General features: G+C 62.7%; 53 protein-coding genes (1 of these 53 running past the window's edge). 24 read left to right on the top strand and 29 right to left on the bottom strand.

The genetic code is table 11. From position 1 onward, the window contains the following. Both V8J82_RS16650 and V8J82_RS16645 read left to right on the top strand, forming a co-directional pair. Positions 1–575: the 3' portion of a hypothetical protein gene (locus tag V8J82_RS16650; RefSeq protein ID WP_339976771.1), read on the top strand. It extends 310 nt beyond the left edge of the window; 575 of the gene's 885 nt are visible here — the last part of the coding sequence; its start codon lies beyond the left edge, outside the window; its stop codon occupies positions 573–575. Between the two features lie 39 nt (positions 576–614). Next, the gene (locus V8J82_RS16645; protein ID WP_339976769.1) at positions 615–1,982 is read left to right on the top strand and encodes a PQQ-like beta-propeller repeat protein; all 1,368 of its coding nucleotides are present in this window, start codon (positions 615–617) and stop codon (positions 1,980–1,982) included. Between the two features lie 3 nt (positions 1,983–1,985). Here the strand turns inward: V8J82_RS16645 and V8J82_RS16640 are convergent, their stop codons facing one another. Genes V8J82_RS16640 through V8J82_RS16630 form a run of 3 tightly spaced genes read right to left on the bottom strand, consistent with a single transcriptional unit; the run spans position 1,986 to position 4,759 of the window. Further along, on the bottom strand, positions 1,986–2,666 hold the full coding sequence (locus V8J82_RS16640) for a YdcF family protein (RefSeq protein WP_339976767.1): 681 nt from the start codon (positions 2,664–2,666) through the stop codon (positions 1,986–1,988). Positions 2,667–2,673: 7 nt separating this feature from the next. Next, complete coding sequence (gene guaA / locus V8J82_RS16635) at positions 2,674–4,260, bottom strand: glutamine-hydrolyzing GMP synthase (protein ID WP_339976765.1); 1,587 nt, start codon at positions 4,258–4,260, stop codon at positions 2,674–2,676. A gap of 43 nt (positions 4,261–4,303) precedes the next feature. Beyond that, positions 4,304–4,759 carry an NUDIX hydrolase gene (locus V8J82_RS16630; RefSeq protein ID WP_339976763.1) on the bottom strand — a complete coding sequence of 152 codons (456 nt, stop codon included), beginning with the start codon at positions 4,757–4,759 and terminating at the stop codon, positions 4,304–4,306. 156 nt (positions 4,760–4,915) lie between these two features. Here V8J82_RS16630 and V8J82_RS16625 point away from each other — a divergent pair, with 156 nt between their 5' ends. Beyond that, positions 4,916–6,457, top strand: coding sequence for a trimethylamine methyltransferase family protein (locus V8J82_RS16625; RefSeq protein ID WP_439650084.1), 1,542 nt, complete (start codon positions 4,916–4,918; stop codon positions 6,455–6,457). A 55-nt stretch (positions 6,458–6,512) separates the two neighbouring features. On the opposite strand, the gene V8J82_RS16620 is transcribed toward V8J82_RS16625, so the two are convergent. Then, the gene (locus V8J82_RS16620; protein ID WP_339976759.1) at positions 6,513–6,755 is read right to left on the bottom strand and encodes a DUF6477 family protein; all 243 of its coding nucleotides are present in this window, start codon (positions 6,753–6,755) and stop codon (positions 6,513–6,515) included. A 205-nt stretch (positions 6,756–6,960) separates the two neighbouring features. On the opposite strand from V8J82_RS16620, the gene V8J82_RS16615 reads away from it, so the two are divergent. Beyond that, complete coding sequence (locus V8J82_RS16615; RefSeq protein WP_339976757.1) at positions 6,961–8,106, top strand: DUF6456 domain-containing protein; 1,146 nt, start codon at positions 6,961–6,963, stop codon at positions 8,104–8,106. Between the two features lie 102 nt (positions 8,107–8,208). Continuing rightward, positions 8,209–9,162 carry a lipoyl synthase gene (lipA, locus tag V8J82_RS16610; RefSeq protein ID WP_339976756.1) on the top strand — a complete coding sequence of 318 codons (954 nt, stop codon included), beginning with the start codon at positions 8,209–8,211 and terminating at the stop codon, positions 9,160–9,162. A 55-nt stretch (positions 9,163–9,217) separates the two neighbouring features. Here the strand turns inward: lipA and V8J82_RS16605 are convergent, their stop codons facing one another. The 4 genes from V8J82_RS16605 to hpt form a co-directional block, all read right to left on the bottom strand. Next, positions 9,218–10,657, bottom strand: a complete 1,440-nt coding sequence (locus tag V8J82_RS16605; RefSeq protein WP_339976755.1) for a methyl-accepting chemotaxis protein — start codon at positions 10,655–10,657, stop codon at positions 9,218–9,220. 66 nt (positions 10,658–10,723) lie between these two features. Further along, on the bottom strand, positions 10,724–11,614 hold the full coding sequence (locus V8J82_RS16600; protein WP_339976753.1) for a c-type cytochrome: 891 nt from the start codon (positions 11,612–11,614) through the stop codon (positions 10,724–10,726). 55 nt (positions 11,615–11,669) lie between these two features. Then, positions 11,670–12,149: a c-type cytochrome gene (locus tag V8J82_RS16595; protein WP_339976751.1), complete on the bottom strand. Its 480-nt coding sequence runs from the start codon at positions 12,147–12,149 to the stop codon at positions 11,670–11,672. Positions 12,150–12,271: 122 nt separating this feature from the next. Beyond that, a complete protein-coding gene (gene hpt / locus V8J82_RS16590) occupies positions 12,272–12,820 on the bottom strand; it encodes a hypoxanthine phosphoribosyltransferase (RefSeq protein WP_339976749.1) in 549 nt (182 codons plus the stop codon). A gap of 83 nt (positions 12,821–12,903) precedes the next feature. On the opposite strand from hpt, the gene V8J82_RS16585 reads away from it, so the two are divergent. Continuing rightward, entirely contained in the window at positions 12,904–13,365 is a 462-nt protein-coding gene (locus tag V8J82_RS16585) for a type II toxin-antitoxin system RatA family toxin (protein WP_339976747.1), read from the top strand. On the opposite strand, the gene V8J82_RS16580 is transcribed toward V8J82_RS16585, so the two are convergent. Genes V8J82_RS16580 through ispF form a run of 3 tightly spaced genes read right to left on the bottom strand, consistent with a single transcriptional unit; the run spans position 13,338 to position 15,459 of the window. Next, complete coding sequence (locus tag V8J82_RS16580) at positions 13,338–13,817, bottom strand: CinA family protein (protein ID WP_339976745.1); 480 nt, start codon at positions 13,815–13,817, stop codon at positions 13,338–13,340. The genes V8J82_RS16585 and V8J82_RS16580 overlap by 28 nt on opposite strands. Then, a complete protein-coding gene (locus tag V8J82_RS16575; protein ID WP_339976742.1) occupies positions 13,814–14,299 on the bottom strand; it encodes a phosphatidylglycerophosphatase A family protein in 486 nt (161 codons plus the stop codon). The genes V8J82_RS16580 and V8J82_RS16575 overlap by 4 nt, the downstream gene beginning before the upstream one ends. Continuing rightward, positions 14,296–15,459: a 2-C-methyl-D-erythritol 2,4-cyclodiphosphate synthase gene (ispF, locus tag V8J82_RS16570; protein ID WP_339976740.1), complete on the bottom strand. Its 1,164-nt coding sequence runs from the start codon at positions 15,457–15,459 to the stop codon at positions 14,296–14,298. Before ispF ends, V8J82_RS16575 begins: the two co-directional genes overlap by 4 nt. A gap of 180 nt (positions 15,460–15,639) precedes the next feature. Here ispF and dusB point away from each other — a divergent pair, with 180 nt between their 5' ends. The 10 genes from dusB to V8J82_RS16520 all read left to right on the top strand — a co-directional run bounded on the left by dusB (position 15,640) and on the right by V8J82_RS16520 (position 29,232). Further along, positions 15,640–16,623, top strand: a complete 984-nt coding sequence (gene dusB / locus V8J82_RS16565) for a tRNA dihydrouridine synthase DusB (RefSeq protein ID WP_339976738.1) — start codon at positions 15,640–15,642, stop codon at positions 16,621–16,623. Continuing rightward, positions 16,620–17,690 (top strand): two-component system sensor histidine kinase NtrB, encoded by a 1,071-nt coding sequence (locus tag V8J82_RS16560; protein WP_339976736.1) that lies wholly within the window; start codon positions 16,620–16,622, stop codon positions 17,688–17,690. The genes dusB and V8J82_RS16560 overlap by 4 nt, the downstream gene beginning before the upstream one ends. Before the next feature lie 77 nt (positions 17,691–17,767). Then, positions 17,768–19,150, top strand: coding sequence for a response regulator (locus tag V8J82_RS16555; RefSeq protein ID WP_339976734.1), 1,383 nt, complete (start codon positions 17,768–17,770; stop codon positions 19,148–19,150). A 69-nt stretch (positions 19,151–19,219) separates the two neighbouring features. Continuing rightward, positions 19,220–21,490, top strand: coding sequence for a sensor histidine kinase NtrY-like (locus tag V8J82_RS16550; protein WP_339976732.1), 2,271 nt, complete (start codon positions 19,220–19,222; stop codon positions 21,488–21,490). Further along, positions 21,487–22,884 (top strand): nitrogen assimilation response regulator NtrX, encoded by a 1,398-nt coding sequence (ntrX, locus tag V8J82_RS16545; RefSeq protein ID WP_339976730.1) that lies wholly within the window; start codon positions 21,487–21,489, stop codon positions 22,882–22,884. Before V8J82_RS16550 ends, ntrX begins: the two co-directional genes overlap by 4 nt. A 408-nt stretch (positions 22,885–23,292) precedes the next feature. Further along, the gene (trkA, locus tag V8J82_RS16540) at positions 23,293–24,669 is read left to right on the top strand and encodes a Trk system potassium transporter TrkA (RefSeq protein WP_339976727.1); all 1,377 of its coding nucleotides are present in this window, start codon (positions 23,293–23,295) and stop codon (positions 24,667–24,669) included. 16 nt (positions 24,670–24,685) lie between these two features. Next, on the top strand, positions 24,686–26,203 hold the full coding sequence (locus V8J82_RS16535) for a TrkH family potassium uptake protein (RefSeq protein WP_339976725.1): 1,518 nt from the start codon (positions 24,686–24,688) through the stop codon (positions 26,201–26,203). A gap of 127 nt (positions 26,204–26,330) precedes the next feature. Beyond that, on the top strand, positions 26,331–26,564 hold the full coding sequence (hfq, locus tag V8J82_RS16530; protein ID WP_339976723.1) for an RNA chaperone Hfq: 234 nt from the start codon (positions 26,331–26,333) through the stop codon (positions 26,562–26,564). Between the two features lie 53 nt (positions 26,565–26,617). Next, positions 26,618–27,877 carry a GTPase HflX gene (gene hflX / locus V8J82_RS16525; RefSeq protein WP_339977342.1) on the top strand — a complete coding sequence of 420 codons (1,260 nt, stop codon included), beginning with the start codon at positions 26,618–26,620 and terminating at the stop codon, positions 27,875–27,877. A gap of 122 nt (positions 27,878–27,999) precedes the next feature. Further along, positions 28,000–29,232 carry a sensor domain-containing phosphodiesterase gene (locus tag V8J82_RS16520; protein ID WP_339976721.1) on the top strand — a complete coding sequence of 411 codons (1,233 nt, stop codon included), beginning with the start codon at positions 28,000–28,002 and terminating at the stop codon, positions 29,230–29,232. A 37-nt stretch (positions 29,233–29,269) separates the two neighbouring features. On the opposite strand, the gene V8J82_RS16515 is transcribed toward V8J82_RS16520, so the two are convergent. The 4 genes from V8J82_RS16515 to hemB all read right to left on the bottom strand — a co-directional run bounded on the left by V8J82_RS16515 (position 29,270) and on the right by hemB (position 34,074). Continuing rightward, positions 29,270–31,750: a penicillin acylase family protein gene (locus tag V8J82_RS16515; RefSeq protein WP_339976719.1), complete on the bottom strand. Its 2,481-nt coding sequence runs from the start codon at positions 31,748–31,750 to the stop codon at positions 29,270–29,272. 51 nt (positions 31,751–31,801) lie between these two features. Further along, the gene (locus V8J82_RS16510; protein WP_339976717.1) at positions 31,802–32,278 is read right to left on the bottom strand and encodes a DUF302 domain-containing protein; all 477 of its coding nucleotides are present in this window, start codon (positions 32,276–32,278) and stop codon (positions 31,802–31,804) included. A gap of 69 nt (positions 32,279–32,347) precedes the next feature. Continuing rightward, on the bottom strand, positions 32,348–32,923 hold the full coding sequence (locus tag V8J82_RS16505) for a lipid-binding SYLF domain-containing protein (RefSeq protein WP_339976715.1): 576 nt from the start codon (positions 32,921–32,923) through the stop codon (positions 32,348–32,350). A gap of 152 nt (positions 32,924–33,075) precedes the next feature. Next, complete coding sequence (gene hemB / locus V8J82_RS16500) at positions 33,076–34,074, bottom strand: porphobilinogen synthase (RefSeq protein ID WP_339976713.1); 999 nt, start codon at positions 34,072–34,074, stop codon at positions 33,076–33,078. Positions 34,075–34,140: 66 nt separating this feature from the next. Here hemB and V8J82_RS16495 point away from each other — a divergent pair, with 66 nt between their 5' ends. The 4 genes from V8J82_RS16495 to V8J82_RS16480 all read left to right on the top strand — a co-directional run bounded on the left by V8J82_RS16495 (position 34,141) and on the right by V8J82_RS16480 (position 39,643). Next, positions 34,141–34,737 (top strand): component of SufBCD complex, encoded by a 597-nt coding sequence (locus V8J82_RS16495; protein ID WP_339976711.1) that lies wholly within the window; start codon positions 34,141–34,143, stop codon positions 34,735–34,737. A gap of 51 nt (positions 34,738–34,788) precedes the next feature. After that, positions 34,789–38,256 (top strand): transcription-repair coupling factor, encoded by a 3,468-nt coding sequence (gene mfd / locus V8J82_RS16490; protein ID WP_339976709.1) that lies wholly within the window; start codon positions 34,789–34,791, stop codon positions 38,254–38,256. A 153-nt stretch (positions 38,257–38,409) separates the two neighbouring features. Next, positions 38,410–38,814, top strand: a complete 405-nt coding sequence (locus V8J82_RS16485) for a hypothetical protein (RefSeq protein ID WP_339976707.1) — start codon at positions 38,410–38,412, stop codon at positions 38,812–38,814. A gap of 97 nt (positions 38,815–38,911) precedes the next feature. Then, positions 38,912–39,643: a DUF2306 domain-containing protein gene (locus V8J82_RS16480; protein WP_339976705.1), complete on the top strand. Its 732-nt coding sequence runs from the start codon at positions 38,912–38,914 to the stop codon at positions 39,641–39,643. On the opposite strand, the gene V8J82_RS16475 is transcribed toward V8J82_RS16480, so the two are convergent. The 3 genes from V8J82_RS16475 to V8J82_RS16465 form a co-directional block, all read right to left on the bottom strand. Continuing rightward, a complete protein-coding gene (locus V8J82_RS16475) occupies positions 39,644–40,870 on the bottom strand; it encodes a multidrug effflux MFS transporter (RefSeq protein ID WP_339976703.1) in 1,227 nt (408 codons plus the stop codon). An 81-nt stretch (positions 40,871–40,951) separates the two neighbouring features. After that, the gene (locus tag V8J82_RS16470; RefSeq protein WP_339976701.1) at positions 40,952–41,608 is read right to left on the bottom strand and encodes a DsbA family oxidoreductase; all 657 of its coding nucleotides are present in this window, start codon (positions 41,606–41,608) and stop codon (positions 40,952–40,954) included. Continuing rightward, positions 41,605–43,119, bottom strand: coding sequence for a class I adenylate-forming enzyme family protein (locus V8J82_RS16465; protein WP_339976699.1), 1,515 nt, complete (start codon positions 43,117–43,119; stop codon positions 41,605–41,607). The genes V8J82_RS16470 and V8J82_RS16465 overlap by 4 nt, the downstream gene beginning before the upstream one ends. Positions 43,120–43,184: 65 nt before the next feature. Here V8J82_RS16465 and V8J82_RS16460 point away from each other — a divergent pair, with 65 nt between their 5' ends. Then, positions 43,185–43,811, top strand: coding sequence for a helix-turn-helix domain-containing protein (locus V8J82_RS16460; protein WP_339976697.1), 627 nt, complete (start codon positions 43,185–43,187; stop codon positions 43,809–43,811). A 73-nt stretch (positions 43,812–43,884) separates the two neighbouring features. Here the strand turns inward: V8J82_RS16460 and V8J82_RS16455 are convergent, their stop codons facing one another. The 5 genes from V8J82_RS16455 to V8J82_RS16435 form a co-directional block, all read right to left on the bottom strand. Continuing rightward, positions 43,885–44,547 carry an aquaporin gene (locus V8J82_RS16455; protein WP_339976695.1) on the bottom strand — a complete coding sequence of 221 codons (663 nt, stop codon included), beginning with the start codon at positions 44,545–44,547 and terminating at the stop codon, positions 43,885–43,887. 8 nt (positions 44,548–44,555) lie between these two features. Further along, positions 44,556–45,608, bottom strand: coding sequence for a patatin-like phospholipase family protein (locus V8J82_RS16450; RefSeq protein WP_339976693.1), 1,053 nt, complete (start codon positions 45,606–45,608; stop codon positions 44,556–44,558). A gap of 26 nt (positions 45,609–45,634) precedes the next feature. After that, positions 45,635–46,063 (bottom strand): pentapeptide repeat-containing protein, encoded by a 429-nt coding sequence (locus tag V8J82_RS16445; RefSeq protein ID WP_339976691.1) that lies wholly within the window; start codon positions 46,061–46,063, stop codon positions 45,635–45,637. An 84-nt stretch (positions 46,064–46,147) separates the two neighbouring features. Next, positions 46,148–46,933, bottom strand: a complete 786-nt coding sequence (locus tag V8J82_RS16440; protein ID WP_339976689.1) for a 3-hydroxybutyrate dehydrogenase — start codon at positions 46,931–46,933, stop codon at positions 46,148–46,150. Between the two features lie 138 nt (positions 46,934–47,071). After that, positions 47,072–47,824: a VPLPA-CTERM sorting domain-containing protein gene (locus V8J82_RS16435; protein WP_339976687.1), complete on the bottom strand. Its 753-nt coding sequence runs from the start codon at positions 47,822–47,824 to the stop codon at positions 47,072–47,074. A 371-nt stretch (positions 47,825–48,195) separates the two neighbouring features. Here V8J82_RS16435 and V8J82_RS16430 point away from each other — a divergent pair, with 371 nt between their 5' ends. Next, on the top strand, positions 48,196–50,004 hold the full coding sequence (locus tag V8J82_RS16430) for an extracellular solute-binding protein (RefSeq protein ID WP_339976685.1): 1,809 nt from the start codon (positions 48,196–48,198) through the stop codon (positions 50,002–50,004). 85 nt (positions 50,005–50,089) lie between these two features. Here the strand turns inward: V8J82_RS16430 and V8J82_RS16425 are convergent, their stop codons facing one another. The 5 genes from V8J82_RS16425 to ppk2 all read right to left on the bottom strand — a co-directional run bounded on the left by V8J82_RS16425 (position 50,090) and on the right by ppk2 (position 54,220). Further along, entirely contained in the window at positions 50,090–50,617 is a 528-nt protein-coding gene (locus V8J82_RS16425; protein WP_339976683.1) for an AAA family ATPase, read from the bottom strand. Further along, the gene (locus V8J82_RS16420) at positions 50,614–51,324 is read right to left on the bottom strand and encodes a DUF502 domain-containing protein (RefSeq protein ID WP_339976681.1); all 711 of its coding nucleotides are present in this window, start codon (positions 51,322–51,324) and stop codon (positions 50,614–50,616) included. Before V8J82_RS16420 ends, V8J82_RS16425 begins: the two co-directional genes overlap by 4 nt. 95 nt (positions 51,325–51,419) lie before the next feature. Then, the gene (locus V8J82_RS16415) at positions 51,420–52,343 is read right to left on the bottom strand and encodes a pseudouridine-5'-phosphate glycosidase (RefSeq protein ID WP_339976679.1); all 924 of its coding nucleotides are present in this window, start codon (positions 52,341–52,343) and stop codon (positions 51,420–51,422) included. Further along, a complete protein-coding gene (locus V8J82_RS16410) occupies positions 52,340–53,236 on the bottom strand; it encodes a PfkB family carbohydrate kinase (RefSeq protein WP_339976677.1) in 897 nt (298 codons plus the stop codon). The genes V8J82_RS16415 and V8J82_RS16410 overlap by 4 nt, the downstream gene beginning before the upstream one ends. 72 nt (positions 53,237–53,308) lie before the next feature. Continuing rightward, the gene (ppk2, locus tag V8J82_RS16405; protein WP_339976675.1) at positions 53,309–54,220 is read right to left on the bottom strand and encodes a polyphosphate kinase 2; all 912 of its coding nucleotides are present in this window, start codon (positions 54,218–54,220) and stop codon (positions 53,309–53,311) included. A gap of 227 nt (positions 54,221–54,447) precedes the next feature. Between ppk2 and rpsB the strand changes: the two genes are divergently transcribed. Continuing rightward, a complete protein-coding gene (rpsB, locus tag V8J82_RS16400; RefSeq protein WP_339976673.1) occupies positions 54,448–55,254 on the top strand; it encodes a 30S ribosomal protein S2 in 807 nt (268 codons plus the stop codon). Positions 55,255–55,344: 90 nt separating this feature from the next. Next, positions 55,345–56,220, top strand: coding sequence for a translation elongation factor Ts (gene tsf / locus V8J82_RS16395; protein ID WP_339976671.1), 876 nt, complete (start codon positions 55,345–55,347; stop codon positions 56,218–56,220). A 104-nt stretch (positions 56,221–56,324) separates the two neighbouring features. Here tsf and V8J82_RS16390 read toward each other — a convergent pair whose 3' ends face one another. Continuing rightward, positions 56,325–56,837: a DUF2267 domain-containing protein gene (locus V8J82_RS16390; RefSeq protein ID WP_339976669.1), complete on the bottom strand. Its 513-nt coding sequence runs from the start codon at positions 56,835–56,837 to the stop codon at positions 56,325–56,327. Positions 56,838–57,116: the final 279 nt, after the last annotated feature.

Genomic DNA, 57,116 nt, shown 5'->3' with positions numbered 1-57,116 from the left:
CCGATCAGGCGCCGGAAGCTGCTGCGCGCTTGCGAGAGGCCGCGCAGGCGCCGGATCTGAACCGCCTTTACACCGATCTGGCGCTGCTCAAAGCCGAAATGCTGGACCCCGGTACGGAAGCGGAGTCGCGGCAAGTGCTGGAACGCATCGCCGCACCGGGCGCGCCCTATGCACCTTTGGCGGAAGAACAATTGGCATTGCTGGAGGTCCGTTCGGGGGATCTTGAGGCGGCACTGGACCGGCTTCGCGCCATTGAACGCAGCGCGGCGGCCTCTCCGGGCTTGCAACAACGCGCGTCGCAGTTGATTGTGGCGCTGTCGAGCGGGGCGGTTCTGGTCGATGAAGGCCCGGCGCCGGTTGCGGAAGAGACCGAAGTAGCGCCGCAAGATGAGGCGCCCGCCGAAGAGACAGAGGCCGAACAGGTCCCTGACACAGAGGGTGACGCGGCCCCAGAGGCTGCCGAGGATCCCGCCGATGCAGCGCCCGAGACGCGCGCGGAGCCAGAGGGGGCCGAGGAAGATCCGGCCCCTGAGACAGATGAAGACGGCGCCGCGTCCGAGCCTGCCAGCGAATAATGCCCGGACAAAACGCCAGTGAAACGACGGGGGTCACCCATGTTTGATGCCATCACGCGCCAAAAGCCCGCGGCCGGGCGCTTTGCCTTGCCGTTCCTCTGCGCCGCGGCTTTGGCCCTTGCGGCCTGCGAGCGCGAACAGATCTTGCCCGGTGAGCGGTTTTCCACCGACATCCCGCTGTCCGAGGCGATCCCCGGAGAGGCGCGCGCCTTTGGCGACCCCGCTGCCGCCGATGCGCCCCGCGCGATCAGCCTGCCCGGCGTCACGCAGCTTGGATCCTGGACCCAGCGGGGCTTTAACGCGTCAAACCTCACACCCCATGCCAGTCTCAGCGGGTCGCTGACCCCGATCTGGAGTGCGAATATCGGCGCGGGCAATTCGCGCCGCAACCGCATCACCGCCGATCCGGTGGCCGCCGATGGGCGGGTCTTCACGCTGGATGCGACCGCGGGCCTGGTGGCGACCTCGCTGACCAATGGCGGTACGCTTTGGAGCACGGATCTGCAGCCCGCTTTTGACCGAAATGGGGCGGTGTCCGGGGGCGGCCTGGCGGTTTCCGGCGGGCGTCTGTTCGCCACAACCGGGTTTGGCGAATTGGTGGCCCTTGATCCGGCATCGGGTGGCGTGTTGTGGCGCCAGCGCCTGGATGCTGGGATCGGCGCGCCGACCGTGTCGGGTGACACGGTCTATATCGTCAGCCGCAACAACCAGGCTTGGGCGCTCAGCACCGAGAATGGCCGCATCAATTGGCAGATCCCGGCAAACCGCGCCTCGGCATTGCTGTCGGGCGGCGCGGCGCCAGCCGTCGGCAACGGTTTGGTCGTCTTCCCATTCGGCTCAGGCGAATTGGTTGGCGCATCGATCGCCACAGGTAACCAGCGTTGGGTCACAAACGTCGCCGGCGGACGTACCGGCGTGGCCTATGCCAATATCAACGACATCACCGGTGACCCAGTGCTGTCAGGCGGGCGCCTTTACGCCGGGAACCAATCGGGCCGCGTGGTGGCGTTGGACCCCAGCCAGGGTCAGCGTCTGTGGACGGCAGATGACGGAGCCTATTCTCCGGTCTTGGTTGCTGGCGGCAATGTCTTCTACGTCTCCGACCGCAATGAATTGATCCGTTTGGATGCCGCGACAGGCGACCGTGTCTGGGGCACCGAGCTGCCGCTCTACGTCAATCAGCGCGAGCGTCGGCGCCGCGCCGTCTTCACGCATTACGGCCCGATCCTGGCCAGTGGGCGGCTGCTGATTGCCTCCGGAGATCGTCAGATCCGGATGTTCAGCCCGGAATCGGGCGCCTTGGTTGGATCGGTGGCCCTGCGAAACGGCGCCGCGGCACATCCGATTGTCGTGCAAGACACGCTGTTGGTGGTTACCGAAAACGGCCAGCTCCACGCGTTTCGCTAGGCATCAGTTGAACCAGGAAATCCGGGTTTCGCGGTCGATCCCGACCGCGCCGCCTGCCGCATATGCGATGCCACGCAAGACATTCAGCCAGATCGCAGAGGCTTCGCGGATCTGCCAATCCAGCACGGTTTGATAACGTGGATCGTCCGGGGCGTCGTCCAATGGTGCCGCGGCATGGACCGAAACCTCCGCCACACCCAAAGCCCGGAAAATAGCCCAGGAGCGGGGCAGGTGAAACGCGTTCGATACGAGCACCACATCCTCCACCTCGTCGGGCAGCATCGCCAATCCGAAGGCTGCGTTTTGGATGGTCGAGCGGGCGTTGGGCTCGACCAGCGCGGCGTCCGGCGGCAGACCGGCGACAATTGCGCGTGTGGCCATCGCTTGTGCGGCTGAGTTCGTTGCGTTGCCGCGGCCGGTGAAAACGACCACATCCGCCACGCCCGCCGCATGAAGCTCCGCGCAGGCGATGGCCCGCTGGTCCGAGGCGGGGCCAGGCAACATCGGATCGTCGATGGACATGCCCGCGCCCAGACAGAAGATCGCGTCGGCCCGTTCTGCACGCGCGTCCCGGTCCGACCAAGCCCAAGACAGGACCAGCACCGCGGCGAAGGTCAGGAGCCAGATCAACGGACCCGACAGGATCAGCAGGCCCAAAGCCCGGCCGACGCGCCGGATGGTCATCGCACGGTCACTCCCATTCGATGGTGCCCGGCGGCTTCGAGGTGATGTCATAGGTCACCCGGTTGATCCCAGGCACCTCGTTGATGATCCGCGTCGCGGTTTCGCCCAGAAACTCATGGCCGAACGCATAGTAATCGGCGGTCATACCATCGACGCTGGTGACCGCGCGCAGGGCGCAAGCGTAATCATAGGTGCGCCCGTCCCCCATCACCCCGACGGTTCGGACCGGCAGGATCGCGACAAAGGCTTGCCAGATCTCGTCGTAAAGGCCGTGCTTTCGGATCTGATCGATGTAAACCGCGTCGGCCAGCCGCAATGTATCGAGCTTGTCGCGGGTAATCTCGCCAGGGCAGCGGATCGCCAGACCGGGGCCGGGGAACGGGTGGCGGCCAATGAAGTGGTCGGGCAAGCCAAGCTCGCGACCCAGCGCACGAACCTCATCTTTGAACAGCTCGCGCAGCGGTTCGACCAGCTTTAGCCCCATCTTTTCGGGTAGGCCACCCACATTATGGTGCGACTTGATCGTAACGGACGGCCCGCCGCTGAACGACACCGACTCGATGACATCCGGATAGAGGGTGCCCTGCGCCAGATAGGCCGCGCCCTCGATCTGGTCGGCGTATTTCTGGAAGACGTCGATGAACAACCGCCCGATGATTTTTCGTTTTGTTTCCGGATCGGAAACACCATCCAATTCACCCAGGAACAAGTCCTGCTCTTGAGCATGGATGACCTGCAGGTTCATGTGATCGCGGAACATCTCCACGACCTCATGGGCCTCGTTCAGACGCAGCAGCCCGTGATCCACAAACACGCAGGTGAGCTGGTCGCCGATGGCCTCGTGGATCAGCGCCGCCGCGACGGAGCTGTCGACGCCGCCCGACAATGCGCAAATCACCTTCGCGTCGCCGACCTGATCTCGGATCGCGGTGATGGCTTGCTCGCGATACGCCTCCATTGTCCAATCGCCGCTGAATCCGGCCTGCCGGACGAAATTCTCATAAAGCTTCGCGCCCTTTGGCGTGTGGTGCACCTCGGGATGGAATTGCACCGCATAAAACTGCCGGTCGAGATCGGCGGTGATCGCGAAGGGGGCGTTGGGAGACGTACCGTAGACCTCAAAGCCCGGCGCCAGGCGGCTGACATGGTCGCCATGGGACATCCAGACCTGCTCGCGATCCTCCCATCCGTCGATCAGGGGCAAGGCGCCTGCGCGTGCCACGAAAGCGCGCCCGAATTCCGCCGTGCCGCCCCCACCGGAGATTTTGCCGCCCTCCACCAGGCCGCCGAGATCCTGCATCATCACCTGCTGCCCATAGCAGATGCCCAGGATCGGCACGCCCGCCTCATAGGCGGCGTGCGGCGGACGCGGCGACCCGTCGCGCAACACCGAATCCGGCCCCCCCGAAAAAATGATCGCTTTCGGCGCAAACTTGGCGATGAAGGCGTCATCCACATTTTGATAAGGATGGATCTCGCAATAGACGTTCAACTCGCGCAGGCGGCGAGCGATCAATTGCGTGACCTGCGATCCGAAATCGATGATCAGCAGGCGTTCATGGTCGGCGGGGTCGGGGACGGCGGCACTTGTCATAAAGGCGGATTAAGGTGCGGTGCAGGGGCGCGCAAGGCCTTGGCTATATCAGCGCCGCTAGCCCATCGGGAAACAGCGTCGCCACGCCACTGCGGAAGCGGTCCAGCGGAACCCAATCCACCGCCGTCACCCGCCCGTTTTCGGTGCGCAGAAAACGCGATGACTCGATCGCACCCGTCTTGATGATATGTGCGTCGAACACGAAGACCAGTTCATGGCCGATTTGCCCCTCATGGGTAAAGATGTTCTCCAGCACGGCCAATCTCGCGCCGACACGGATCTCGGCCGAGACCTCTTCGCGGAATTCGCGTACTAGAGCCTGTGCCGCGGTCTCTCCCAGATCAATGCCGCCGCCCAAAGGGCGATAGCCTTTGAGGCGCCCATCATCTTGGGTCACCTTGGTGACCAGAAGTCGATCATTCCGCCGAATCACAGCGATGGCGATTGCGCGCGGTACGGCATGGGAGCGCCATGTTGGAGTGATCTCGCCCTGCGACATCGCCTGTCGATACGTGCTGGTCTGCGTGAGCTCAACCGGGTCATGTCGCGTCTGTGCGCGAAGTGACGTAATTTGCCGATGTCTGCGCATCAGTGCGCGTTATCCAAGTCCAACGGGTAGTCGACGATGGAGGCGGAGATGGCCGAATCGGAACAGATGCAGGAAACCCCTCGACGTCGGGCGCGTGGCGGCGGTGGCGCCGCACGGCGTGCCAGCCGCTCTGCGGTCAGCTTTGAGACCGCGCACTTCATCGAACGCAAGATCCCCAACCTCGACATCCTGCATGACGAAGCGCTTGAGATCATTGAGACAAATGCCGAAACCGTGCTGGAAGAAATTGGCGTCATGTTCGTTGAAAATCCCGCCGCACTGGATCGGTGGCGTGCGGCGGGCGCCGATGTGCAGGGCGAGCGGGTGCATATCCCACGCGGCCTGGCCCGGGAGCTGATTAAAACCGCCCCGTCGAAATTCACGCAGATCGCCCGAAACCGTGCGCGCGATGTCGAGATTGGCGGCAATTCCCTGGTTTTGGCGCCCGTCTACGGCCCGCCTTTTGTCCATTCGCTGGCCGATGGGCGCCGCTATGCCACGATGGCCGATTTCGAGGCCTTCGTGAAACTCGGCTACATGTCGAAATGGCTGCATCATTCCGGTGGTACCGTCTGCGAGCCGACCGACGTAGCCGTCAACAAGCGCCATCTGGACATGCTCTACGCCCATATGAGCTTGAGCGATAAGCCCTATATGGGCTCCGTGACCGAGCCATCGCGCGCGGCCGATTCGATTGAGATGTCGAAGATCCTCTTTGGCGCGGATGTAGTCGACGCAAATTGTGTGATGACCTCGTTGATCAACATTAACTCGCCGCTGACCTTCGACGGCGTGATGATGGGCGCGTTGGAGCATTACGCCGCCGCCGGTCAGGCCTCGATCATCTCACCCTTCATCGTGGGCGGCGCGATGGCGCCTGTTTCCGTTTTGGGAACATTAACACAGGTCATGGCCGAGGGGCTGGCGGGCGTGGCCTATTCACAGCTGATCCGCGCAGGTAGTCCGGCGATTTTCGGGGCTTTTGTGACCTCCATCGACATGAATTCCGGTGCCCCCACCTTTGGCACACCCGAAGCCGCACAAATCACCTATGGCGCGGGGCAAATCGCCCGTCGCCTTGGCTTGCCATACCGGTCCGGCGGGTCGTTCAACGGCTCCAAATTGCCGGACGGGCAGGCGGGGTATGAGACGGCGAATTCGCTCAACGCAGCCTTGCTGGCGGGCGTGAATTTCATGCTGCATTCCTGCGGCTGGCTGGAGGGCGGCCTGGTTGCGAGCCCGGAGAAATTTGTGATGGATGCCGACCAATTGGGGATCTTGCACAAGATGGCCCAGGGCGTGGCGACCGATGACAATGCGCAGGCGATGGACGCGTTGCGAGAGGTCGGTCCCGGCGGCCATTTCCTGGGCTGTGCACATACCCAGGCCAATTACGAAAGCGCCTTCTGGCGGTCGGGTGTTTTGGATTACAAACCCTATGAAACCTGGGCCGAAGAAGGGGGGCGCTCGACCTACGAGATTGCCGCGGCCAAGGTGCAGCGCATGTTGCAGGATTATCAGCAACCGGCCCTTGATCCGGCCATCGACGAGGCGTTGCGGGCCTATGTCGCGCAGAAGAAGGCCGCTATACCAGACGCCTTCATCTAAAGGCTTTGTTTACCGCCGCCCTGTCCCAAATGGGCTGCGGTAAACCTTTGTTTCCTTAATGCACCGCGCGCGCGGCAGCCAAAAGCGCGCTCATAACCTGGACGTGGCGCGTGGGCGAATACCCCATGCCGCCGCCAAGACGGGCGGCGTTCAATGTCTCTTCTTCGGCCAGCAATTTCGACACCGGTCGCCGCTTAGCACGCCGATGCGCATCCCCTGTTTCACAGGCCATAGTGGCCGCGCGCACCAACAGTCCCGGCCGGCGCATATTGGTCAGGTGATCAGTCAGATTTGTCATCATCTTATCCCCAGTTTGGTGTGAGTAAGCCTAGCCTGACTCACCTTTTCGGGGTGTTGCGTGTCGACTTATCCTCGCGTTCGCTGGATCTAATTTGTTTACGTATTGGAAACAATTTGCCGTTTATCCACAGATTTTAACCAATCAGTAATCAATACGGCGGAATTTTGCTCTTGTTGACCTGTATCCCGGAATCCTCCTGCCTATGACCCACGCCACTGCCTCTTCTGCCCCGGCGGCTTTGCCGTTTCCCGATTGGGTCCCGGAATCCGCGCGGCAATATCTGGCCCATGTGGCCGATGGCCTGTCGTTTCGGGATATCGCCAAGACAACAGGCCAAGCGCCTTCCACCATTTGTCGTCGTGTCCGTCAGATTGAGGCGCGCCGCGACGATCCGTTGATCGATGAGGCCTTATCGAGCCTGACCGAGATCGTGAAACACGCCCACCACACTCACAAGACTTCCGCAAAGGAGATCCGGCGCATGACTGCCCCTATTCGGACGCCAATCAACGATGAAACCCTGATCGCCCGGGAAGCCCGGCGCATTCTGCGCCGGTTGTGCGAAACCGGCGCTGTCCTGGCGGTGGCCCAAGACATGGACAAGGCGGTGGTCATCCGCCAGGGCACTGATGGCGAGCAGACGCGCACCGCCGTTGTTGACCGCCAAGTGGCCCAGGCATTTGCGATCAAGGATTGGATTTCCTGCCTTAAAAAGGGTCGCATCTCGCGCTACTCGATCACCGCGACCGGGAAATCGGCTTTGAAACGCCTGCTGGATGAGGATCGCAAGCGGCGCTTTGGCACAGCGGGGTTTGCCGAAGGTCCGACCGCCTTTCAAGGCCAGCATGCGGCGTGGGGCTCCCGCAAAATCACCCCGGAAGAGGGCGCCGCGCCGCGTCAGATGCGGGTGAATCTCGCAGAATCGCCCCTCGGAGCGCTCGCGCGCCGCAAAGGGCCCGATGGCAAACCGTTCCTGGGGCCGGAATTGGTGCAAGCCGGCGAGCGCCTGCGCGAGGATTTTGAACGGGCGCACATGGGTCCCCGTGTCGGGCAAAACTGGGAACGGTTTCTGACGGGCTCGGATCGCGGCGGATTCCTGGGCGATTCCGGCATTGCCGAAGGTCCACGCGCCGCGCGGCAGCGGGTATCCGACGCGCTGGATGTCCTCGGGCCAGGCCTGGCGGATGTCGTGTTGCGGGTTTGCTGTTTCCTGGAGGGTCTGGAATCGGCCGAGAAACGCCTGGGCTGGTCGGCGCGGTCCGGCAAAGTGGTGCTGAAAATCGGCCTGCAACGCCTGCTGCAGCATTATGAAGACCGCTACAATTTCGTGCCCGCCACGATGGGCTAGCTTGGGTTGCAGCCGGTGCAATCCGGCTGCTCCCTTTCGCTGGGGTGACCTTTGGGGTTTGCCAGTCTACATAAGGGGTAAGCAACCGACCGGAGGCCCCCCTTGCGCGATCTCAAGATCCCCCAGCAGCGTCACCCCGAAAAGGCGCATCGCCCGGACAATGCCCAACCGAAAAAGCCCAGCTGGATCCGCGTGAAAGCGCCAGTGGGTGAAGGGTATAAGGCGACCGCCAAGATCATGCGTGACAATCGGTTGACGACGGTCTGCGAAGAGGCGGGCTGCCCGAATGTCGGTGAATGCTGGTCCCAGGGCCATGCGACGATGATGATCATGGGCGAGGTCTGCACCCGCGCCTGTACCTTCTGCAACATTGCAACCGGTAAGCCGCCCGAACCGCTGGACGTGTTCGAACCGGGCCGCGTCGCTGACGCTGTGGCAAAATTGGGCCTGAACCATGTGGTCATCACATCCGTCGACCGCGATGATATCCAAGATGGCGGGGCCGAGCATTTCGCCCAGACCATCCGCGCCATCCGCCACCGTGCGCCGGGCACCACGATCGAAATTCTGACGCCGGATTTCATCAAAGCCCCCGATGAGGTGCTGTCGGTTGTCGTTGCCGCGAAGCCGGATGTGTTTAACCACAATTTGGAAACAGTGCCGGGCCTCTACCCAGAAGTGCGTCCCGGGGCGCGTTACTTCCACTCGCTTCGTCTGCTGCAGCGGGTGAAAGAGATGGACCCGACAATCTTCACCAAGTCCGGCATCATGGTTGGGTTGGGTGAGGATCGGCAATCGGTGTTGCAGGTGATGGATGACATGCGCGCCGCCGATATCGATTTTCTGACCATCGGCCAGTACCTGCAACCAACCCCCAAGCATCACGCGGTGGATCGTTTCGTGACGCCCGAGGAATTTGCAGGCTACGAAAAAGCGGCCTGGGGCAAAGGGTTCTTAATGGTGTCGGCGACACCTCTGACGCGATCCTCTTACCATGCGGGGGATGATTTCGCCCGCTTGCGTGAGAACCGCCTGCGCAAACTCGGCCACGCCTAGGCCCGCTCCGGACACATGTCGCCCGGATACAGCGCGTGTTGGGATGGCGCAGGCGTCAGTCCAGGGACAGGCCCAGGCGCAATCCCCCCCAATGTCGCCCGTTTACGATGATCGGGGCCGATACGTTCTTCATCAATACATGGGTGCCGCCCCCCATATCGCGCAGATAGGTCTGCATCAGGAACGGCTCGGTGTCGCGGCCGGATTTCAGGCCCACACGGTCGTAGAAAATCCGACGGTTCCGGCAATGGGCGGCATTCCAAACCGGATCGTCGCCCTGTGGATGAGACACGCTGAGATTGTGGGTCGGCAAATAACCATTCCGATCCACCGCGGCACACATGACGATGCGGGGATCGGACGCGACCACCGGTTCCTGGATTGCGGGCAAGACGCGATCCGTGAACGCGGTGAAAGGCGCCATGACCTGTTGTGGATCCGTGCCAGGAATAGGGGTGTATTGCTGCGCAAAGAGCTTGTCGGCGCTGATCTGGCCCGCATCCAAAGCGTGTTCGAATAGGGCGGAGATCTCAGCGGCGCGATCCATCACCAGTTCAATCATCGGGCCATCGTGACTGGCCGCGCCCAATTGCACCGAGACTTGAACCGCACGCTCGGAAATCGTGACAACCTCTTCCGCGCGGTCGCGCGCGCGATGCACGCCAGCGGCGGTATTGCGAAGACCGTTCGCCAAGTCCTCGAAATCCGGGGCAAAATCCCTAATGATCCCAAATACATCGCGGGCATCATCGGTCAGTTTTTTGGTATCTTGGGCGGCACTGGTCACATCGACATTGATCTGTGCCAGGGCGTCATCTGCGCTGGAGGCGCCCTCTAAAACGGCTTTGGCCTGGTCTGCGACATCGCGCGCATCTTTGCGCAACCCGCTGAGCAAACCGGTCAGGGTGGTGGTCGACCCGGTCACATCCTGGGCCGCCTGGGCCGTTTCGCGCGAGAGAGCGTTGATCGCCTCGGCGACCACGGCAAAACCTCGGCCCATCTCTCCGGCGCGGGCGGCCTCGATTTTGGCGTTCACCGCAAGGATATTCACCTGTTTGGCAATTTGAGCGATGCGCCCATTGGCCTGGCTGACGGCGGACAGGGTCGCCTCGACCGAGCCGAGCGCGCCGTCCAGATCTCCGACCCAACTGGCGACCTCCTGGCTGCGATCCGACGATTCGCGCAATGCGGTGACGGAGGCTTTCACCGTGTCCAAGGCCCGCGCATTGGCGTCGGACACCGTCACCAATTCGTCGTTCATCTGTTGGGTAACGCGCAGCAGATTTTGGGTTTGCGCGGTGGTGCGGTCGACCATGTCGAGCTGGTGTTTCGACTCCGCATCGATGCGATCGAGCTGGCCCGCCAGTTTGACGATGTTTTGTCCCGCATGATCGGCAAGCTGGCCAAGTCTGTTGAGGCCGTCATGGGACGGCGCGCGCGCCGTCTGCGCGGGGTCGTCGGCATTGATCTGCGATGGAACTCCTGCCGCATCCATGGGGCCACCTCATCGGCACAAATCTGGCATCTTGCCCTTGCATAGGGCCTCGCCGTTACCGTGCGGTTAAGGCGCTGGCGGAAGCTCCGCGAGATAGGCGGCGATGGCCGCGCGGTCAGCGTCGGGTAGATTAGCGAGGTTCAGAATGACCGAGCGCATATGCCCGCCCGCCACATCGAAGTCGGGCGTGAAACCGTCGCGCAGATAGGCGGCAACCTCGGCTTGCGACCAGGTAAGGGCGTCCGGCGTCAGCGACGGGATCGTGCCCCTGCCGTTTGGATTTGGCGCACCCTGAAGCCAGCGACTCCGATCCAGACCACCCAAGGCGTCGCGTGGCGTGTGACATTCGCCGCAATGGGCCAAAGCCTCCGACAGGTATCGCCCGCGCACGACCTCTGCGGAAAGCTCACCCTGAACGACAAAGTCATCATTTAAATTCAGAAGGTTCCAGGCACCAACACTGCGCCGGATCGAAAATGGAAACCCGACATCATGGGCAACATTGGGCGTGTCGGAGGATGGCAGGGTCTGCATGTAAGCGAACAGATCGGCCAGATCCTGACGCTCCGCCAAACGGTATGCGGTATAGGGGAAGGCGGGGTAATAGTGCCGCCCGTCGGGGCTGACACCGTTTTGCAAGGCGGTCAGAAATTGTGCCAGGGTCCAATCGCCGATGCCGTGGGTCAGATCGGACGAGATATTGGGCGCGTAGAAAGTACCGAAATCACTGGCGAAGGCCTGACCACCGGACAGCAGCAGCCGATCTTCGCCCTCTGCTTCATCAGCGGCGTGGCACGAGGCACAGCCCGCCGCCCAGAACACCTGTTCGCCATGGACCGGATCGCCGGTCAGATCCGCGACTTCCTCGGGGTCGATCTGCTGCGGACGCGTTACGATCCAACCGCCGAGTGCGGCAATCAGAGCAAGACCAAGCAGAAGGCGCAGGAACCGGACCATAGTTAAGGATCAGGGGCAGGCGGCGCGTGTCATCTGTCGCACCGCCCGCGTCCCCTTATTCCGGCGCGCGGTAATCGTCGTGGCATGACCCGCAGGCGGCCCCGACCGGGCCAAGGGCCGCGCGCATCTCATCCAGACCTTGTCCGGCAGCGCCCGCAAGCGTTTCCGCGGCGGCGCCGTAATCGGCCCAGATATCCAGAACGGTGCTGCCTTCCTCCCAGATCGCGGGCAAGGCGCGGGTGCCTTCGATGCTTTCCGTGTCAGTGCCTTCAGGCCAGTGGAACATCTGGTTGATCTGCGAGATCGCCAGCAGATTGTCGGCGGCGGCCTGGGCGGCCTCGGCATCATATTCGGTGTTTCCACGGGCCATCTGACCCAACACGCCGATATTCAACCCCATCAACTGGAACTGCCCTTGGCGTGCAGAGACGGCTGGGTTGGAGTCGCCCCCTTGGGCCTGGGCGGACAAGGCAAAACAAGACAGTGCCACCGCACCAATTGCGGCGGCAGAAGAGATGTTTTTCAGGGAAATCATAGGGAAGCGCTCCGGAGTTGCTGGCGTGTGGCAGGCAGGACGTTCGCCTTAAACGGTAGCGGGTTGCGACACTCTGTCAACCGAGCAACCTGTGTGGCCTCGCACAGACTCTGCGCATATCTCTAAGAAGCGTCCTCGTGCAGCGTCACTTTGCCAATGAAGGGCAGATTGCGGTTGCGCTGCGCATAGTCGATCCCATAGCCGACGACGAATTCATCGGGGATTTCGAACCCGATCCAATCGGCGCGGAAATCCACTTCGCGCCGGACGGGTTTGTCGAGCAAGGCGATGGTTTTCAGCCGCGCGGGCGCGCGACTGCGCAGCAAGCCCACCACATGGTTCAACGTGTGGCCGGTATCGACGATATCCTCCACAACCAGGACGTCACGTGCTTGAATTTCGCCGCGCAAGTCCTTGAGAATGCGGACTTCCCGGCTGCTTTCCATCGCATTCCCGTAGCTGGACGCCTCCAGGAAATCGACCTCGACCGGCAGGTCCAATTCGCGCACCAGATCGGCGATGAACACGAACGACCCGCGCAGCAAACCGACAACAACAAGCTTATTGGTTCCGGCAAAGTCCTGCTCGATTTCTCGGGCCAAATCCTCGATCCGTGCGGCGATCGCCTTGGCCGAGATCATCTGAGACACGGTGTAACCCGTCTGCGCCATATCGCCTCCAGTCGATTTGGGAACCTTGATTTTACGCGCATCGTTTATGACATGCAGATCACGCAAGAAAGGTAAAAGGAACGATGCCGACCCATTCCGAGACGCGCAAGCTGCCATATTCCGCAGCCGAGATGTATGATCTGGTCGCCAACGTGGATGACTATCCGAAGTTCATCCCCTGGACCATTGCCGCGCGTGTGCGCTCGGTCGAACCCAAGGGCGACCATAAGGTGATGCATGCCGATATGGTCGTGGGCTTCAAAATGTTCCGCGAAAAATTCCTGAGCCGCGTAACGCTGTGGGAAGAAGCGCGCAAGATCGACACCGAATATGTCGACGGTCCGTTCAAGCATCTGATCTCAAACTGGGAATTCGTCGATACCGAGACCGGGTGCGACGTGAATTTCCACGTGGATTTCGAGTTCAAGAACCGCCTGTTGCAGGGGGCCGCTGGCATGTTCTTTATGGATGCGATGCAGCGGATCGTTCGCGCATTCGAGGCGCGCGCCCATACGCTTTACGGCGCCGACGCCGCCACGGCCTGAGCCACCAAATCCAGCGCATGTGTGACGCTGCGCATCCGCACAACCGGGCGCCCGAGTGCTCCGAAATCGACCGTTTCCACCTGCGCATCGTGCCCGCGCATAGCCAAGCCGAAACAGACCCGGCCTTCGGGCTTGTGCTCTGACCCCCCGGGCCCGGCGATCCCGGTGACAGAGACCGCGATATCGGCGGCCGAATAGGTCAGGGCCCCGTGCGCCATGGCCCGTGCCACCTGTTCCGACACCGCGCCATGGGCCTCGATCAGCGCCATATCCACACCCAGCATCTCGGCCTTGGCGGCGTTTGAATAGGTCACAAACCCGCGGTCGAACACATCCGAACTGCCGGGCACATCCGTCACTGCCCCAGCGATCAGCCCGCCGGTACAGCTTTCGGCACTGGCCAGCACCCAACCTTGGGCGCGCAAGGCGGCGTTCACCTCTTGCGGGGTCACAGCAGCACCAGGTGGCCAAGCACGGCAGCCAGCGCCACGATCATCGCGGCAAGCCAACCGGCGATCACATCGTCGGCCATGATGCCCAACGCGCCCGGTTGCCGGTCGGCCCAGCCTATGGGCCCGGGTTTCAGAATATCCAGCGCGCGAAAGGCCAGGAACGCCACGATCAGGCCGGGATAAAGCGCCAGGATGCTCGATCCTGTCATCGCGGCCCCCAATGAGACCGGCCACAAGGCCACCCATTGGCCCGCCACCTCGTCGATCACGAACTCCGATGGGTCCTCTTTGCTGTCGCCGATTTCCTGCGCAACCGCCCAATAGCCGATCACCGTCACGGCAATGGAACAAAGCAGCAGCGCCAGGAAGCCGCCCGCCATATGGATTAGAATGCCCAGCCCAAGCGCCACCAGGCTGCCCCAGGTGCCCGGCGCCGGGCGCAGAAGGCCAACGCCGCCGAAGGTTGCAATGATCCGGGTCATGTCGCCACCAGGGTCACACTCGCCAGAGCGGCGATGCCTTCTTCCCTGCCGGTAAAGCCCAACCGCTCAGACGTGGTGGCTTTGACCGAGACGCGATCAACCTCGATCCGCATCAACTCCGCCAACCTGTCCCGCATCGCGCCCGCCACCGGGCCGATCTTCGGCTGTTCGCAAATCAGCGTCAGATCGACATTTGAGATCGCAAAGCCCCGCTTGGCGGCGCGCACCACGGCGTGGGTCAGAAAGATATGGCTCTCCGCGCCTTTCCATTGCGGGTCCGAAGGTGGGAAATGTGTGCCGATATCGCCCTCGGCCAAGGCGCCGTAGATCGCGTCGGTGATCGTATGCAGCGCCACATCGGCATCGGAATGGCCCTGTAAGCCGCGCGAATGGGGCACGGACATGCCGCAGAGCATCACGTGATCTCCGGGTCCGAAGCGATGCACGTCAAAGCCGTTGCCCACGCGAACATCCATATCCTGTCCTTTCAACACCGACGCGGCCCGTGCGAAATCCGCGGGGCCGGTGATTTTCAGATTGGCCTCATCGCCTGGCACAATCGCCACGTCCAGACCTGCGGCGCGGGCCACTTCGACATCATCCGCGGGTATGCCTTCAAAGGCGTGATGCGCCGCCCGGATCGCCGCCAAGTCGAACCCCTGCGGCGTCTGCGCGCGCCACAACCCGCTGCGATTCTGTGTACCCGTGACGGTTTTCTCGCCACGCCACAACGCATCGGTGACCGGTAGGGCCGGGGCCGCACCGGGATGATCCTCAAGCGCATCCAGAACCGCGTCAATCACCCGTGATGGAATGCCGGGGCGGGCCACATCATGGATCAAGACGCGCTCCACATCCATTTCCGCCAACAGATCCAGGCCCAGCCGCACCGTATCGCTGCGCTCAGCGCCGCCATGGGCCACATGCAAAGGCGTTTTGACGGCGGTAGGGATCAAATCAGGTTCCAGATCCGCGCGCACCATCAACAAAATCATATCCACGGCGGGATGGGCATCGAAGGCCGCAACGCTCCACTCCGCCACGGTTTTTCCGGCCACGACCTGCCACTGCTTGGGCAGATCGCCGCCTGCGCGCACGCCTTGCCCGGCGGCCACGATCAGGGCGGCGGTCAGCGGGGATGAGGGGCCCGTGTTCTCCATATCCCGGTGATAGGCGCTCGACCCCATGCGCACAATCGGATATGCGTGCGATGCTTTATTGGGCGCGATGCTTATTTTTTCATCATCACTCTGTTATCGCTGCCATAAGGCGTGTCAGCCCTTTGTCTTCCCCCGGCTGGCAACGTATTTCGAGTCGCAACTGCTCAAGGATTAAGCACTTTGCCCCTGACGCTTGACGACATCACCCTCGATCCGCCGGTGCTGCTGGCGCCGATGGCTGGGATCACCGATTTGCCGTTCCGCCGCCTAGTTGCGCGGTTTGGCGCGGGGCTGGTCGTGTCAGAGATGGTCGCGAGCCAGGAGATGGTCGAAGCGAAGGCCTCGGTCCGGGCGCGGGCGGAGCTGGGTTTTGGCGAACAGGCCAGCGCGGTGCAGATCGCCGGACGCGAGGCCCATTGGATGGCCGAGGCCGCACGCATCGCCGAAGGGCAGGGGGCGCGGATCATTGATATCAATATGGGCTGTCCCGCCAAGAAGGTGACAGGCGGCATGTCAGGCTCCGCCTTGATGCGCGCGCCCGACCACGCGCTGGCGCTGATCGAGGCTGTGGTCTCCGCCGTCTCTGTTCCTGTGACGTTGAAAACCCGGTTGGGCTGGGACGATGACACGTTAAATGCCGCCGATATTGCGCGTCGCGCCCAAGATGCGGGTATCCGCATGGTCACGATCCATGGCCGCACCCGCTGCCAGTTTTACAAGGGCACGGCGGATTGGTCCGCCATTCGTGCGGTGAAAGAGGCTGTGCGCATTCCCGTCATCGCCAATGGCGACATCACCGATGCGCCCGCCGCCGCCCAGGCCCTGCGCTGTTCCGGTGCCGATGGGGTCATGGTGGGCCGCGGGATCCAGGGCCAGCCCTGGCTTTTAGCCGAGATCGCGGCGAGCCTTTACGGCGCTGTCACGCCGCAAATCCCGACGGGCCCCGCACTGGCCGAGATGGTCGCGGCGCATTACGAGGATATGCTGGCGTTCTACGGTGCCGATCTGGGCCTGCGCGTCGCGCGGAAGCATCTGGGCTGGTATATGGACGGCGCAGGCACCCCGAAAGACCTGCGCAAACGTGTCCTGACCGCGCGTGACCCGCTGGAGGTGACCGCATTGTTGCCCCTGGCGCTCAGCCCCGGTTTGCGGGTGGCGGCATGACGGAATGGACCGATGCGCTTTGGGCCTCGCTGCCGATCCCGGCGCTGATCCTGGATGCCGAAGACTGCATCCGTGACGTGAACCCCGCAGCGGAAGCCTTTCTAAACGCATCGAAAAAGTCTCTGAACGGCTATCCGGTCTGGGATAAGATCTTTGTCGATGCGCCGCTTGAGGATAGCTTCGCGCGGGTGCGCACCGCCCAGGCTCCGCTCTTCGTCAATTCGGTCGATGTCGGCACCGGCAGCCGCAAGCCGGTGGCCTGCGATGTGCAGATCACCAGCCTCGCCGACAAGCCCGACCATGTCCTTGTGCTGTTGGAAAGCCGCGATTTGCAGGGGCGGATGGATCGCGCCATGTCGTCGAAAACCGCTGCCAAATCCGCCATCGGCATGGCCGAGATGCTGGCCCATGAGATCAAGAACCCGCTGGCCGGGATCACCGGCGCCGCACAACTCATCTCAATGAATGTGTCCGGGGAGGATCGGGAGCTAACGGATCTGATCGTGGCCGAGACCCGCCGCATCCTGAAATTGTTGGAGCAGGTCGAGGATTTCGGCAATATTCGCCCACCCGACCGCCGCGCGGTCAACATCCACGACGTGCTGGACCGCGCCAGCAAATCCGCCGCTGTGGGCTTCGCCGCCCATATGCAGATCCTGGACGATTATGACCCCTCGCTACCCGCGACCTGGGCCGATCCCGATCAATTGCTGCAGGTGGTGTTGAACCTGTTGAAGAACGCAGCCGAGGCTGGCGCGGCGGGCGGCACCATCCGCCTGCGCACCTTCTACGAGCTGTCCTTGAAGGTGCGCCGCCGCGATGGATCGGGCGGCGCCGTGCCGCTCCAGATCGAGGTGGTCGATGATGGCCCGGGCATTCCCGCCGATATGGCCGAGGATGTCTTTGAACCCTTTGTCTCCGGCCGTGAGAATGGCACAGGTCTGGGTCTGGCGCTAATCTCGAAAATTATCGCCGATCACGATGGTTGGATCAGCATGGAATCGGTGCCGGGGCGCACGGTGTTCCGCATCTCGCTGCCAATTGCACCAAAGGAGGCGGCCCAATGATCGCTATTCTGCCCCAGGGGTCGCGCCGACCCGCTCAACTCACGCATGAAACGACCCCGACACGAGGTTTTTAAGCCATGGACGGCACTATCCTGGTCGCCGATGACGACCGCACCATCCGCACCGTTCTGACCCAAGCGCTGACCCGCGCAGGCTGTAAGGTCCACGCGACCTCCAGCCTGATGACACTGATGCGTTGGGTCGACGAAGGAAAAGGGGATCTGGTGATCTCCGATGTGGTCATGCCCGATGGCAATGGCCTGGATACGTTGCCGCAGATCACCGAACGGCGGCCCGGTCTGCCGGTGATCATCATCTCGGCCCAGAACACGATCATGACAGCGATCCAGGCGACCGAGAAGGACGCTTATGATTATCTGCCGAAACCCTTCGACCTGCCCGACTTGATGAAACGCGCCGCACGCGCTTTGGATCAAAAGCGTCGTCTGGCCCCTGAACCCGTACCGGCCCCGGCTGAGCCTGTGCCCGGCGCGGGCGAGGATCTGCCATTGGTCGGGCGCACACCGGTGATGCAGGCGCTCTACCGCCTGGTGGCGCGGGTGATGAATACGGAACTGACGGTTCTGATCACTGGCGAAAGCGGGACGGGCAAGTCCTTGATCGGACGCGCTATTCACGATTTCTCGGACCGGCGGACCTTGCCCTTTGTCGTGGCCTCCGCCTCGGATCTCGAAGGGGTCGACGGCCCCTCGACGGTGATGGCACGGGCGCGGGGCGGCTCGATCCTGTTTGACGAGGTGGGCGATCTGTCGGAATCGGCACAGGCCAAGATCGTGCGGATGCTCGATGCCATGCCCGATGCCGGGCCGCGCATCATGGCGACCAGCCAAAAGGACCTGATGGAGAAGATGGAAGAAGGCCGCTTCCGTCAGGATTTGTTCTACCGTCTGGGCGGTGTCGGCGTGTCGGTGCCGAGCCTGCGCGAGAGGGTCGATGATATCCCGCTTCTGGCCACCCATTTCCTGGCGCGCGGCGAACGCGACGGTGCGCCGGTTCGGCGGTTTTCCACCGAAGCAATGGATCTGATCCGCGCCTATTCCTGGCCCGGCAATGTGCGGCAATTAGAGAACACGATTCGCCGTTTGACCGTGACCTCGCAGGTCGAGGAAATCAGCCGCGCCGAGGTCGAGGCGGTCCTGGGCAGCCAGCCCGCGACCGAGCCTCTGATCGGGGCGGGCGGTGAAAGTGACAAGCTTTCTGCCAGCGTTGCCAAGCATTTACGGCGCTACTTTGATCTACATGGCGGGGTGTTGCCCGCGCCCGGTCTTTACACACGTATCCTGCGCGAGGTCGAAACGCCCCTGATCGAGATTGCGCTGGATGCCACAGGCGGCAATCAGGCCAAATGTGCCGATCTTCTGGGCATCAACCGCAATACCTTGCGTAAGAAGATCACTGACCTTGATATCCGCGTGACACGGCGCCGCAAGTTGATGTAACTTGGCAACACCGGCGTTGCGGATAGGGTACAGGCCCCCGTCCGGCGGCTGAATGCGTCGGAATGGGGGATGCGAGTGGTGGATGAGCCCGCCCGCGGCTTGGGCGATAGACAACCTGTGTTGGATCGGCTGGGGGAGCTGCGCCGCTCGAAGCGCGCGCGCAGTATCGGTACGTTTGGCCTGGTCGCCTTGGCGCCGATCTTGGCGCTTGCGACATTGCTGGCCTTCGGACCGCTGGCCGAAGATGCGGATTTCCCGGCCTGGCGCTTGGTTGTTCTGGCCGATTTTGTCTACATTCTGGTGCTTGTCGCGCTGGTGTTGCGCGAAGTGGCGCGGATCGTCGACCGCCGCCGCGCTCAATCGGCTGGCTCACGCCTGCATCTGCGTCTGACCGCGATTTTCGGCGTTGTCGCCCTGGTTCCCACCATCGTCGTCGCCGTTCTGGCGACGCTCAGCGTGAATATGGGGCTTGAGGGCTGGTTTTCCGATCGCGTGTCCATTGCGCTTGGCAATTCGGTCGAGGCTGCGGTCGCCTATCAGCAGGAACACCGCGACGATCTGGAACAGGATGCGAACGCCCTGGCCACATATCTGAACGTGACACGCCGCACCGCGCCGTTCCTGTCGGATGGCGATCTGCGTCAGGTCCTCAGCCAGGGGCAAAGCCAGATCCAGCGCGGTCTGCGCGAGGCTTTTGTGATCGATGGCAGCGGAGAGATCCGGGCCCGCGGCGAACGCTCCTATCTGTTCGATTACGACCGCCCCACGCCTGAACAATTGGAGCAGGCCGAGGCGGGCGAGGTCGTTCTGTCCGAAGACCGCGCCCAGAATGAATTTCGCGCCCTGATCCGGCTGGCGGCCTTTCCGGACAGATACCTCTATGTCAGCCGCGAAGTAGACGGCCAAATCATCGCGCTGCTGGACGAAACCGAGCAAACCGTACTGCTTTACCGGCAGGTCGAGGCGGATCGCGGCCAGCTTTTGTTCGACTTTGCGCTATTATATCTAGGCTTTGCGACGCTGATGATCCTCGCCGCGATTTGGGCCGGGCTGAGCTTCGGTGAACGTTTGTCGCGTCCCGTTGGGCGCCTGGCGGGCGCAGCGGAGCGCGTGGGGCAGGGCGATCTGGATGTCCGCGTGCCCGAGGAAAAGACCGACGATGAAATTGCCATGCTGGGGCGGTTGTTCAACCAAATGACCCGGCAACTCAAAGGCCAACGCGATACGCTGATCGAACAGAATGAAACGACCGAGGAACGCCGCCGCCTGTTCGACTCGGTTTTGTCCTCGGTCACGGCGGGCGTCATCGGTTTGGCTGAAAACGGGCGGGTGGATTTCATGAACCGGTCCGCCATGCGGCTGCTGTCCCTGGTTGAGCAACGCGATAGCGGGTTGACGCTAGAGGCCGCAGTGCCGGAATTCGCGCCGCTCTTTGAGCGGCTGAAAGGCTCCACCGCCGAGGCCGTTCAGGAAGAAATCAAGCTGACGCGCGGGGCAAAACAGGAAAGCCTGTTGGTGCGCATGGCCGCGCGGGTGAATTTCGAAGGCGAACTGGAGGGCTATGTGGTCGCCTTCGACGATGTCACCCAGCTTGTCAGCGCGCAGCGCATGGCCGCTTGGGGCGATGTGGCGCGGCGGATCGCCCATGAAATCAAGAACCCCCTGACGCCGATCCAATTGTCGGCAGAACGCATAAGTCGCAAGTTTTCCCGCAAGTTGGAGGATGAGGATAAGGCATCGCTGGAGCAAATGACCGAGGTTATCGTGCGCCAGACCAACGATCTGCGCCGGATCGTCGATGAATTCTCGAAATTCGCCCGCATGCCCGAGCCCGAGACCCGCATCGAGGATCTGGCGGAACTGCTCGGCAACGCGGTTGTCCTGCAAAAGGCGGGCCAGCCGGGCACCAGGATCATCGCCGATATTCCCGATCGGCAGATCATGGCCGAAGTCGATGCGACGATGATCGGACAGGCCTTCACAAACTTGATGAAAAATGGTGGAGAAGCCATTGAAAGTCTTCAAGAAAAAGGCGCACCAGAGGGTCACGTGCCAGAAATCCGTGTGGCGATGGCGGTGCTGGAGGATGCCGTTCGCATCGATATCTCGGACAATGGGATAGGCTTGCCACCCGACCGCGCGAAATTGTTTGAACCCTATGTGACCACCCGTGAAAAGGGCACCGGCCTTGGCCTGCCCATCGTTAAGAAAATCATCGAAGAGCATGGCGGCACGCTGGAGCTGGACGATGCCGCGCCCTTTGCCGAGGGCGCCCATCCCGGTGCCATGGCCCGCATCACATTGCCCCGACTGCCCGACAGGCAAGGAGAGAGTGAATGAGTGACATTCTGGTCGTCGACGACGAGCGAGATATTCGCGAGCTGATTTGTGACATCCTGCAGGATGAGGGGTTTTCGACCCGTATGGCGGGCAATTCCGATGAATGCATGTCGCAGCTGAACAAGGCCGCGCCGGGGCTGATGATCCTGGATATCTGGCTGAAGGACAGCAACATGGATGGGATCGATATCCTGGGCCATGTGAAACGGGACAACCCCGATGTGCCGGTGGTGATCATTTCGGGCCACGGCAATATCGAGATTGCGGTCGCCGCGATCAAACAGGGCGCCTACGATTTCATCGAGAAGCCGTTCAACATCGACCAGTTGATGGTGGTGATCAAACGCGCGATGGAAACCTCGCGCCTGCGCCGGGAAAACAGCGCGCTGCGGCGGCAAGATACGCGCGCCTCGGATATGGTGGGCAATTCCGCAGCTTTCCGCACCTTGAAGAGCCAGCTTGACAAGGTCACGAAATCCAACGGTCGGGTGATGCTAACCGGCGGGCCCGGCTCGGGCAAGGAAGTGGCCGCGCGCTATATCCACGCGCAATCGAACCGCGCTGATGCGCCGTTTGTGTCGGTGTCCTCGGCCTCGATCCAGCCCGACCATATGGAGGAGGTGCTGTTTGGTCGCGAAAGCCAGGAAAGGGGCGTGGAGCAGGGGCTGTTGGAGCAGGCCCATGGCGGGGTGATCTATTTCGATGAGGTCGCCGATATGCCGCTTGGCACGCAGTCGAAGATCCTGCGGGTTTTGGTGGACCAGAGCTTCACACGGGTGGGCGGCACCGCCAAGGTGCGGGTCGATCTGCGGGTGATTTCCTCGACCACGCGGGACCTGGCCGCCGAGATCGCCGCCGGGCGGTTCCGGGAAGAGCTGTACCACCGCCTGAACGTGGTGCCGATCGAGGTGCCCGCGTTGGAGGATCGGCGCGAGGACATCCCAGATCTTGCGAAATACTTCATCGAGTTCTTCAACCGCGAACAGGGCCTTGGTTTGCGGGACCTTGGGGAGGATTCATCGGCGATGCTGCAAACGATGGCCTGGCCCGGCAATGTCCGCCAATTGCGCAATGTGATCGAGCGTGTGCTGATCCTGGGCGAGGGATCGGGCCCGATCGAGCCGCGCGATTTGCCCAACCAGGGTGAGGCGCCGGCTTCGGAGGAAGACATGGCGTTGTCGGCTTCGCTGACGACATTGCCGCTGCGCGAGGCGCGCGAGCTGTTCGAGCGGCAATATCTGATGGCGCAGATCAACCGCTTTGGCGGCAATATCAGCCGCACGGCGAGCTTTGTCGGCATGGAGCGTTCGGCCCTGCACCGCAAACTGAAATCGCTTGGCGTGGTCACGACGTCGAAAGCAGGCACGCGTGTGGCGCAGGTCAGCGAGGATTGATCATCGGCTCGAAGCGCTCCCGCCGATGACACGCCCGCAAAGCGGTCGGTCACCGTTTGGGCCTGGCGCGCCGGGGTCCGCTGACGCGGCCCGTCGGCGCGGTCCCGCAGAGCGGCGCGCATTTGGTCGGGTGGGAGGCGTCTCGGCATCGCTGATCTGATTAGACTGCGCATTGCTCGGTTCACACGCGCCAGTTCTTGGAGTCTATGAAAGTGGCCAGTCAGATCACGTCCACCTCCTATCGATATGGGCCGAGTGACGTGTCCGCCGAGCACGCGTTCGCGTGCGAGGCCCTCCGGCGACGCCGGAGGCGGCGCAATCCCGTGCCTCTTGCGCACCGCCCCGTTGACGCCCGCCGATCAACCTGCCAACAAGTCGTGACTTAAGACCTTTGAAACGGATCCTCGCATGAAGGTCATTATCTGCGGCGCAGGCCAGGTTGGTTGGCAAATTGCGCGCCATTTGTCTTCTGAAAACAACGACGTCACCGTCGTCGACAACAATCCCGACCTTGTGCGCCGGGCCACCGATACGTTGGACGTGCAAGGCCTGACCGGCTTTGCCTCCTATCCCGATGTGCTGGACCGGGCCGGGGCGCGGGATGCGGATATGGTGATTGCGGCGACGTTTTCCGACGAGGTCAACATGGTCACCTGTCAAGTGGCCCATTCGGTGTTTGGCGTGCCGCGCAAGATCGCGCGCCTGCGGGCGCGCAGCTATCTGGACGCGATCTATTCCGATCTGTATCGCCGCGACCACCTGCCAATCGACGTTGTGATCTCGCCCGAGAAAGAGGTCGCCGAGGCGGTTCTGAACCGTATCGCGTCGCCCACCACCTTCGACACCGAAAGCTTTCTGGGCGGTGATGCGAAGATGTTGGGCATCGCGCTGGATGACGATTGCCCGGTGCTCGACACGCCCTTGCGGCAATTGTCCGAGCTGTTTTCGACCCTGCGGGCCATCGTCGTCGGGATCCGGCGCGAGGGCACGTTGTTCTCGCCCGAGCCCGGCGATCAGATGTTTGCGGGCGATCAGATCTATGTCTTCACCCATGCCGCCGATGTGCCGCGCACGTTGGAAATTTTCGGCAAGACCGGTGCCGCGCCGGAACGCATCGTCATCATCGGCGGCGGCAATGTCGGGCTCGCGGTCGCGCGCAGCCTTGAAGCCAGCGAAACCCGCATCCGCAGCCGCGTGATCGAGGCCAACCGCGCCCGCGCCGAAGTTGCGGCCGATGCGTTGGAACGCACGATTGTCCTGCATGGCGACGGGTTGGATGTGGATCTGATGCGCGAGGCGGGTGTAGAGCGCGCCGATGTTGTTCTCAGCCTGACCGATGACGACAAGACCAACATGCTTGCCTCGGTCCGGGCCAAATCCTCGGGTGCGGGGATGGCGATCAGCCTGGTTAACGATCCGACGATGATCCCGCTCATGGACCCCCTTGGCATCGACGCCTATGTAAACCCCCGCGCCACCACCGTCAGTTCGATCCTGCGCCATATTCGCCATGGGCGCGTGCGCGGCGTCTATTCCATTGGCGATGCCGAGGCCGAGGTGATCGAGGCGCAGGTGCTGTCGACCTCACCGATTTGCGGAAAAACCATCCGCGAAATCGACTTCCCCGAAGGCGCCTTGGTCGGCGCGGTGCAGCGGTCGGGTAAGGTCTTCCGCCCCGCGGGCAGCACACGCATCGAGGAAGGCGACGCCGTCGCGATCTTTGCGTTGACGGCTGATGTTCCGGCGGTTGAGACGCTTCTGCAAGTCTCCATCGACTTTTTCTGACCGCGGATCCGGCGACATGGCCACCTATTTCCGCAACCTGCCATTCTACACCGTCCTTTTGGGGCTCAGCGGGCTGGCGATGTTGGTTCCCGCGCTGGTCGGTCTGGTCTTGGAAGAACACAGGACCGCGCGCGTGTTTCTCTACAGCGCGATGATGGTGCTGACCGCAGCGTTGTTGTTGGGATTTGCCAGCCAGGCGCCCCGGCGCCCGCCCTCGGAACGCAGCCATCTGGCCACGCTGTTCCTGGCCTATCTGTGGTTGCCCTTGGTCTTGTCGCTGCCCATGGACCAGGCGGTCGGCAATACCCGCTTCATCAACGTCTATTTCGATATGGTGTCCGCCCTGACCACGACCGGCGCCCCGATTTTCGATCCGGCGCGGTTGGATCCGGCCGTGCATCTTTGGCGCGGGATCGTGGGCTGGGTCGGGGGCCTGCTGATCTGGGTCACCGCTTTCGCTGTGCTCGCCCCGCTCAATCTGGGCGGTTACGAGGTCACGTCCGAGGCCAATATCAGCGGCCAGGTGGTCAATGCGGGCGGGATGATGCGGGCCGCAGGCGCCTCTGCCCGGCTGCGCAAACATGCGCTGCGCCTGGCGCCGATCTATGCGGGTCTGACAGCGGTGTTGGCCTTTCTGCTCAGCATGGCGGGCGAGGCGCCGCTGGTCGCCACGATCCATGCCATGTCGACCATGGCGACATCGGGCATTTCGCCGCTGTCCAACCTCGAGGCCCGCCCCGCTGGCGTAGTCGGTGAGGCGATGATCTTCGTCTTCTTCGTCTTCGCCCTGTCCCGGCGCACCTATGCCAGCGGGATCGGGCGCGAGTTGCGCCAACGTCTGACCAAGGACCGTGAGATCCGCCTGGCCCTGTTCGCAGGCATCGTGATCCCGACCCTTCTGTTCGCGCGCCATTGGATGGGCGCGCTTGAGGTGGACGAGCTGGCCAATTTCAACGCCGCGCTTCGGGCCCTCTGGGGCAGCGTCTTTACGGTGATTTCCTTTCTGACAACGACTGGATTTGTGAGCGATAGCTGGGGCGATGCCCGGGTCTGGTCCGGCCTATCGACGCCCGGTCTGATGCTGGTGGGGCTGGTGTTGATGGGCGGTGGCGTCGCGACAACCGCGGGCGGTGTGAAATTGCTGCGGGTCTATGCGCTCTACAAACATGGCGTGCGCGAGATGGGGAAACTGATCTATCCCAATTCTGTGGCGGGGGCAGGGCGGTTGGGGCGCCGCATTCGGCGGGAAGGCGCCTATATCGCCTGGGTGGTGTTCATGCTGATGGTGCTGTCGATTGCGGCGGTGATGGTCGCATTGGCGGCAACGGGGCTCGACTTCGAAACCGCTGTGATCCTGGCGATTGCCACCCTGACAACAACAGGACCGCTTGCCAGCGTTGCCGGAGAGGCTCCGATCTCGTATTTTACCTTGTCGGATGCGGCAAAGCTGATCTGTGCGGCCGCGATGATTGTGGGACGGATCGAAACCTTGGTCCTAATTGCCTTGTTCAATCCCGCCTTCTGGCGTGACTAGCGCACCACGTCTGCCCAAGACCTTGAACAGGGGGTGGAAATCCCGTTCGAAGCCCGACATAGTGGCGTCCGACTGGTAGAGCCGGGGTTAACTCGGACACGTAAAACACCAACAGGGCGCGACACAAATGGCCGACAATAAACAAAACTTGCAGGACGCATTCCTTAATCATGTCCGCAAGACAAAGGTACCCGTCACGATTTTTCTGATTAACGGCGTCAAATTACAGGGCGTCATCACGTGGTTTGATAATTTTTGCGTTCTGCTGCGCCGCGACGGGCAATCGCAACTTGTCTACAAACATGCCATTTCCACCGTGATGCCGGCACAGCCGATCAACCTGTATGACGGGGAAGAGTGACCGGCGACGGCCGCGACAATGCAGGCTATGAGACCGATCCGGCCGCGCGCCGGATGCGGGCGATTGTGCTGCATCCCGATATCCAGAGCGATCGCACCCGCCGGGGGCCCGACCACGCCCTGGCCGAGGCTGTGGCCTTGGCTGCGGCGCTCCCCGATCTAGAGATTGTCGGCTCTGACATCGTGCGCTTGCCGCGTGCGCAGCCCGGTCTTTTGTTCGGAACCGGAAAGATCGATGAGATCGGCGCCTGGATCGAAGCCGAGCATGTCGGTCTTGTCTTGATCGACGGCCCGGTCACGCCTGTTCAGCAGCGCAACCTGGAAAAGGAATGGGGTTGCAAGCTGCTGGATCGCACCGGTTTGATCCTTGAGATCTTCGCCGATCGCGCCGCCACTCGCGAAGGGGTGCTGCAGGTCGAATTGGCGGCGCTGTCGTATCAGCGCACGCGGCTGGTGCGGGCCTGGACCCACCTGGAACGCCAGCGTGGCGGGCTGGGCTTTGTGGGCGGCCCGGGTGAGACCCAGATCGAGGCTGACCGCCGCGCGATTGACGAGGCGGTCACACGGATCCGGCGACAATTGCAAAAGGTCGTCAAAACCCGCGCCTTGCACCGCTCCGCCCGGAAAAAAGTGCCTTATCCCGTGGTCGCTCTGGTGGGGTATACCAATGCCGGAAAATCCACACTCTTCAATCGGTTGACCGGGGCGGAGGTGATGGCGAAGGATATGTTGTTCGCCACGCTCGACCCCACGATGCGCCTGGTGACGCTGCCCGATAAAACCGATGTCATCCTGTCCGACACGGTGGGTTTCATCTCGGATCTGCCGACGCAATTGGTCGCCGCCTTCCGCGCGACCCTGGAGGAGGTGCTGGACGCCGATCTAATCCTGCATGTGCGCGATATCTCGCATCCCGAAACCGTGGAACAGGCCGAGGATGTGGGCGCGATCCTGCGCGATCTGGGCGTGGCAGAAACTGCGCCGCTGATCGAAGTGTGGAACAAATTGGACCAATTGCCCGAAGAGGCACGCGCCGCGCGGATGAATGAAGCTACGCGCCATGGGGATATCTTCACGACCTCCGCGCTGACAGGTGAGGGTCTGGATACGGTGCTGACCGCCGTGTCCGAAACCTTGTCGCCGCCCCGGCATAGCGAGGTTTTGCTTCTGCCGCACAGCGACGGGCGCCGACGGGCCTGGCTGTTCGAACAAGGGGTGGTCGAAGGCGAAACGCAGCAAGAAGATCACGCCCGTCTTGAGGTGCGCTGGACCGACCGCCAGGCCAAAGCATTTCGCGCGATGGCGGCATCCTAAGGTAAATCGCACGTCTAAAACCGATGACACATTATTTTGTTCAGGTTACGTTCTATTAACGTTCTTCCGCCATCACTCAGCGGTGCCTTGGGTAAAGGGTACGTTTTGGTGGAGAGACCCATATGTCTGAGATGGGCACAATTGCTGGATTGCTGGCCGAACCGGTCGGGACCGAGGATGTTATCTCAGACGCGTTACACGCCGTTCGCACGCATTTGGACATGGAATGCGCCTATCTTTGCGAATTTGCCGGGGACGAGTTGATCGTAAACTCAGTGGACAGTTTAGGCGTCGATGATCCCATTCGCGTCGGAGAGCGTTTGCCGCTGGCGGGCAGCTATTGCTGGCATGTGCGCGCCGGTCGGCTGCCGGAATTGATCCCCGACACGTTCGAATTGCCCCTGACGATGGGGTTGAAAACCACGCATCGCTTCAATGTGCGCAGCTTTGTGGGGGTTCCGATCCGCCGTGCCGACGGCACGATCTACGGCATGTTCAATTGCTATTCGCCACGTCCCAACCCCGATCTGACGACGCGTGATCTGAAGATGATGAAGTTGTTCGCGCAGATGATCGAAAACGAGGTGCGGCGCAAATTGACGGCCTCCGACAACGAAGCCGCGCTTGTCGAACAGATCAAGGTCATTCTCGAAGAGCGGCGCTTTGAAATCGTGTATCAGCCGATCCTGGATCTGCGCTGTGGCAAGATCGTCGGGCTTGAGGCGCTGTGCCGCTTTGATCCCAGACCCTACAGGCCGCCAAACCTTTGGTTTGATGATGCCGAATGGGTCGGGATGGGCTGTGACCTGGAATTGGTTGTGATGGAGGAATCCATCAAAGCCATGGCGGAGATGCCCGAAGGCTCGTATCTGTCCCTGAATGCCAGCCCGAAAACCATCGCCTCCGGCAAATTGCCGGATGTGCTGGCGGATATGCCGCCCGAGCGGGTTGTGATCGAAGTCACCGAACATGTGGCCGTTGCCGATTGGGCCGAGCTTGATCGCGCGCTCAGCACGTTGCGGTCCTTGGGGTATCGGATCGCCATTGACGATGCCGGGGCTGGATATGCCGGGCTGCAACATATGGTTCGGCTGCGGCCGGAAATCATTAAACTCGATCGGTCTTTGGTGAATGGCATTCACCAGGATCGCGCCCGACGCTCGCTTTGCGCAGCCATGGTGCATTATGCCCGCGAAACCAATGCAACCTTGGTCGCCGAAGGCATCGAATCCGCTGGAGAGGCCGCCGCGCTGGCCGATCTGGGCGTGCAATTGGGGCAGGGGTTCCATCTGGGCCGTCCGGCCAAGCTTGCAGAGGTGCTCGCCCCGCCACCCATGCTTCACGCCCTGACCTAGCGAAGATTCCGGCGTCAGCGCGTTGCCGCGCCGCGGCTTACTCCGCAGGTGTCAGGACCGTGATGCCAAGATTGCCCGCCCGGGCAAGCTCCGGATCCAGCGTCATAGGCACATATTCCCCGCGGCGCCACAATTCGCCCAGATCGTCGTAATGCCGCGACAGCGGATGGCCCGATTGCCCCGTCGCGATCACGAAGACCGAACTGTCGGGATCGGCGAAATCATAGACACCGCGATACCCCGCAGCATGGGTGTTCAGATAGGGCTCCGGCCCGGTGCCGGGCGCGGCCCCGCGGTTCAGGGTGAAATCACCCCCCGATGTGGCCTGGCGGATATTCACGATCCAGGAAAACAGCCGCGTCTCGCCCAGAACCGGGTGCTCGTGCAGCGCCTCATGGGCCGCCCCCCAGCGCCAGCTTTCCAGATCATTACCGTAGGTCTCGGTCAATTCCTGCAACGCGGCATCCAGGGCAAAGCGCGCCGCATCGGTGCAATTCTCCACCAGCGTTGAGGCGCGCAGATCGCACCAGACCGAGGCGCCATCGATATCGCGGAACACCCGTTCGATAAACACCGGTTCCACCTGCCAGAATTCGTCGGCCAACGGTCCGATATCGTCCCGGATCAGGCGCTGTTGCAGATGCCGCATCCACGACGCGAAGATCAGCGGCTCGGGCAGATGCTGGTTCATCTCACCGTTCCAATCGGCCAGCAACGACAAGGCGCGCTGCCGCCGCCGTTCCGGCGTGCCGGGGGCCGCGGGCTCCCCAGTGAACCACAGATCGCGCGCCACCAGGGGCAACAGATTGCGCGCCGCCGCCGACACCGTATCCAATTGCGCCTCGATAAAGCTGTCGCGCGTATGGACCTCGCGCGCCTCCATCAATCGGCTCAGGCGCGTGATCCGCTGCGTATCGCCCCAGTTGAAGCTGACATGCAGGGGAAAATCGCGATCCACCATCTTGTTGTTCGTATTGCCCAGAACGCCGCTTTCCGGGTCCAGAAAGGTGGGATTGGCGAAATATTGTGTGACGCCCTGCCACCGGTTTTCCGGGATCCAGCCACGGGATGGCATCCGGGCCTGGGTCTCGTGGTCAACTAGGCGCCAGGGCATATGGCCCAGCACCTGCATCGCGATCCGCCCATCGGCCCCGGCGAGCAGCAGGTTCGCCGAGGGGGCCACGTAATCCTCGCCGGCTTCCAGCGCCTCTTCGATCGTGCGGGCGCGCATCAGGCGCAGGCCGGTCTGGATCGTCGTGTTTTCGTCGCTAAGCGCGGTCCATCCCAGCGACATCACATGGCCGGGCGGCGTGACGCTGTCCAGATTCCAATGGGCGCCCGGAATGACAGGGCCGTTCTCGGTGGCGCGCAGGGTGATCGTCACCGGCGCTTCGTCGGCGATGCGAATGATCTCGCGACGGGTTTCAAACGTGGCCCAGCCGTCGGGGGTACGATATTGCTCGGGATTTTCGGGATTAATCTCTTCGATGAACAGGTCCATATCGTCGAGATAGGCCGAGGTCAGACCCCAGCTGAGCCGATCTGTGCGCCCGTTCAGGATAATGGGCGTGCCGGGGATGGTCGCCCCGATCACGCCGCCCGTCGCCAATTCCAGCCGTGCCAAATACCACAATGACGGTGCCGTCAGGGTGATATGCGGGTCCGAGGCCATCAGCGCGCCGCCCGCCGCGGATCGTTCGGGCGTTGCCGCCCAGATGTTCGACGCGCCTCCGCGGTTCACGCCCTGCCAATTCGGGTGCAGCGCGTCACGCGGACCCGAAGGGTGGCCCGCATCGGCGAACATCGTCTGATCCAGGCCGATCAAGCTGGCGTAATCGCCCAATTCGGCTGCGCCGGTGCCCGGTGCGTTTGGCATCAAATCCGCGATCCGGTCCGGCTCGGGCAGGGTCAGCGAGGCGCGTGCGCGCAGGATCTCAGCCTCATGATGGGTCGAGGCTTCCAGCGCCATCAGGGCCGAGATGGCCACGGAATCGTTGGGACGCCAGGGGGCGATCTGCGGCTCGAACAGGAACAGTTCCGGTGCGCCGCGGCCCAGCGCTTCGGTACCGACCAGCCGCATCCAGGCATTCACGCCATCGGCATAGGCCTGCATGATTGCGCGGCTGTCATCGGAATATGCATTTAGCGAGCGGCTGGCATGGCCGTCGATATCCAATCGACGCATCAGATCGTCGATTTCCAACGTGCGGCGCCCGAACACCTCGGACAAGCGGCCTTGGGCCGTGCGACGCAGCATCAACATCTGCCACAACCGGTCCTGGGCATGGGAAAAGCCCAAACCATAGTAGATGTCGTGATCGGTCAGGCCAAAGATATGTGGCACAGCCGCAGTGTTGCGGACGATCTCAACCGGAGCATCCAGGCCCGATACCGTCCAATCCGCGTCGTAATCGGGGATCGACCGGGACGCCATCCACCAGCCGAGGGTCACGACAAGCACAGCCATCACCACGCCCGCCGCCACCAGGCGCGTCAGCCATCGCAATAGTGTTCCCATTCTGCGCTGGACCCTCCGAAGCCTTGCCCGCTGCGAGTCGATCCGCAGCGTCTACCTTGCAGTCGCGCTTACGGCAATGGCCGCGAAGATCTGATCTAGCTCTGCCGCAGCGTCCAACAATGCCGTTTCGCCCGGCTCAGCATAGGGGGACAGCAACGCAGACGGCAAAATATAACTCAGACTTGCTGTACCATCGGCATTTTCCGTCACGTAGAGCCGGATCGGCGCATGGATCATCGCATGGGGCGAAAGGCGCAGGATCCGAACGGCAAAATCGTTGTTGAACGCGCCGATCACCATATTGCCGGGGATGGAAATGCCGCGATTTGCGGCGGCGCCGGTCGGTCCGGCACGGGTGACGACGGCAAGCCCGTTCTCTGACACGGCGCTGCGGGTGCGCGCGACGAGGGTGTCGAAATCATGCTCCGTGGGGTGAACGGCCCATCCATCGCGCGGGGTCAGATCCCGCACCTCCTGCGCCGTTGCGGGCAGGGCGAGGCATAGCAGCACGCAAATCAGCCGAAGCATGGCATCTCCTTTCAGTTTTGATCGGAAATGCCATGGGGCGGCGGTCCGGTGCCAGTCACGCTTGCGCGATCAGGGGATGATGCGGGTGTAGCGGGTGCCGTCCAGCGTGGCACCGACAATCAAGCCCGCTTGCCCATAGACCACGGCCACGACCGGCTCAGAGATCGAGGCGGTGTCAAAGCCCAGCGTGGCCGCGTCGGTGTTCAGCGCATAGCGTACATCGGCGCCGACCGACCAACCGACGGAGTTGCGGAATTGGCTGAGCGCCTCGGGCGTCATGAAGAACAGCGTATGGGCGTATTGCTGTGCGCCGATCTGCAACCCGAAGCTGCCGGACAGCGCGGAGTAGTAATCAACCGTCGCGCCATTGATCAAAAGCGCGCCCCGCCCATAGGCACCACCGAAGCCAAAACCCGCCTCGGTCACCAATGGCATCACCAGCATCCCGGCGGCATTGTTCACCAATTCGCGGGTGCCCGGCACCTCCTGCTGCATGAAGCTGACGGCTCCTTGCACGCGGGCGTCGATGCGCGAGGCATTGCCGCTGCCCAACGGGTTGCCACACGCCGCCAAAAGCGGCAGCGCACCTGCGCCAAGCATAAGGGTGCGCCGCGAAAGGGGTGCGTCGGAACGACGATCTGTCATGTGAATACTGCCTTGCCTGTGTTTTTTTGGTCGCCGGGGCATCCATTGCACCCCGATCATCGTCGGCGACGATACGCCGATTTTGCCTTTGTGTCATCTGCAAAGACACAAGGTTTGCGGGTTTTTGCCGATTTTGCCGCTAGCGATAGTGGTCAGCCGATCAGCGCCCGGGCCACGCGGGGGGCGAAATACGTCAACACCCCGTCGCATCCCGCCCGGCGGAAGGCCATCAGGCTTTCCAGCATCACCTTGTCGCCGTCGATCCAGCCATTCGCGGCGGCGGCCTCGATCATCGCGTATTCGCCGCTGACCTGATAGGCGAAGGTCGGTGCGCCGAAGCGGTCTTTGACCTGGCGCGCGATGTCCAGATAGGGCTGGCCGGGTTTGACCATGACCATATCGGCCCCCTCGCGCAGGTCGCGTTCCACGCAGCGCAGGGCTTCGCGTCCATTCAGCGGATCGATCTGATAGGTTTTCTTGTCGCCTTTCAACGCCCCCGAGGCACCGACCGCATCCCGGAACGGGCCGTAATAGGCGCTGGCGAACTTTGCGGCATAGGACATGATCGTCACATTCACATGGCCTTCGGATTCCAACGCGGCGCGGATCGCGCCGATGCGCCCGTCCATCATGTCGGACGGCCCCAGGATGTCGGCGCCCGCCGCCGCCTGGGCCAGCCCCATTTTCACCAGCGCCTCGACACTTTCGTCATTCACGATGACCCCGTCGCGCACGATCCCGTCATGGCCGTTGATGTTATAGGGGTCGAGCGCGATATCGGTCATGATCGCGATCTCGACACCGGCATCGCGGATTGCGGCAATGGCACGGTTCGACAGGTTGTCGGGGTTCCAGGCCTCTTCACACAGCTCGGTCTTTTTCGACGGATCGGTATAGGGAAAGAGGCAGATCGCCGGGATGCCCAGATCCGCGGCCTCTTGCGCGGCGCCGACGATCAGATCGACCGACAAACGCTCGACCCCCGGCATCGAGGCAATCGCCTGACGTTCCTGCATCCCGTCGCAGACGAAGACCGGCCAGATCAGATCATGGACGCTGAGCGTGCTTTCGAGAACCAGGTTGCGCAATGGTGCGGCGGACCGGGTGCGGCGAAATCGGCTGAGCGGGTAGGGGGCTTGATTGACACTCATTTTGTAAGTCTTTCGATCGTCAACGCATGTTGACAGAGGTGCCACGGCCACGCCGCCCGTGCAAGCGTGTCGCAAGGGGCTGGCATCCCGCGGGACCGCCGCCTATTGTGCGCGCCGAACGACCTTCCCGCCGGTGGCTGCGCCTTGGATTTCCTCGACCTCGTAACAGAAGTGATTGACCTTAGGTCATTTTCGAACCTTTGGTATTGGATCGTGTTGGCGATCCTGTGGTCCTCGATGTCCCATTGGACGATCGGCGTGCCGTACCATCTGGTGACGAAGGCGCGGCGCGGACATGCGGCCAGCCAGACCGACATGATGATCCTGACGCGGATGAATGCGGCCCGGATGCTGGAATTTGCGGAAACCTCTGGCACGGTGGCGACGGGCTTTGCGACCTTCCTGCTCAGCGGTTTGGCGATCATCGGCTGGGCCTATGGCGTGGAGTTCTGCCAGGCGATCTTCCTGCTGCTCTGCCCGGCCATGCTGGTACTGGCGCTTGGGGTCTGGACCTCATCACGCCTGCGCGCCGATGACTTTCAGAACGTGCCGCAGATGCTGCGTCAGCACCGGACAATCGTTCAGTTGCTGGGGGTCGTCTTCATTTTCGTCACCGCGTTTTGGGGTATGTGGCAGAATGTGAATGTCGGTCCGCTGGGATAGCGGGACCGCGCGCCTTGACATGGCGCGTCCGCGGGGTAGGTGAGGCGTCCGATGTCTGATCCAAACCACATCCTCTGCGGTGGCGCGCCCGAAGGGTTCGATGCCACGCTTGTCCTTCGCGAGGCCGCGAAGGGGCCGGTTGTGCATGTGGCCCGCGACGACAAGCGGCTGCGGGCCATGGCCACCGCGTTGGCGTTTTTCGATCCGTCGGTGCCGGTGCTGGAATTCCCCGGTTGGGATTGCCTGCCCTATGACCGCGTGTCGCCCCAGGCCGAGATTTCGGCGGCGCGGATGGCAACGCTGGCGGCTCTCGCTGGCGGGCTGTCGGGGTCGTTCATCCTGCTGACGACGCTGAATGCCGCCACGCAATATGTACCGCCGCGCGATCTGCTCGCCTCCTCGGCCTTTGCGGCCAAGGTCGGTGGCCGGATTGATGAGGGCGCCTTGCGCGCCTTCCTGGTGCGCATGGGTTATGTGCAGGCGCCCACGGTCACGGAGCCCGGCGATTATGCCGTGCGCGGGGGTATCATTGATGTTTGGCCTCCGGGCGAGGCCGCGCCGGTGCGGTTGGATCTGTTTGGCGACACGCTGGATGGCGCGCGCCGTTTCGATGCCGCGACCCAGCGCACCTCAGAGACGCTGGACCGGGTCGAACTTGCGCCGGTCTCAGAGGTGATCTTGGATGAGCCCGCCATCGCACGGTTTCGGCAAAACTACCGGGTCGAATTCGGCGCCGGCGGCTCCGAAGATCCGCTTTATGAAGCGGTCAGCGCGGGGCGCAAGGCGCAGGGAATGGAGCATTGGCTGCCATTCTTCCATGAGCGGCTGGAGACCCTGTTCGATTATCTGCCCGGCGCCGCCCTGACGCTAGACGATCAATCCACTCCGCAGCGCCTGTCGCGCTGGGAGAGTATCACCGACCAATACGACACGCGGAAGACGGCACTGACCCAGAAAGGCCGCCTCGATACCGTCTACAAACCCGCGCCGCCGGACTTGCTCTATCTGGATGATGCGGCCTGGGCGAAGGCTATTTCGGGCAAACGTGTGCTGCAATTCTCGGTCCATTCTGCCGCTTCAGGGCCCGGCGTAATCGACGCGGGCGGACGTATGGGGCGGTCCTTCGCGCCGGAACGGCAACAGGAAAACCTGAGCCTTTTCGGGGCGTTGGCGGCCCATGTTCAAGCAAAACGCGCCGAAAGCGCCGTTGTCATCGCCTCCTGGTCCGATGGGGCGCGGGAACGGCTGGAGGGCCTGCTGGCCGATGAGGGCATCACCGATACCCGCCGGATCAAGGACGCCGCCGATATGGGCGGCCTTCCGGTGGCATCCGGCACGGATCTGCCGGTGCATCTGGCGGTCTGGCCATTGGAGGAAGGCTTCACCGGCGCCGGGCTGACCGTGATCTCGGAACAGGATGTGCTGGGCGACCGGCTGATCCGGCCCAAACGCAAGGTCAAGCGCGCGGAGAATTACTTGACCGAGGCGCAATCGCTCAGCCCAGGCGATCTGATCGTCCATGTCGATCACGGCGTCGGGCGCTACAAGGGGCTTGAGACCGTCACCGCCGCGGGCGCGCCGCACGAATGTATCGCGTTGGAATATGCGGGCGGCGACCGGCTGTTTCTGCCCGTCGAAAACATCGAATTGCTCAGCCGGTACGGCCATGACGAAGGGCTGCTCGACAAGCTCGGTGGCGGTGCCTGGCAGGCCAAGAAGGCGCGGCTCAAGGAACGTATCCGGCAGATCGCCGACAAGCTCATTCGCATCGCCGCCGAGCGGGAATTGCGCAAGGCGCCAATCTTCGAGCCGCCCGGCGATATGTGGGAGGCGTTTTGCGCCCGCTTCCCCTATGAGGAAACCGACGATCAGCTATCGGCCATCGCCGACGTCCTCGAAGATCTGACCCTGGGCCGCCCGATGGATCGTCTGGTGGTCGGTGATGTCGGCTTTGGCAAGACCGAGGTGGCCATGCGCGCCGCTTTCGTGGCCGCAGCGTCGGGCATGCAGGTGGCCGTGATCGCGCCGACCACGCTACTGGCCCGCCAACACGCGGCAACGTTCAAGGAACGCTTCCGTGGTTTCCCGGTCACCGTGCGCCAGCTTAGCCGCTTCGTGTCCGCCAAAGACGCCGCCGACACGCGCAAAGGGCTGGCCGACGGCTCGGTCGACATCGTGATCGGCACCCATGCGGTGCTCGCCAAACAGGTGCGGATCAAGGATCTGGGCCTGATGATCATCGATGAGGAACAGCGCTTTGGCGTGACCCATAAGGAACGCCTGAAGGAACTGCGTAGCGATGTCCATGTCCTGACGCTCAGCGCCACGCCGATCCCGCGCACATTGCAAATGTCACTTTCCGGTGTCCGCGATCTCAGCATGATCGGCACGCCGCCTGTCGACCGGCTTGCCATCCGCACCTATGTGTCGGAATTCGACGCCGTCACGATCCGCGAGGCGCTGCTGCGCGAGCATTATCGCGGCGGGCAGACCTTCTACGTCGTGCCGCGCATTCAGGACCTGCCCGAGATCGAAGAATTCCTGCGCGATCACGTGCCCGAGGTCAGCTTTGTCACCGCCCATGGCCAGATGGCCGCAGGCGAGCTCGATGACCGGATGGTGGCGTTCTATGACGGCAAATACGACGTGCTTCTGGCCACGACCATCGTGGAATCCGGCATCGATATCCCGACGGCCAACACGATGGTCATCCACCGCGCCGATATGTTCGGCCTGGCGCAGCTGTATCAGATCCGGGGGCGTGTCGGGCGATCGAAGACCCGTGCCTATGCCTACCTGACCACAAAACCACGCGGAAAACTGACCCCATCCGCCGAAAAACGTCTGCGCGTTCTGGGCAGCCTCGACAGCCTCGGCGCCGGGTTCACCATTGCCAGCCAAGACCTCGATATTCGCGGCGCAGGCAACATCGTCGGCGAGGAACAATCGGGCCATGTCAAAGAGGTCGGCTTTGAGCTTTACCAATCCATGCTGGAAGAGGCGATTGCCAAGATCCGCTCGGGCGAGGCCGAGGGGCTGCCGGGTGACGATGGCCAATGGTCGCCGCAGATAAATTTGGGCGTGCCGGTCCTGATCCCCGACGCCTATGTGCCGGATTTGGACGTGCGCCTGGGCCTCTATCGCCGCCTCAGCCAGCTGGAATCCAAAGTGGATCTGGAAGGCTTCGCGGCGGAGCTGATCGACCGATTCGGGACGCTGCCGAAAGAAGTCAACACGCTGCTTCTGGTGGTGCGGATCAAGACGATGTGCAAACGCGCCCATATCGCCAAGCTCGATGCCGGGCCGAAAGGCGCGACGATCCAGTTTCACAACGATAAATTCCCCAATCCCGGCGGTCTGGTCGCTTTCGTTCAGGCGCAAGACGGTCTGGCAAAGGTCAAGGACAACAAGATTGTCGTGCGCCGCGATTGGAAACGGGATGCCGACAAGATCAAAGGCGCCTTCGCGATTGCTCGCGATCTGGCGATGCACGCGCGGAGCACCGCCGAGACGGCCTGATCTTCGACAAGATGCGGGCCATTGCCCGGCTTCTATGATACCCGCCCCCTCACGCTTCAATCGACACGGGGTTCCGACATGTATCGTTACATGATCGTTTTTTGCTGCCTGCCCGCCTTTGCCTCGGCGGAAGGCACACAATTTTCTTGGACATTGACTGACGCTGCGGGCGCGGTTCTTGCGGATGTGTCCCAGGCCAATGAAGAGGTGCGCGTGAATTGGGTCGACGGCGATGGCTGGTCGATCCGCGGCGGCGACAATCATCTGTCGCTGACCTTCCAGCTTGAATCCGAATTGGGCCAGACCAATGTGGTGAATCCTCACAACACCTATGTGCGCTTTGCCGCGCCCGAGACGGGCTTTGACGGGGTCGTGAAATGCACCATTGCGGCAGAGGATGCCGTCGCGATGGTGGATCGCACGCGCCTGGACGACCATGTCGCGGCCAACTTCGAGTTGGAATTGGTCACCTGCACCGACAGCGCCCAGGACACGCCAATCGAGGTGCCAAACCTGCCCTATACGCTGCAGGGAAGTGTGGACTTTATGCTCCGGTAGCGTTGAAAACCGCGCGGGTGGATTGAGCTTTGCCGTCGTTCTCCGGTAGGAAATTGCAACGCTGCTATTTCGCGGCTCAGCACAGGCCCCGATCCCGATGAGAGAGCATCGCGCAAGACCCCGCGCATTACCGCCCCGGCAGATCCCGCGCTGGGGCTGGTATGCGTTTTTGTTCTTTTCAGCCCTGTCGGCGATCTCAGCCTTCAAATTTGTCCCGGCGGGCCTGATCCACGGCTTTTTCCCGGCGCTGGACCAGGGCCTGGCCGCCGCCTGGTGGAGCTTTGTGGTCGAAGGCATCCAGCGGGGCGCCGATCACGTCGCCTATCACATCGCCAATTACGGCACGACGCTTGCGGTGCATATGATTTTCGGCGGGCTGGCGGTGATCCTGGTGCCGCTGCAGGTCAGCCGCATGTGGCGCCGCGGGGATCGTCGAAAGCACGTCTATCTGGGCTGGGCGCTGGTGCCGATCGTCACGATCTCGGCCCTGACCACGCCGCCGATCTCGTTTAACATGAATTACCCTCTTTGGTCCGAGATCGGTTTTGCCCTTGGCTCCATCGCCTGGTTCGGCGCCCTGGTCATGGGGATCTGGTATGTCCTGCGCAAGGAGTACGAGCGGCACCGGCGCTGGATGGTGATGATGGCGGCGCTCAGCTTCGGCGCCGTGTCCTTCCGCCTGCAATTGCCGATCCTGCGGATCTTTTGGGACCTTGAGGTGGTCTTTCCCTATCTTGGCTGGACCTGCTGGGTGCCCAACGTGTTGGTGGTGGCGATCTGGTGGTGGCGGCTTGACCGGCGCGCGATCCAGGCGCATCCGGCCGAATAATCACACCTGTTCGCGCGGCATCTGCCGCATGATCACCCAGCCAATCGCCATCAGCACCGCGCTGGCCATGGCCAGCGGCAGGGCCGTGCCATTGTAAAGCTGCCCAATCAACGCGCCCAGAAGCGCGCCCGATACGGTGGCCAGCCCGCCCATCAGCGAGGCGGCCAAGCCCGCGATATGGCCCAACGGCTCCAGCGCCAGGGCGTTCAGATTGCCGATGGTAAAGCCCATTGTCATGAAGGCCGAGGCGCACCACAGGAAATAGGCCCAGAATTCGACCTGCAATGGCAAACCAAGGCTCAGGATCACCAGCATTGTGCTGGCGCAGGCGGCTTGGACCAGCATCGCGCTGCGGATCAGCGGGCGCATGCCCAGCTTGACCACCAAGCGCCCATTGATCGGCGCCGCCGGGGCGGACAGCACGGCGATGGCGGCGAAATACCAATGGAAATGCGTGCCGCGATCATAGGTCAGATCGAAGATCTGCTGGATCGAGGACAGGATCCCGAACAGCATCCCGAAAATCAGCATCTGCACCAGGATCGACAATTGCATCTGCCGCAAGGACAGCGCCTCGCGCGCTCCCTCCCACAATTCGGCCGCGACCAGCTTGCGGCGCTTCGCGCGCGGCAATGTCTCGGCCTGGCGCAGCATCAGCCAGCCGACCGAGATGATCGAGAACAGCACAAAGCTCAGGAAGATCGCGCGCCAGCCAAAGCCCCAGATGATCGCCGCCCCGATCAGCGGTGCGACGGCGGGGAACAGTGTGAAGATCAGCATCGCAAAGGACACGATGCGCGCCATCTGGCGTCCGGTATAAAGGTCACGGATCATCGCCATCGACACGACCCGTGGACCCGCGGCGCCGATCCCCTGCAAGACCCGCGCGAACAACACCAGTTCCAGGGTCGGCGCCGCCCAGGCCAAGGCCGCCCCCGTGATATAAAGCGCCGCACCGCCCAGGATCACCGGCTTGCGCCCGAACACATCCGACAGCGGGCCGGTGAAGAACGTGCCCACGCCCATGCCGATGACAAAGCTGGTCAAAACCAGCTGCGCCAAGGTGACCGCATCGGGCGTCAATTCCGCTGCGATCGAGGGCAGGGCGGGCAACATCGCGTCGATGGCAAAGGCAATCGTGGCGAACATCATGCCCATCAGCGCGATGAACTCAGCTGTCGACAGACGCGGGGTGACAATTTGGGGGGCTGACGCGCTGTCACTCATGACGTGGCCCGTGCGGATCGCGTTGGATTATGAGTTTTTTTGCCAAGATGAAGGGGCAAGCGCGCTCTGTTGACGGCGCGATCACGCCTCGGCCTCTTTGGCTTGAGCGATTTGCTCTGACAACTCGTCGATCACGTTCAGCCACATCTCGGGCGGCTGGGCACCGGGGACGGCGTGCTGGCTGGCCACGATGAAGGTCGGGACGGAGTTGACGCCGCGCGAACGGGCATGGGCGTCGCGGGCGCGGATATCTTCGGCGTCGGACTCGCCGTCGTAAAGGCGGGCAATCATCTCGCGATCCATGCCGAGATCCGCCGCGATATCGGTCAGTACGCCGGTATCGCCGATATCGCGCCCCTCGATGAAATAGGCCCGGAACAGGGCCAATTTTGCGGGCGTCTGGCGCCCCTCGATCCCCGCCCAGTGGATCAGCCGGTGGGCGTTGAGTGTATTGGGCGTGCGGGTGATGCCTTCGAGGTTCAGGTTCAGCCCCGCCGCCTCGGCATGTTCAGCAACCGGCGCATAGGCGCGTATGGCATTCTCGCGCCCGCCGAATTTCGTCTCCAGATAGCTGCGCCGCTCCATACCCTCGGGCGGCATATCGGGATTTAATTGAAACGGGTGCCATTCGATGGTGAAGGGGTGATCGGGCCGCTGTTCCAGCGCGCGCGCCAGGTTGGTCCAGCCGATATAGCACCAGGGGCAGATCGGGTCGGACAGGATATCAAGCTTGATCATGGCGGGTCCTTCAGGGCTTCGGCCACAACATGCGCCAAGGCGCGGCGATCCAGCTTGCCGTTGCCTGCACGGGGCAGGGCGGCCAAGCGGATGTAAGCCCTTGGGCGTTTGTGGTCGGCCAGACGATTGGTGATGTGGCGTGTCAGGGCATCCTCGTCTGCCGCGCCGGAATAGGCAAGGGCCAGAATACTGGTCTCGGGTGTGGGGTGCAGGGTGAGCGCCGCGCATTCCGATAGGTCGGGCGCGCCGTCGAAGGCGGCCTCGATTTCCAGTGGGGCGATGCGGTAGCCACCCGCCGTCAGCAAGGCGTCGCGTCGGCCCAGATAGCGATAGGCGCCATCGGCCCCGCGGATCACCCGGTCACCGGTCAGGAACAGATCGCCCGTCAGGGGCAAATCGGGCGCCGCGCCCGCGCCATCTATGTAGCCCAGCATCAGGCCCGGATCGCTGCGATGCACAGCCAAAGTGCCCTCGGTACCATCGGGAAGCGGCGCGCCCTGGTCATCGACCACAGCCAGGCGGCGGCCTTGTTGGGCATAGCCGATATGGCCCTCCGGCGCCGGGCGCTGCGGCGATCCGGACAGAAAGGTGGAGCATTCCGACATACCAAGCGCCTCGTGAATATCCGTCCCGGTCGCGGCCCGCCACGCCGCGCGGATCGAGACGGGCAGCGCCTCCCCCGCGCTGAGCCCGTGGCGCAGTTTGGGCAGGGGCGGCGGGCAATGGCGCAGCTCGGGTTGCGGTGGCAGACCCTGGCGCAGCAGGCGCCGGAAGATCCCGGGCGCGCCCGCCAAGATCGTCGCGTCATGGCGCTTGGCCAGCAAACCCAGTGTGGCGGGATCGGTGCCCGCCGCAGGCACCAGCGCCGTGGCCCCTGCCGCCCAGGGATCAAGCAAGCCTGTGCCGAGCGTATAGGTCCAGTTGAACGCCCCGGCATGGAGCAGCCGATCCTCTGTGCGCAGCCCGTACCAGCCCTCCCACATCATCCGCCGCGCCCAGACCGCACGATGGGCATGGGCGACGGGCTTTGGCCGCCCGGACGACCCGGACGTGAAAACGATATAGGCCAGATCGTCTGGCCCCGTGTCATGGCAGGCAATGGCTGTGCCGCGCAATACGTCCGGCGTCAGAACCGGTGCGGAAATGTCGGGAAGGGCGATGTCGGGCCCCGCCAGGATCGCGGCGGGCGGCAAGGCGGCGCACAGTGCCGTCACCTCGGGCCGGGTGAGCGCGGCAGAGGTCGGAATGGGCACGATCCCGGCCCAGATCGCACCCAGATAGGCCAGCGGAAAATGCGCGTCATTGCCCAGCCGCAACATTAGATAGTCACCGGGCCGCAACCCGGCCGCGCGCAGCCCCCCTGCGGCGGCCTCGACGGCTTGGGGCAGGCGCGCATAGGACCAGCGCTCGGACCGGGCCGGACCCAGGATCGCCAGCGCGATCTTGTCGGGCGTGGCGCGGCCCGCCTCCAAGACGTAGCGCGCAAGGTTGAAGGGGGCGGTGGGCGTCATGGGCTTGCCCTAAAGCCGCGCTTGACCGGTTGCAAGCGGGGGCCGGATCGCGCTACGCCCCCGCCATGACGCAAGAGCAAAGCGAACCCAGCCTGATCCAACTGGCCCGTGCCTCGGGCGGCGATGCTTTGGCGGAACCCGTCGATCTGGCCGCGCGGGTGCGGGAATTGCGCAAGGCGCGGTCCTGGACGCTGGAACAGGCGGCGACACAGGCGGGGCTGGCCCGCTCGACCCTGTCGAAGATCGAGAACGGGCAGATGTCGCCCACCTATGACGCGCTGAAAAAGCTGGCCGTTGGGCTGGAAATCAGCGTGCCGCAATTGTTCACGCCCGCCGCGACGCCCCAGGGCGGGGGCCGCATGGCCGTGACCGCGCGCGGCGAGGGGACGGCGCATCCGACGACCACCTATGAGCATGAGATCCTGGCCGATCAACTGACCCAGAAGGCGATGCTGCCCTATCGCGCGCGGATCCGGGCGCGCGCCTTTGAGGAATTTGACGGCTGGATCCGGCATGAGGGGGAAGAATTCCTCTATGTGCTGACCGGTGAGATCCGGCTTTTCACGGAATTCTATCAGCCGGTGGACATGAAACGTGGCGACAGCGCCTATTACGATGCCGCGATGGGGCACAACGTGATCTCGATCTCGGACGATGATGCGACAATTCTGTGGGTCACCGGCATGGCCTGAGGGATTGCGCCGCGCCTTCGGCGCGTCGCCCGGGGGCCTCGCACGCTGACGCGTGCTCGGCCCCGCCAAGCGGCTAGGATCGCGCCGGAAAGATCAGCCGCGCGACCAGGACAGCCAGAATGGCCCCGACAATCTGCATAACAATGAAAAGCGGCGCGTCACCGGGGCCGATCCCGGCGAAGGTATCGCTGAATGACCGCGCGATGGTCACGGCAGGGTTGGCGAAACTGGTCGAGGCGGTGAACCAATAGGCGCCGGTGATATAGGCGCCGACCAAAGCCGCGACTTGGCCCGGCGCATGGCGCAACCCGCCCAGGATGGTCAGAACCAGGCCGAAACTCGCCGTGACCTCCGCCACCCATTGCCCCGGCCCGCTGCGCGCCGTTACCGAGATCTGCAGCACCGGCAGATCGAACATCACATGGGCGAGCCAGACGCCCAACACACCGCCCACAATCTGCACTGCCACATAGGCGATCGCCAAAACGGGCGCGATCTCACCCCGAAGCGCAAAGACCAGCGTCACCGCCGGGTTGAAATGCGCACCGGAAACCGGACCGAAGATGGTGATCAGCACATAAAGCGCCACGCCCGTCGCCACCGCATTGGCCAGCAGGGCCACGCCGATATTGTCGGGCGACAGATCCGCCGCCATGATGCCAGAACCCACCACGGCGACCAGTAGAAACAGCGTACCCAGGCCCTCTGCGGCCAGTCTTTGCAGCAACGTCCCCATGGTTAGCGCTACTGAAACATCTCGCGCAGATCCACGGTGCTTTCCTCGCCCAGATCGTCGAAATGATCGCGCAGGAAGGCGTCACCTGCGGCGTGCCCGGCGGCGCGCAACTGGTAAAGCACCTGCGGCGTCGCCACCAATTTGGTGCCCACTGAAAGCTGCCGCATCAGCTCATCATCGGCGATCATATGGATCAGCACATCCTTCATCGCGCCATCGGACAAAGCGCCTTGGAAGAGCAACCGCTGCACGAACTCGATGGCGCGCAATTCGCGGAGCAGAGAGGTGTTGAAGCTGATCTCATTGATACGGTTCTGGATCGCCCGGGCGGAGGTCGGCACCTCATCGCGGTAGAGCGGGTTGATGTTTACCACGATGACGTCACGCGGCAGATCGGGCGCATAAAGCGGGAACAGCGCCGGGTTGCCTGTATAGCCGCCATCCCAATAGGCCTCCAGCTTGCCGGTGGCAGGATCGGGGATTTCAACGGCGCGGAACAGCGTCGGCAGACAGGCCGAGGCCATGATCGCGTCGGGCCCGATCTCCTCACCCGAGAAGATGCGGATCTTGCCCGACCGCACATTGGTGGCGCAGATATAGAAGGCGGGTCCGGCATCGCAGCAGACGTGATCATATTGAAATTGCTCGACAATCGCAGCGAGCGGGTTCTGATAGAACGGCCCCGACGCATAGGGGCTGACCATGCGGCTGAGGCTGTCACTGACCGCGAAGGGAAGGGAGGTTTCGATGGCCGCACTTACCGCTTGGGGCGATATCATGTCGAGCCAGGGCGCGACGCGTTCATCGGTTATGGCGCCCACCTGCTGCCAGACCCATTCCAGGGTTTCCTTGGCGAGCGCGCGGGAGCCGCGCGACAAGCCCGATTTCACCGCCGCGCCGTTCAGCGCGCCCGCCGAGGTGCCGGACATCCCCGCAATCTCGACCTCGGGACAATCCAGGATGGCGTCCAACACGCCCCAGGTGAACGCGCCATGGGCGCCACCGCCTTGAAGCGCAAGGTTGATCGGTTTCGTGGAATTGGATCTGGTCCGGCGGGCCATGGTCGGTCATCCTTCAAAGCTTGGGGTCAGGCCCCGTGGGTGTCTTTCCACAGCGCCAGCAGGTCGGCGAGCGCCACACCTTCTATGCGCATCCCGTTGATATTGCAGTTGGAAATCGACGCGTTGGTCAGATTCGCATTCTCGATCACCGCGCCGGTCATGTTCACATTGGTCAGGCTGATATCGGTCATATTCGCATCGGTGACGCCAAATCCGGTCAAGTTCGCATAGCTGACCTGCACCGCGCTGAGGTTCACATTGTGCAGTTTCGCGTCGGTCAGATTGACGTTTTCATAGCGCAGGCCGGTCGCATCGACATCTTCGAACAGCGCATTGACCAGATGGGCGTCGCGAAAGGTGCTGTCTTTCAGACTGACCCGCGTGAAGCTGGAGCCGCAGAGATACATGTTGTCGATATCCAGCCGGTCCGTTCCGGCCTCGTCACTCTCTGCCATGGGCGGCTCCTGATCTGGGCAAATATCAATCTGATTGATGATCCATTTCGACTATCGATTTTTTCGATGATGGCGGCGCGACGCTTACAACGCGGTCCACCCGCCATCGACGCTGATCGTGGTGCCGGTGATCTGATCGCCCGCCGGTGAGCAGAGGAACGCGACCGTGCCGCCAAGCTGCTCGACCGTGGCGAATTCCTTCGACGGCTGACGGTCAAGGATCACCTTCTCGATGGCCTCCTCCTCACTCATATCGTATTCCTTCGCGGTGTCGGGGATCTGCGCCTCGACCAGCGGGGTCAGCACATAGCCCGGACAAATCGCATTGGCGGTGATCGGCTCTTTCGCAGTTTCCAGCGCGACCACCTTGGTCATGCCCACCACGCCGTGTTTGGCGCTGACATAGGCCGATTTGTAGGGGGAGGCGGTCAGGCCATGGGCGGAGGCGATGTTGATCACCCGACCCCACCCCGCCTTGCGCATCATCGGCAGCGCCACCGCCGTGGTATGGAAGGCCGAGGACATGTTGATCGCGATGATCGCGTCCCATTTTCCGGTATCGAAATCCTCGATCGGGGCGACATGCTGGATCCCGGCATTGTTGATCAGGATATCGCAGGTGCCCGCCTGCTCGATCAGGGCGCGCGCCTGGTCGCCTTTGGACAGATCGGCCTGAATATAACGCGCGGTCACACCGTGTTCGTCGGCGATCTCTTTGGCCAGCGCATGGTCGTCTTCGGTGTCGGTGTAGGAATTCAACACCACATCGGCGCCCGCACGGGCCAGTTCCCGGGCCACACCCAGGCCAATTCCGGAATTGGAGCCGGTGATAATCGCGGTTTTGCCGGAAAGGTCGGTGATCAAGGCCATGGGATCGCTCCGTCATTCTGTTGTTGCGAGACAGCCTAATGCTGCAACTGCAAAAAGAACAGAGGGAGCGCGCCCAAACGCAAAATGGCCGCTCAGCGGGGCAGGCGAGCGGCCGGTTTTGAAATCTTTTTTGGGGGATCAGGCGGCGGAGCGAGCTGTCTGCGACCGTCGCATCAGGCCCAGAGCACCCAATCCGCCCATCAGAAGAAAGACGCCGGCGGGCAGTGGAACCGGTGCGATAACCGGGACAGGTGCGACCGGTGTGACCACGGTCGGCCCCGGCGGATAGAAGGGTGTGCCGGGCGTATCCGGGGTGCCGCCGATGCGCGGCGCGCAATTTTGAACACATCCACCGACCACGGCCTGGCGAAACCCGCTGCGCCCGACGCTGCGGGCAAACCGATCAGCCACGCCGCCACGGCCGCCCGCAACGGGGAGCGGGGCAGGCGCCGGTGCTGCGGCGACGGGGCCGCCACCCGCATTGCCCCCGGTCCGACCGGCGGCGACACCGTTGTTCAACTTCTGACCGGGCTCGTTCTGGCCGCCCACGACGCGGTCACGGGGCAGGCCCACGCTGTCGGGGGGCGGCGCTTCGGCCGGGGCGTCGATCAAGGCCCGCAGATGCAGAGAGCTGCGGCCAAGGATGTGATCTTCTTCATTATGGTCAATGGGGCCGAACACGCCAGCGCGTGCGGCAACCTCCAGTCGATCCGGGCGGGTGGTGGAAGGCGCCCAAGTCTCGGAGGCACCGCCTTCCAACAAGAACATGCGGTCGAGAACGTCGTAATAGGAATGGCCGCCGCCCGAGCCGATATCATAAACGGTGGCCGCCTGTCCGACGGACGCGCTGAACAAAAGAGCCGCTGCGATGGTTAACGATTTCGACGCCATTTGAGTAACATCCCGATAAATTCCCTAGGATGTATGGCGCGGCATTGCGGCTGGCGGTGGGACGGATTGCGAAACCTTCGTATCCATTTCTGGGCAATATTGTGGCAAGTGGCCGGGATTAAGCGAAAAGCCGCTTTGTGCCCGCGCGACGCCCGGCGCTGTCCTGCCGATCCCATGTGGATAAAAAAAACCCCGGCACGAAGCCGGGGTAAGTCATTGAGGCAGGTTTCATACAGGCAAGAAACCTATCGAGCAGTGATCTCTGTATAAGCAATGACTTGGCCCTTGTCCAACCGAAATATTTGCGCCGGACCCGGGGGGCCGGTAGCGTCGTCCACAACAAAATCGAGCCGCAGGAGGATTGTTCACGGATGCCGACGAATTGTTTCATCAAGGGGGCCGTCCTGATTGCCTGCACCATAGGGCTGGTTGGTCCTGCCCCGGCTGAACCGCAACATGGTGTGGCTATGTATGGCGAACCGGCCCTGCCCGAGGATTACACCCATCTGCCCTATGCCAATCCCGACGCCCGGACGGGGGGGCGGATCGTGACCGGCGAAGTTGGCTCATTCGACAGTTTGAACCCGCTGATCCGGCAAGGCTCGGTGCCCTGGCAGCTCCGATTCCTCGTCTACGAATCGCTTTTGGCCCAATCGTGGGACGAACCATTCACCCTTTACGGGCTTTTGGCCGAATCGGTCGAGATCGCCGAGGACAATACTTGGGTCGAATTCACCCTGCGCCCCGAGGCACGGTTTTCGGATGGCAACCCGGTTACGGTGGAGGATGTGATCTGGTCCTACGAGACCTTGGGCACCCAAGGTCATCCGCGCTATCTGGGCATCTGGACCCGGGTCGAGGGCATCGAGGCGGTGGGCGAGCGGACCGTGCGCGTCACCCTGAGCGAGCCCGACCGCGAATTGGCGATGATCATGGGCATGCGGCCGATCCTGCAGGCCGCGCAATGGGACGAGGCGGAGTTCACCGAAAGCGGGCTGACGACCATTCCGATCACCACGGCGCCTTATGTCATCGATGATTTCCAGGCCGGGCGCTTTGTCTCGCTGCGGCGCAACCCCGATTATTGGGGCGCCGATCTTCCGTTTCGGCGCGGCACCAATGTGATCGACGAGATCCGGATGGAGTTCTTTGCCGACGTCACTGCCATGCGCGAAGCCTTCACCAGCGGCATCGTCACCACTATGCGCGAGACTTCGGCGCAAAGCTGGGCGGAGAATTACGATTTCCCAAGGGTGCGCAGCGGTGAAGTTGAACTGGCCGAGGTGCCCCATCAGCGGCCTGCGGGGCTGACCGGATATGTGATGAACACCCGAACGCCGCTGTTTTCCGATTGGCGCGTGCGCGAGGCGATGATCCAGGCCTTCAATTTCGAGTTCATCAACCAGACGGTGAATGGCGGTATCGATCCGCGGATCACGTCGCCCTTTGCCAATTCGCCCCTGGAAAGGTCGCCCGGCCCGGCGACGGGGTTGGTGGCCGAGCTGCTGGAGCCTTACGCCGCTGATCTGCTACCCGGCGCGTTGGACGGCTACGAATTGCCCGTCTCGGACGGGTCCGCGCGCAACCGCGCCGGGATCCGAAATGCGATCCGCCTGATGGAGGAGGCGGGATATAGTGTCGAAGACGGCGGGATGATGGGCCCGGATGGGCCGGTCTCGTTCGAGATTCTGCTGCAGACCGGTTCGTCGGAGAACGATGCCATCACCAATATCTATACCCAGGCGCTGGAACGGTTGGGCATCGAGGTGAATGTCAGCCGCATCGACAGCGCGCAGTTCCGCGAACGGAGCGACGCATTCGATTTCGACATGATCTATTATCAATGGGGTCTGTCACTGAGCCCGGGCAATGAACAATATGCCTATTGGGGCTGTGACGTGGCGGATCAGCAGGGCTCTCGCAATCTGCACGGGGGGTGTAATCCGGCAATTGACGGGATGATCGACGCGATGTTGACGGCCGACAGCCAGGAGGAATACCGCGCGGCGGTGCAAGCCTTGGATCGCGTCCTGATGGCCGAGCGCTATGTGATCCCGTTCCACCACAACCCGATCAGCCGCTTGGCGTTCAATGCCGAGTTAAACTATCCGGAGGTGATCCCGATCTATGGCGACTGGATCGGGTGGCAGCCGGATGTGTGGTGGGTTGAGCCCGACTAGCCCGAGGCCAGCGGGGTGAAGGGGGCTTGCCCCCGGCGCCTTTGGCGCCGCCCCAGGATATTTTTGAAACAGAGAAAGGGCCGCGTCAGACCGGGGACAGATGGTGGCGCAGATAGGCCACCCGCGCCGTGATATCGGTTTTGGGCAGGAAGGTGAATTTGTAGCCGAGTGCGGAATAGGCGGCGCAGAGGCGGCCATATTCCGCGATCCCCTCCGACAGGCTGTGCCTGCGGGCGGCGTCGGTGACATAGATCTCGGGCCAGGGCTGCGCCATGAACATGGTTTGCGCGAAGGGATGGGCGGCCAGCAGGCTGGTATCCAGGGCGCGGCCCTCCTGATGGGCCAGATTGACGGCGGCATCCACCAGGCCGCGGTCGAAGATCACCGGCGCGGGCAGGGCGAAGGCCTCGGCGTAATCGCTGAGGCTCAGTTCCAGCGCCATGCGCGCAAAGCCCATCGGATCGCGCGCCGGATCGGGCCCGCCTGCCTCGATGATACGGCGGCCGGGTTCGGGCACCACCGACAGGCCGGTTTCGGCCAGCGCGGCCAGAAGCGTGGATTTGCCGCCGCCGGAACAGCCGGACAGGATGACGAAGCCCGGGCGCGGGATCACTCGGCGGCGTCGGGGAGGGCGCGCGTGGGCGCGCTGGCTGGCTCATTGTCCGCCGGATAGACCAGACCTGCGGAGATGATCAGCTTGGCGGCATCCTCAACGCTCATATCCAGCACCTGCACATCCTTGCGCGGCACGAAAAGCAGAAAGCCCGAAGTCGGGTTCGGTGTCGTCGGCATGAAGATCGACACGACATCATCCTCGGTCTTGTCCTGCACCTCGCCCTTCGCATTGGTCGAGATGAAGGCGATGGCCCAGATGCCCTTGCGCGGATATTCCACCAGGCAGGCGCGTTCGAAATTCTGCTGGCCTTGCTGCAGGATCGTCTCGGCGATCTGCTTCAGCCCGGAATAGACAGACCGAATGACCGGGATCGACAGAACCAGCGATTCCGCCCAGCGGATCATCGAGCGCCCGATCAGGCCCTTGGCCAGCCAGCCGATGATCATGGTGAAGATCAGGAAGGTCACCACCCCGATGCCGCGGATATTGACCTCGATCCCGGTCCATTCGCGGATCAGGATCGACGGGTTGTAGTTGGTGGGGATCAGCGGCAGGACCCAGGAATCGATCCAGCCCGTCAGGGTCCAAATCAGCCAGATCGTGATGCCGATGGGGGCGATCACGATCAATCCGGTCAGGAAATTCGACCGGAGAGAGGCGAACAAGCCGCGTCTGGGCGGTTTTTCAGGCTGTGGCAATTGCATCGGGTGAAACGCGGTTGGGGATAAGGGGAAGGTCAGACATTACTTAAGCGGGCATTGATGTCGGCACAAGTTTACAACGCGGAGTTGCCTGCTTCTTACGCAGATCGTGTCTCAACCAGCGCCCGGGCGATCTGTGCGGCCAGGCGGGCATTGTTGCGGACAAGCGCAATATTGGCGGTCAGCGTGGCGCCTTCGGTCATCTCGAACAAACGTTGAAGCAGGAACGGCGTGACGGCCTTGCCACGGATGCCCTGCGCGTCGGCCTCGGCCTGGGCGTCGGCGATGACGGGGGCGAGCGCGGCGGATGGGATTTCGGCCTCGACCGGGATCGGATTGGCGACCAATTGGCCGCCCGGCAGGCCAAGCGTGGCGCGCATCCGATGAGACGCGGCGATCTCAGCGGCGCTGTTCAGGCGTAACGGGGCGGCCAGACCGCTATCCCGGCTCCAAAACGCGGGGAAGGCATCTTGGCCATAGGCGATGACGGGCACGCCCAGGGTTTCCAGCACTTCCAGCGTTTTGGGCAGATCCAGGATTGCCTTGGCGCCTGCGGCCACGACGGTGACGGGTGTTTCCGAGAGTTCCCGCAGATCGGCGGAGATGTCAAAACTGTCCGCGGCGCCCTGATGCACGCCGCCAATTCCGCCGGTCGCAAAAACCGAGATCCCGGCAAGCGCCGAGCAGATCATCGTGGCGGCGACAGTGGTCGCGCCGATGCCGCCCTGGGCCAGACAGAGCGCCAGATCGGCGCGGCTGAGCTTGGCGACGTCGCGCGCCTGTGCCAGGCGATCCAGATCCGCATCCTCTAGCCCGACATGGATCCGCCCATCCATCACCGCCATCGTCGCGGGCACGGCGCCCGCCGCGCGGATATCAGCCTCGACCAAGCGCGCGGTTTCGACATTTTGCGGATAGGGCATGCCGTGGGTGATGATCGTGCTTTCCAGCGCGACAATCGCGCGACCCTCGGCGCGGGCCGCGGCCACCTCGGAGGAATAGGTGAGGGGGAGATCCGTCATCCTGCGGGGTCCTTTCCAGAGACATAAGCTGCGGCTGCGTTTACAGCCGTAAACAGAGCCTTTTCAGGGGGTTGGCCCGCAACTTCGGCGGCAATATGGGCGGCCATGAATGTATCGCCCGCGCCGGTGATGCGCTGCGCCTCAACCGGGGGCGGAGTGGCCGACAGGGTGCCGTCGGCGCTGGCATCCACCGCCATCTGCGCGCCTTCGGTCACCAGAACACGGCGCGCGCCCGCATTGATCAGCGCCTGGGCGGCGGCGGCGGCATTGGCAGGCTTGGTGCCGGTCAGCAACCCCGCCTCTTCGCGGTTCACATAAAGCGTTGCGCGAGGATGGTGCAGAAGCGGGCGCAACCGTTCGGCCTTACCGGGCGAGGCCGGGGCGAGACGCAGATCGGCGGCGGCAAAGAGGGGGCTTTGCGCGATTTCCGCCAGCAGGGCTTGGGTCAGGTTGCCGTCAACGGCCACGGGGCCGGCCCAAGGCGTGGCCTCAGACCCCAAGCGGCCATCGGCGAGTGGCGCCAAGATGCGCGCGCCCGCCTTTTCCAGCGAATGGGCATGGGCGATGGCGGCCACAAGCGTGCCTTGCGCCTCAATCGCCATATAGCGGTCGGTGGGCAGGGCCGGATCGACCAGCATGGGCCCCACATCCAGATCCATCTCGGCGCAGGCCGCGCGCAGATCGCGCCCCTCGCTGTCATCGCCCACCACGGACAGCAGCGCGGGCCGCAGCCCCATCCGCTGGAGGGTCATCGCGATGTTCAACGCCACGCCGCCCGGAATGCGCGAGATTTGGCCGGGCTTGTCGTTGCCAAGCGCCATCGGATCGTCGCAGCGCCCGATAATGTCCCACAGGACGGCGCCGATACACAGAATATTCGGGTTAGAAGCCATGGCCTCTCTTGCCCCGATGCAACCGCACCTGCAAGCGCCGCCCGTGAAATGACGGGCGGCTGTGGCACGCGGTTAACGTTTGCGCGCCTTTGGATGCAGCGAGGAGGCGAGGATATGATCGGCCTCGTGCACCACAGCCTGCGCGTGGCGCACGATCAGCGGGTCGGGGGCCTGCACCACGTCCAGATCCTTCCCGGGGTAATCCAGGCTGGCCAGGAAATGGCGCATGCAATTCAGCCGGGCGCGTTTCTTGTCGTTCGACCGGATCATCGTCCAGGGCGCATCGGCGGTGCAGGTGTAGAAGAACATCGCCTCTTTCGCTTCGGTGTAATCATCCCATTTGTCGAGGCTGGCGCGGTCGATGGGCGAGAGCTTCCATTGTTTCAGCGGATCGGTCTCACGCGATTTGAAGCGGCGGCGCTGTTCCTCTTGCGTGACCGAGAACCAGTATTTGAACAGCCGGATGCCGGAGCGCGTCAGCATCCGTTCCAATTCGGGGGTCTGACGCATGAATTCGAGATATTCGTTGGGCGCGCAAAACTCCATCACCCGTTCGACCCCGGCGCGGTTGTACCACGACCGGTCATAGAGCACGATTTCACCGGCCGTGGGCAGATGCTTGATGTAGCGCTGAAAAAACCATTGCCCGCGCTCTTCCTCGGACGGTTTGTTCAACGCCACAACACGGGCGCCGCGGGGGTTCAGATGCTCCATAAAGCGTTTGATCGTGCCGCCTTTGCCAGCCGCGTCGCGGCCTTCAAACAGCATGACGATCTTTTGGTCGGTCTCTTCGACCCAATGCTGGACCTTCAGCAATTCGACTTGCAACGCGGCCTTTTCAGCGTCGTATCGGGCCCGGTCCATCTTCTCGGCATAGGGGTATTCGCCCTGATCGAAACCGATGATTTTCTCGGGGGCCGGGGTTTCCACACCAGCGGGGGCCAGCCCCTCGACCGGGGCCAGTTTCACCGTCTTTTCTGCCATCACACGCTCCGTCGTTTTGTCCCGCGCCGAAGATGATGTGGTATTTGACGCTTTGTCGTTGATCTGCGTCAAGGCGCAAGGGGTTGCGCTGCATCTGCAAATGGCCTATCCGGCGCGCACTTCTCAGGCGAAGGCGGGCTTTCGGGACAGACATCCCCGGCGGTCCACCGGTTGAAGCATCCGCTTCTAAACCTTCGCCCTAGGCGCAAACCGGAAAGGACAATGGCATGGCGCTTCCTGATTTCTCCATGCGTCAGCTTCTTGAAGCTGGCGTTCACTTTGGCCACCAGACGCAACGCTGGAACCCCCGTATGGGCGAGTTCATCTATGGCGACCGCAATGGGATCCACATCCTCGACCTGACACAGACGCATCCGATGCTGGAGCAGGCGCTTCAGGTCGTGCGCGAAACCGTCGCCAAAGGCGGTCGGATCCTGTTCGTGGGCACCAAGCGTCAGGCGCAGAAGCCGATCGCAGAGGCTGCCGAGCGCTGCGCGCAGTATTACATGAACCACCGCTGGCTGGGCGGCACGCTGACCAACTGGAAAACCGTGTCGAACTCGATCCAGCGCCTGAAGGACATCGACGAAAAGATGGCCGAAGGTCTTGAAGGTCTGACCAAGAAAGAACGTCTTGGCATGGAGCGTGACCAGCAGAAGCTGCAGGCTTCGCTGGGTGGCATCCGCGAAATGGGCGGTCTGCCCGACCTGATTTTCGTGATCGACGTCAACAAAGAAGACCTGGCGATTGCAGAAGCCAAAAAGCTGGGCATCCCGGTTGTGGCCGTGGTCGATACCAATTGCTCGCCCGATGGCGTGGATTACATCATCCCGGGCAACGACGATGCGGCCCGCGCGATCTCGCTCTACTGCGACCTGATCAGCCGTGCGGCCCTGGACGGGATGACCACGCAGATGGAGACCGCCGGTGTCGATCTGGGCGCATTGGAAGAGGGCACAATTGAAGACGCCCTGACCGAAAGCCCTGCCGCCGAGGCCGAGGCTGCCGCCGCTGAGGCGCCTGCCGAAAGCTAAGATCCCGTCACAGAACGTTTACACGTTCAGGTCACATGGGGTCGGGCCGCTGTGCCCGACCCGAGTTTTCCGCATCTCAGGAGAAGAGACATGGCAATCACCGCAAGCATGGTGAAAGAGCTGCGCGACAGCACCGGCGCAGGTATGATGGACGCCAAGAAGGCCCTGACCGAAACCGATGGCGATATGGACGCCGCCGTGGATTGGCTACGCACCAAAGGTCTGGCGAAAGCCGCCAAGAAATCCGGCCGCACCGCGGCAGAAGGCCTGGTGGCCGTCGCCGTTGAGGACGGGGCAGGCGTCGCCATTGAAGTGAACTCGGAAACCGACTTTGTCGGCAAGAACGCCGAATTCCAGGAGATGGTGGCCGGGATCGCCAAGGCGGCTGTGGCGGTTGACGATCTCGACGCGCTGCTGGCGGCTGACATGGGCGGCAAAACCGTCGCCGACACCGTGACCGACAAGATCGCCACCATCGGCGAGAATATGGGCGTGCGGCGCATGGCCAAACTGTCCGGCGATACGGTCGTGTCCTATGTGCACAACGCCGCCGCCGACGGGATGGGCAAAATCGGCGTTCTGGTGGCGATCAAGGGCAATGATGCCGGTTTCGCCAAGCAGGTCGCGATGCATGTGGCCGCGGTGAACCCCGCCTCGCTGTCTGAGGCCGATCTGGACCCAGCCGTGGTCGAGAAAGAAAAGCAGGTGCAGATGGATATCGCCCGCGAATCCGGCAAGCCCGAGCAGGTCATCGAAAAGATGATCGTGGGCCGCATGAAGAAATACATGGCCGAGGTCACCTTGGTGAACCAAGCCTTTGTGGTGAACCCCGACCTGACCGTCGGCGAGGCCGCCAAGGAAGCGGGCGTCGAACTCACCGGGTTCGTGCGGCTTGAAGTCGGCGAAGGCATCGAAGTGGTGAAAGAAGACTTCGCCGCCGAGGTCGCCAAAGCCGCCCAAGGCTAAAGACCTGACATTACGCTATTCCAAAGGGCAGGGGGCAACCTCTGCCCTTTGGCGTTGCGGCAAAGGTCCGCTGCGAGCCCAAAGTGGCGGATGCTGCAAAGCAGCTAGATGATCCTTTGCTCTAGCTCGGCAGGATCGGCGACATCGACATGCCAAAAGTCGCGCGCTTCAACCGGTAGCTTCGCTAACACTCGCTCGAAGTCCCCCCGGTTGGTAGATCGCCGAACCGCCCATGCCGTTGCCTCAATAGCATTGTCCGGCGTTAAGTTGTGGTTCACCCTTACCGCTTTGACCTCGGAAACGAGCTTTTCGCGGTCATAAAATTCTGCGCGGGGTTCCGTAACATCCCAGTCGTGCACAAAAATCGCACGAAGGACGCTCGGCAGGACACTTGCGAATTCCAAACCCTCTTGAGCGTTCAAACGACGCCGAAACACCTGTAGGACCGCATCGACCGCCGTGTACGCCATGTTGTCGGACTCAAGGGACATGCGCTCTTTCACATCGTTGAGGAAAGCGCGCCATTCCTTGGAAGCGTGTCGATATGTCCACGGCATTGGCACGGGTAGCTGGTTCCCTTCAATGGCATCGTCTCCCACACCGATATCGAAATTCAAAAGATTTGTCGAAGAAACGAACGGCGGGTTCGTCCCGCCTTCCGGCCCTATGACGCCCCTGAACCAACGTCGGCTTCGGGCTGGCTCCGGCCATCGGCGCCTAACGCGGTGGACGGCAGGTGAGAGCCCATTTTGCCCAATGCTGCATGTCTCACTAACGTCCGCTTTGAGCAGTTTGGACTAAAACCGGGGGAGTTTTTCCGGGCAGTATTGTCACCACTGACAACTTGGTTTCGCTTGAGGCAGGCGCGCAAAAACTGCCGTTTTGGACGGAAGATT

The sequence above is a fragment of the Gymnodinialimonas mytili genome (assembly GCF_037544085.1).
GTDB lineage: Bacteria > Pseudomonadota > Alphaproteobacteria > Rhodobacterales > Rhodobacteraceae > Gymnodinialimonas > Gymnodinialimonas mytili.
Note: the sequence above shows the minus strand (reverse complement) of the source record. Positions and strands in the feature narration are given on the sequence as shown.

Excerpts from the sequence above, each read along its gene's own strand:
- hpt (WP_339976749.1), bottom strand. The coding sequence starts at position 12,820 with ATGGCGCAGACGGGTTACACCGTGTCTCAGATGATCTCGGCCAAGGCG.
- V8J82_RS16415 (WP_339976679.1), bottom strand. The coding sequence starts at position 52,343 with ATGACGGATCTCCCCCTCACCTATTCCTCCGAGGTGGCCGCGGCCCGC.
- V8J82_RS16445 (WP_339976691.1), bottom strand. The coding sequence starts at position 46,063 with ATGGCAGAGAGTGACGAGGCCGGAACGGACCGGCTGGATATCGACAAC.
- V8J82_RS16585 (WP_339976747.1), top strand. The coding sequence starts at position 12,904 with ATGCCGACCCATTCCGAGACGCGCAAGCTGCCATATTCCGCAGCCGAG.
- V8J82_RS16435 (WP_339976687.1), bottom strand. The coding sequence starts at position 47,824 with ATGGCGTCGAAATCGTTAACCATCGCAGCGGCTCTTTTGTTCAGCGCG.
- ppk2 (WP_339976675.1), bottom strand. The coding sequence starts at position 54,220 with ATGGCAGAAAAGACGGTGAAACTGGCCCCGGTCGAGGGGCTGGCCCCC.
- ntrX (WP_339976730.1), top strand. The coding sequence starts at position 21,487 with ATGAGTGACATTCTGGTCGTCGACGACGAGCGAGATATTCGCGAGCTG.
- V8J82_RS16575 (WP_339976742.1), bottom strand. The coding sequence starts at position 14,299 with ATGACCCGGATCATTGCAACCTTCGGCGGCGTTGGCCTTCTGCGCCCG.
- hemB (WP_339976713.1), bottom strand. The coding sequence starts at position 34,074 with ATGAGTGTCAATCAAGCCCCCTACCCGCTCAGCCGATTTCGCCGCACC.
- hflX (WP_339977342.1), top strand. The coding sequence starts at position 26,618 with ATGCGGGCGATTGTGCTGCATCCCGATATCCAGAGCGATCGCACCCGC.
- V8J82_RS16440 (WP_339976689.1), bottom strand. The coding sequence starts at position 46,933 with ATGGCCTTGATCACCGACCTTTCCGGCAAAACCGCGATTATCACCGGC.
- trkA (WP_339976727.1), top strand. The coding sequence starts at position 23,293 with ATGAAGGTCATTATCTGCGGCGCAGGCCAGGTTGGTTGGCAAATTGCG.
- V8J82_RS16475 (WP_339976703.1), bottom strand. The coding sequence starts at position 40,870 with ATGAGTGACAGCGCGTCAGCCCCCCAAATTGTCACCCCGCGTCTGTCG.
- V8J82_RS16625 (WP_439650084.1), top strand. The coding sequence starts at position 4,916 with ATGCAGGAAACCCCTCGACGTCGGGCGCGTGGCGGCGGTGGCGCCGCA.
- V8J82_RS16420 (WP_339976681.1), bottom strand. The coding sequence starts at position 51,324 with ATGCAATTGCCACAGCCTGAAAAACCGCCCAGACGCGGCTTGTTCGCC.
- tsf (WP_339976671.1), top strand. The coding sequence starts at position 55,345 with ATGGCAATCACCGCAAGCATGGTGAAAGAGCTGCGCGACAGCACCGGC.
- V8J82_RS16595 (WP_339976751.1), bottom strand. The coding sequence starts at position 12,149 with ATGATTTCCCTGAAAAACATCTCTTCTGCCGCCGCAATTGGTGCGGTG.
- V8J82_RS16630 (WP_339976763.1), bottom strand. The coding sequence starts at position 4,759 with ATGTCGCAGGGCGAGATCACTCCAACATGGCGCTCCCATGCCGTACCG.
- V8J82_RS16600 (WP_339976753.1), bottom strand. The coding sequence starts at position 11,614 with ATGGTCCGGTTCCTGCGCCTTCTGCTTGGTCTTGCTCTGATTGCCGCA.
- V8J82_RS16430 (WP_339976685.1), top strand. The coding sequence starts at position 48,196 with ATGCCGACGAATTGTTTCATCAAGGGGGCCGTCCTGATTGCCTGCACC.
- guaA (WP_339976765.1), bottom strand. The coding sequence starts at position 4,260 with ATGACAAGTGCCGCCGTCCCCGACCCCGCCGACCATGAACGCCTGCTG.
- ispF (WP_339976740.1), bottom strand. The coding sequence starts at position 15,459 with ATGGAGAACACGGGCCCCTCATCCCCGCTGACCGCCGCCCTGATCGTG.
- V8J82_RS16510 (WP_339976717.1), bottom strand. The coding sequence starts at position 32,278 with ATGCTTCGGCTGATTTGCGTGCTGCTATGCCTCGCCCTGCCCGCAACG.
- V8J82_RS16620 (WP_339976759.1), bottom strand. The coding sequence starts at position 6,755 with ATGACAAATCTGACTGATCACCTGACCAATATGCGCCGGCCGGGACTG.
- V8J82_RS16460 (WP_339976697.1), top strand. The coding sequence starts at position 43,185 with ATGACGCAAGAGCAAAGCGAACCCAGCCTGATCCAACTGGCCCGTGCC.
- V8J82_RS16560 (WP_339976736.1), top strand. The coding sequence starts at position 16,620 with ATGACGGAATGGACCGATGCGCTTTGGGCCTCGCTGCCGATCCCGGCG.
- V8J82_RS16645 (WP_339976769.1), top strand. The coding sequence starts at position 615 with ATGTTTGATGCCATCACGCGCCAAAAGCCCGCGGCCGGGCGCTTTGCC.
- rpsB (WP_339976673.1), top strand. The coding sequence starts at position 54,448 with ATGGCGCTTCCTGATTTCTCCATGCGTCAGCTTCTTGAAGCTGGCGTT.
- V8J82_RS16515 (WP_339976719.1), bottom strand. The coding sequence starts at position 31,750 with ATGGGAACACTATTGCGATGGCTGACGCGCCTGGTGGCGGCGGGCGTG.
- V8J82_RS16470 (WP_339976701.1), bottom strand. The coding sequence starts at position 41,608 with ATGATCAAGCTTGATATCCTGTCCGACCCGATCTGCCCCTGGTGCTAT.
- V8J82_RS16555 (WP_339976734.1), top strand. The coding sequence starts at position 17,768 with ATGGACGGCACTATCCTGGTCGCCGATGACGACCGCACCATCCGCACC.
- V8J82_RS16410 (WP_339976677.1), bottom strand. The coding sequence starts at position 53,236 with ATGGCTTCTAACCCGAATATTCTGTGTATCGGCGCCGTCCTGTGGGAC.
- V8J82_RS16640 (WP_339976767.1), bottom strand. The coding sequence starts at position 2,666 with ATGACCATCCGGCGCGTCGGCCGGGCTTTGGGCCTGCTGATCCTGTCG.
- V8J82_RS16505 (WP_339976715.1), bottom strand. The coding sequence starts at position 32,923 with ATGACAGATCGTCGTTCCGACGCACCCCTTTCGCGGCGCACCCTTATG.
- V8J82_RS16455 (WP_339976695.1), bottom strand. The coding sequence starts at position 44,547 with ATGGGGACGTTGCTGCAAAGACTGGCCGCAGAGGGCCTGGGTACGCTG.
- V8J82_RS16450 (WP_339976693.1), bottom strand. The coding sequence starts at position 45,608 with ATGGCCCGCCGGACCAGATCCAATTCCACGAAACCGATCAACCTTGCG.
- V8J82_RS16535 (WP_339976725.1), top strand. The coding sequence starts at position 24,686 with ATGGCCACCTATTTCCGCAACCTGCCATTCTACACCGTCCTTTTGGGG.
- V8J82_RS16465 (WP_339976699.1), bottom strand. The coding sequence starts at position 43,119 with ATGACGCCCACCGCCCCCTTCAACCTTGCGCGCTACGTCTTGGAGGCG.
- V8J82_RS16550 (WP_339976732.1), top strand. The coding sequence starts at position 19,220 with ATGCGAGTGGTGGATGAGCCCGCCCGCGGCTTGGGCGATAGACAACCT.
- V8J82_RS16615 (WP_339976757.1), top strand. The coding sequence starts at position 6,961 with ATGACCCACGCCACTGCCTCTTCTGCCCCGGCGGCTTTGCCGTTTCCC.
- V8J82_RS16480 (WP_339976705.1), top strand. The coding sequence starts at position 38,912 with ATGAGAGAGCATCGCGCAAGACCCCGCGCATTACCGCCCCGGCAGATC.
- V8J82_RS16520 (WP_339976721.1), top strand. The coding sequence starts at position 28,000 with ATGTCTGAGATGGGCACAATTGCTGGATTGCTGGCCGAACCGGTCGGG.
- hfq (WP_339976723.1), top strand. The coding sequence starts at position 26,331 with ATGGCCGACAATAAACAAAACTTGCAGGACGCATTCCTTAATCATGTC.
- mfd (WP_339976709.1), top strand. The coding sequence starts at position 34,789 with ATGTCTGATCCAAACCACATCCTCTGCGGTGGCGCGCCCGAAGGGTTC.
- V8J82_RS16605 (WP_339976755.1), bottom strand. The coding sequence starts at position 10,657 with ATGGATGCGGCAGGAGTTCCATCGCAGATCAATGCCGACGACCCCGCG.